Origin of the sequence: Pararobbsia alpina (genome assembly GCF_902859895.1) — a bacterium.
GTDB classification, from domain to species: domain Bacteria; phylum Pseudomonadota; class Gammaproteobacteria; order Burkholderiales; family Burkholderiaceae; genus Pararobbsia; species Pararobbsia alpina.
In genome coordinates, this window is the sequence record NZ_CADIKM010000019.1 from 1 (window position 1) to 56712 (window position 56712).

The following is a 56712-nucleotide window of genomic DNA, read 5'->3' on the forward strand; positions in this document are numbered from 1 at the left end:
TGAAACGACTCCACGCCGATGATAGTGCGGGTTCCCGTGTGAAAGTAGGTAATCGTCAGGCTGTTACACCCCAGAAAGCCCTGCTCAATCGAGCAGGGCTTTTTGCTTTGGCGCTCCGCAAAATGCTTTGGTGCGCCGCAAACCGGAGTCTCGGTGTTTTACGCAGCTCGAGTGCTCCGAAAAATGCTTGGTGCTCCGCAAAACCGGAGTCTTCGGTGTTTTACGCGGCTCGATCCGTCAGCGAATGCCCAGGGGCCGCATCGTCGCTCTTGGGATTCGGACCGAAGCGATTGGTGCCCGGTGTGCTGTCGAGTACGAAGAACACCAGCAGCACGAGCGAGCCAACAATGGGAATCAGCCCGAGCAGCAGCCACCAGCCGCTGCGATTGGTATCGTGCAGCCGGCGCACAGCGACCGCGAGCGCGGGAATCAGGACGCCAAGACTATAGAGCGTGCTGAGCAGCCCCTTGCCGCCGCCGAGCCGCAGGTTCAGGATCACATCGAGCAAGGCCAATCCGATTGCAACGAGCACGCTGATCAGGACGAACATCCAGTATTCCTTGCGCCTCGCACGTCCTGAAAACACCGCGTAGGCCTTCAGCACTTTCAGATACCAATCCATACTCACCTCCGCTGATCGAATCCATGAGGGAATGAATTTCAGTCCCTCATACAATCGCTCAAGCCGCGCCTATGCAGGCTTGCTTGCCGATGCCACAGCCATGCGCTCAAGCGGTGCTCACTCACTGAGCTCACGCTTGGCACGTGCGCGCCGCGACAGCATGTTAAGCCCTTCAACAAGTGCCGAGAAAGCCATGGCGCCGTAGATGTATCCCTTCGGGACGTGCGTGCCGAAACCGTCTGCGATCAATGTCATACCGATGACAAGCAGGAAGCCGAGCGCGAGCATCACGATGGTCGGGTTCCGGTTGATGAAGTTCGCAAGCGGTGCCGCGGCAAACAACATGACGGCGACGGCGACGATCACGGCTGCGAACATGATCGGAATATGCTCGGTCATCCCGACCGCGGTGATGATGCTGTCGACCGAAAACACGAGATCGAGAACCAAAATCTGGGCGATCGCCGCGGTAAAGCCGGCCGGCACCTTGCCGCCGCCTTGAGCCCCATGCGAGCCTTCGGGTTCGGGCGCGATATGGTGGTGAATTTCCTTGGTCGACTTCCAGACGAGAAAGAGCCCGCCGGCGATCAGGATCAGGTCGCGCCAGGAAAAGCCGCGCCCAAATGCCGCGATGGCCGGTTCGGTCATTTGAACGACCGTCGATACCGTCGCGAGCAGCGCGAGCCTCATCACGAGGGCCAGGCCGATACCAATCCGGCGTGCCTTTTCGCGATGCACGGCGGGCAGCTTGTTGGTCAGGATCGAAATGAACAGCAGATTGTCGATGCCGAGCACCACTTCCATGGCGATCAGTGTAGCAAGCGCGGCCCAGGCGGCGGGGTCCTGCACGAGAATCAAGAGGTTGTTCATTGAAAGCCGATCGTTAGCTGCAAAGAACGGATTCTGCCAGTATGCGACGCTGCTGTGGAGCGCCTTTTTATTTCCGGGATGGCTGAAGTCCCTTCGGCGCGCACGTTCTCGACCTCCGACCGGCTCGGTTGCATGGGATCGGGACTTCGCGGTGTCCGCCATTTGCACCGTCCCGATTCCAGCGACCACCGCGCATTGTCTATTCTGCCGGTCCGGCGCCGAGCACCTCGCGGCTGCCGTTGATACCCATTGCCGACACGAGCCCGGCCGTTTCCATCTGCTCGACGAGCCGCGCGGCCCGGTTGTAGCCGATGCGCAGTTGACGCTGCACAGACGAGATCGATGCGCGCCGTGTGCGCAGCACGAATGCGACCGCCTCATCGTACAAGGGGTCGGCTTCCGGATCGGGCATCTCGCCGAACAGATCGGCCGGGGCGCCTTCGCCGGGTCCCGGATCAAGGATCGCTGACTCGTATTCCGGCTCACCGAATTGCTTCAGGTATTCGACGACCCGATGCACTTCGTCGTCGGCGACAAACGCACCATGAATACGCTGCGGGTCTCCGCTACCCGGCGGCAGGAACAGCATGTCACCCTGGCCGAGCAAGGACTCTGCGCCCATCTGGTCGAGGATCGTGCGCGAATCGATTTTCGACGATACCTGGAAGGCCACGCGCGTCGGGATATTGGCCTTGATCAAGCCGGTGATCACATCGACCGACGGACGCTGCGTCGCGAGAATCAGGTGAATGCCGGATGCCCGCGCCTTCTGTGCGAGACGTGCGATCAGTTCCTCGATCTTCTTGCCGGCCACCATCATCAGGTCGGCCAGTTCGTCGATGATGACGACGATCAAGGGCAGCGGGGAGAGTGGCTCAGGAGCATCCGGGGTCAGCGAGAACGGGTTGCCGATCTTGCGTTCGGCCCGCTCGGCATCGCGGAGCTTTTGATTGAAGCCCGCGATATTGCGCACACCGAGCGCCGACATCAGCCGGTAGCGCTTTTCCATCTCGCCGACACACCAGTTCAGCGCGTTGGCGGCGAGTTTCATATCGGTGACGACAGGCGCGAGCAGGTGCGGGATGCCCTCGTAGACTGAAAGCTCGAGCATTTTCGGATCGATCATGATCAAGCGCACGTCCGCCGGTGCGGCCTTGTAGAGCAGCGACAGGATCATCGCGTTGATCGCGACCGACTTGCCCGATCCGGTCGTTCCGGCCACCAGCATATGCGGTGCGCGCGCGAGGTCGGTGACCACGGGCGTGCCGGTGATGTCCTTGCCCATCGCGATGCTCAGGTGAGAGGGCGACGCACGGTAGGCATCGCTCGCGAGGATCTCCGACAAGCGGATCATCTGCCGCTTCGGGTTCGGTAGTTCCAGGCCCATGCAGGTCTTGCCCGGAATCGTCTCGACCACGCGGATCGACGTCAGGCCGAGGCCGCGCGACAGATCTTTCATGAGACCGACGATTTGTGCACCGCGTACGCCGAGCGCTGGCTCCACTTCGAAACGCGTGATGACCGGACCGGCCGAAGCGCCGACCACAGTGACGGGCACCTTGAACTCCTTGAGGCGCTGTTCGATCAGCTGGCCCGTCTCGGCGAGGTGTGCTTCCGAGGCAGGTTCGACGAGATCCTCGGCGCTCGCGAGCAGATCGAGGCCCGGCAGCTCGACGTGCGAAGCACTCGGCGGATGGAACTCGAACTCCGTTATCAGTTGTCCGGCCGGCGGGGCGGAGGGTACGGGAGCCCGCTGAACCGTGAAGCCTGGAATCAGCGGCTCATTGGCCGGCGGTGCGAACCGGCTCAGCGAGGAGTGGACGACGGGGGGCTCGACAGGAGGAGCAAGCGAAGGTACGAAGGGTAACGACATACCGTCGAGGACGTCGATATCATCGTCAGGCGGAAGGAGTGGCCGGTGCGGCGTCAGGCTCACGGAAACTCCGCCAGATAGGCCGCTTGCCTCGCTTGTTTGTGTGTCGGCTTGCATGTCGAACTGCTGCATGCCGATTTGCGCATGGGCTAGCTCGTCGGTTCGCGCTTGGGTCTGCACGTCGTCCTGCAGGTCGACCTGCGGATGGGCTTGCTCGTCGGCTCGCGCATGGGTCTGCACGGTCTGCATGTCGGTCTGCGGATGGGCTTGCACGTCGACTTGCGCATGGGTCTGCACGTCGGGCCGCGTGTCGACCTGCGGATGGGATTGCATGTCGACTTGCGCATGGGTCTGCACGTCGGGCCGCGTGTCGACCTGCGGGTGGGATTGCATGTCGACTTGCGCATGGGTTTGCACGTCGGCTTGCGCGTCCGCCTGCATGTCCGCTCGCACATCGGTTTGCTCAGCTTCAAGCGCCATTTCCGGCAAAACGAGTAGCGCTTCATCGGCGCGCGACGGCTGCATGACTTCATCCGGCGTCGGGATGACCCGGAGCTCGTCGGTCAATGGCGCCAGCGATATCGGGTTCGCCTTTGCATCCGCGGCGGCACGGGCCACGGCATCGGTTGCCGCATGAGTTGCCACTGGCGCGACGGCTGTCTTGTTCCCACCGACGGCGGGACGCGTTGCCGGGTTGCGCGCCGCGCTCGCAAGAGCGGGCCATTGAGAGGCCATCTCCTCGACGGCGCGGAATGTTTCGGCGAGACTGCGTGCGGAAGGCGCGCTGTCCAGGGCCGCTGTGGCACCGAAAGCGGAAGCGTGAACGGTCGGCACGCCGGCCACTGAAACTGCGCGCCGCGCCGCCGCCGCCGCGGCTCTCCGGGCTTTCGCTTCGATACCCGGCTGCAGGGCCACCACTGCTGGAGCCGCAGGCGCCGGTGGTGGGTTCCGAACGCGGGGGGCGAAGGGTGTGTTCCCCATCGGCCCGGTCCCTGTCTTTTCCGAAGCGCGTTCCGATCTGCCATCGCGTTTCGTAGGCACGTTTACCGGTTGGCTCGCCGAAAGAGCTGCTTTCTGGTTTGTCGGACGGCTTGCTGAATGATGAACCGGGTGAGCCGGCGAATGATTGACCGGATGATCGACTGAATGAGTGGCCGACTGGGTCGCCGATCGAATGACTGACTGAGCGGCTGACTGAGCAGTTGACAGAGTGGCCGCACGGTCCGCAGTCGACCTGAATGTGCCGGGTCGCCGCCCGCTGCCGAGTTCGCCCGGCGCGCGAAGGCCGCTCGACGCAGGGCGATCCGTCGTCGTGCCTGCCGTGCCGATTTCCGACGTTTCCGCTTGTCGGCGGGCGCGACCCGAAGGCGACCCGGGCAGGCCAAACGAACGCGGGCCAGACGAACGCCCGTCCCAGTCTGCCGGTGCGCGTCGAGACGACGGCTGGGGCGAGGGATCGCGCTCCGTGTTGCCGATGAGGTCGAGGACCAGCGTGCTCAGTCGTGTACCGAACAGCCAGGGCAAACCGACACCCAGGCCCACGAGGCCGGCGACGCCGCCGCCGCCATATCCGAACGCGTCAAGCAAGGCGCGGCCGACGCGATCGATGTCCGAAGCGGGGGCAAGCTTTGACCAGACGCCGGCTTCGAGCACGCCGCTTGCGAGCAGCACGCAGACCGCACCGATCCATGTGCGCAGCGTGCCTGGACCTTGCCATGCTCCGCCGCCCGACAGCCGGGCCAGTACCAGGCGCCAGACGAGCACCACCAACCATATTGCTGACAATCCGAACCAGCCGGAAACGACGTTGTGCATACTTGGCTATGGAACGCAAAAGAAGCTGAGCGATACCTTCATGCGAGGGGCATGCATTACGCATCTCGACCGAGGCAGCACTCCAAAGCGCCCGAGTTTACCTGTTCAAGCCCGTCCGGCGCATGGAATCTCTGAATCTCGGCGCACCGTAGCCATCAAGCATCCAAGCATCCAAGCATCCAAGCATCCAAGCACTCAAGCACTCAAGCACTCAAGCACTCAAGCACTCAAGCACCCAAGCACCCAAGCACCCAAGCACCCAAGCATCCAAGCACTCAAATACCCAAGCTCCACCGCATCGCAACGTCAGCTCCTCATCGACCAGACACTGAACGGATCGCCCCGGTGGCCGCGTCGATTCACAAGCATCGACGCGACGGCAAAGATGGCGGCGAACACCAGCCCGGCGAGATCGATGCTCGCGAGTTGCCAGTCACCCCGCATCACGAGGCTGAAGAGGTTGTCCGGTGTCAGCGCGGCGTCGAGAAACGGGATGGCAAGGCAGAAGAGCGCCGTCGCGAACAGCAGATCGCGCGCGGTGGCGATCGGTGCACCGGTGAACGACAGGACGATGGACAACACGAGCACCGTGAGATAGACACTTGAGGTCTCGATCGAAGGCAGTAACAACGCCGCGTCGAATCCGGCCGCAATCGCCGCGCAACTCCCAATACAGATTGCAACCGTCGCGCGCGAGATATTGAGGGTCGCAAGCGATTGTTTGTCCGACCCGAGCTTGCGTCTCGCTTCGAGCCACAGCAAGTTGCCGGTGAAGATCAGCGCGGCGCCCGCGATGCCCAGTACGAAATAGATCCAGCGGACCGCCAGGCCGCCATAGGTTCCGAAGTGCAGGCCGAAGACCGCACTCGACACGGTATGGTGCGCGTCGCGCATCGCAGCGGTTTGCCTCGCGAGCAACGCCCCGTCGTTGAGCCGCAGTGTCACGGATCCGAGCGAGCCGGGCGCGCGTTCGCTATCGCCCCAGACTTCGGCGAACCCGTCGTCGGCGCCATAGCGTGTATAGGCGATCCAGCGCGGCGTGAAAGTCGAGACTTCGGAGCGGGCACGAGCAACAAGCTGATCGACCGACATGGGTGCGCCCGGCACGGCGGTCACGGGCAGGGAAGGGGCGGCCGAGCGCATCGCCACGATCTCGCGCATCAGCTTGCCGTCGAAAGCGATCGTGTTGAACAGCATCACGGCGACCAGGCCGAGGCACAGTACGCTGCCGGTGAGCGCGATGATGGCGTGAAAAGGCAGCGCAAGCACGCCGACCGCGTTGTGCGTGCGCTGCCAGAACAGCTTGATGTTCGCGCCGGGCCGCTGCGCGAACAGGTCCCGCGCGAGACGGGGCCAGTGAATCACCATGCCGGACACGAGTGCGACTCCGAACATCAGCGCAACGACCCCGAGCAGATAGAGACCGGGCTTGGACAAGGCGAGCGAGTAGTGGAGCTTGTCGATGAATTCCGCCAGTCCCGGCGCGGTGCTCAAGTCGAGGGTGTCGTGATCGACCAACGTGATGATGGTGCCGCCCGATTGATGTCCGGCTGCCAGTCGCTGCACCGGGAGATCGCTGCTTGCGCCCGCGTCGGCTGAAGAGGACGCTCGCGCCGCACGGATCGCGTTCGACAATTGCGATCCGGCAGTGCCCGAGGCCTCGGCTTGTTCCGGTGAACGCATTGCCGCAGCCGGTACACGCTCGGCGGAAGCTTGCGCGCGGGCCGCCGCCTCGGCAGCCGAAGCCTGCTCGGCTGCGCCGAGCGAATCCTCGCTGAAATCGTCGAAACCGAGCGAAGTATCGAGGATCGACTTGCCGCCCTGTGCCAGGCGCGCGTACTTCCAGTTGCCGCCTTCTTCCCAGTAAACGAACGGTTCCCGGTGAGTCTCGCTGGCGAGCACCACGCCGAAAATGTCGGCCGACGTCGGATGCAACGCGACAAGCGTGCCAACGAGCCGCTGGGCGGGCCCGCCATCAACGGGCAGGTGTCGTGATGCCGGGCGTTCCCAGCGCCCGATTTCCTCGTGGAACATCGTCAGCGTGCCGCCGAGGAAGGAGATGAAGAGGACAAAGCCCGCGCAGATTCCCGCCCAGGTGTGCAGCCATTGGAATGCCCGGAGTGTCGGTGCACGCATGTCGGTTCAGGAGGTATGCATCGCTCGCGCCGCGAAAAGCAGGGCGAATCCGATAAAGTTGCTGCAGCCGAGTACGATCACCACGCGTGAAGTCGAAGACAGTGCAAACGCGCTGCACTGGATGCCGATCCAAAGCGGGAGGAACAGCACGATTGCCAGAATCCCCGAGCGCTGCCATCCACCCGGCATTGCCCAGGCGAACGCGCCGCTGAGCGCGATCGCGAGCGGCAAGGAAAGCAGGACGATCATGCAGAGCCGAAGCCTCATGGAGTTCCTGTCGGGCGGTTCACGCGAGCACTGGGGCGGGCGTCTGCCGGGGAAGCGAGTTTCGCACGTCTGCTTGCCATCATGCCAATGAAAGGCATAGCCGACAGGCTTGCCGCGAGTGTCGTAATCGTCGCGCAAAGCACGGCGGGCCGGTTCGCACAGCCGTGCCAGAGCGCCGCGCCGGCGAGGCCGCACGGCGCTCCTGCGACGAGGAGCGTACGGCGCCGTTGGATCTGCGCCTTGATCTGCTGGCGGGGTGAGGCGAGATAGAAGAGGACACCCGCAATGAAGGCGAACGGTGATCCAAACAGGGGTTGCATAGGGCGAGTGTGACAATCCTTACAGATGCGAACTTTTCGCATATATAACACACCGTCGCCCCTCAAGCAGTACATTGCACGCCTCACGACTGCTGACTAAACTAGCGCCCTGTACTGAATATCTTAAAGGCGGCGAGATGAAGACTAAAGCAGCGATTGCGTGGAAATCCGGGCAACCCCTCACGATCGAGGAAGTCGATCTCGAAGGTCCGCGCGCCGGTGAGGTGCTGATCGAAGTGAAGGCAACGGGGATTTGTCATACAGACTACTACACGTTGTCGGGGGCCGACCCCGAAGGGATCTTCCCTGCGATTCTCGGTCACGAGGGTGCGGGCATCGTGGTTGACGTGGGCGCGGGCGTGAGCACCCTGCGCAAGGGCGATCACGTGATTCCGCTCTATACGCCCGAATGCCGCCAGTGCAAATTCTGCCTGTCACGTAAGACCAACCTCTGCCAGGCAATCCGGTCGACGCAAGGCAAGGGCCTGATGCCCGACTCGACTTCGCGCTTCTCACTCGACGGCAAGCCCCTGTTTCACTACATGGGGACGTCGACGTTTTCGAACTACATCGTCGTACCGGAGATCGCGGTCGCAAAAATCCGCGAAGACGCGCCGTTCGACAAGGTTTGCTACATCGGCTGTGGCGTGACGACGGGCATCGGCGCGGTCGTCTACTCGGCGAAAGTCGAGGCGGGCAGCAATGTGGTCGTGTTCGGCCTCGGCGGCATCGGCCTGAACGTGATCCAGGGCGCGAAGATGGTCGGCGCGGACAAGATCATCGGCATCGACATCAACCCGAGCCGTGTCGAGCTCGCGAAGAAGTTCGGCATGACGCACTTCATCAATCCGAAGGAAGTCGGTAACGTGGTCGACGAGATCGTCCAGTTGACGGACGGCGGCGCCGATTATTCGTTCGAGTGCATCGGCAATGTGACGACGATGCGTCAGGCGCTCGAATGCACGCACAAGGGCTGGGGCCAGTCGTTCATTATCGGCGTGGCTGCGGCGGGACAGGAAATCAGCACGCGGCCTTTCCAGCTCGTGACCGGCCGCGAATGGAAGGGCTCGGCGTTCGGCGGGGCGCGAGGCCGCACCGATGTTCCGACGATCGTCGAGTGGTATATGGAAGGCAAGATCAACATCGACGACCTGATCACGCATCGCTTGCCGCTCGAACGGATCAACGAAGGTTTCGACCTCATGAAGTCGGGCGAGTCGATTCGTTCGGTCGTGCTGTACTGAAGGGACCTTGACCATGACGACTGTCGCGACGACGGCCGAACTCGAACTGATCAGCGCGCACGGCAGCTTCGGCGGCAGCCAGCGTTTCTACCGGCATCGCTCGGCGGCGCTGGGTCTGCCCGCACGTTTCTCGGTTTATCTGCCACCCGGCATCGACAGCGGTGCGCCGCTTCCGGCCTTGATCTATCTTGCCGGTCTCACCTGCAATGAAGAGACCTTTCCGATCAAGTCGGGCGCGCAGCGCTATGCGGCCGAGCACGGGATCGCGTTGATCGCGCCGGATACCAGTCCACGCGGCGCCGGCGTGCCGGGCGAGACGGATCATTGGGACCTTGGTGTCGGCGCGGGTTTCTATGTCGATGCAACGCAACCGCCGTGGAATCACCACTACCGGATGTATTCGTATGTGGTCGAGGAACTGGTGCGCGTCGTGACCGGCTGCTTCAATCTCGACGCGGCGCGCATCGGCATTTTTGGCCATTCGATGGGCGGGCATGGCGCGCTCACGCTTGCCTTGCGCAATCCGTCCGTGTTCAGGTCTGTGTCGGCATTCGCGCCGGTCGCGGGGCCGGCGAGTTGTCCATGGGGGGCCAAGGCGTTCGGCACATTCTTCGGCGAACATCGTGAGGACTGGTTGCACCACGACGCAACGGCGCTGATCGGCCAGCTCAATGCGCGTTTCGACGGCGAGATTCTCGTCGACCAGGGGCTCGACGACCAGTTCCTCGCGACACAACTGCGCATCGACGAGTTCGAATCCGTGTGCCGCGCGGCTTCGCAGCCGCTCAAACTGCGCCGCCATGCGGGCTACGACCACGGCTATTACTTTATCTCGAGCTTCATGGGCGACCACATCGCGCATCATGCGCGACACCTCAAGGCCTAGCACGATCAGCACAAGGGCGCCGGGCTCCGTGGCCCGCGCCGCCGCTCATCCCTCTACGTGATGGCCTAAAGCGTGGCCGGTCCGGTCGTGCCAAACAGGTCCGCGCAGACGGACCGGCCAAACTCAGTCAGTGCCGATGAACCCAGGCCGGTTTCGTCGAGCGTGACGGTCACGAGCCCGGCTTCGGTGAGCGAGGTCAGATAGCGCCGCAGGGAGCTCTGTGGAATCTGCGCGCGCTTGCTGAGTTTGGCAAGGGACCAGGTCTTGCCGCTGCTCTCGTTCGCCGCTTCCCATAGCTGACCCAGCAGAGTCTCAATGGCAGGATCGATCGCATCCGAGGACTCGGCGCGGCCCGGCGGATTGGCCGTTTCGGCGAGGTCGATGCCCGCAGTTGCATCATGTGTTTTGTCAATGGCTGCGTCCATCGTTCCACTTACCCCGGAGTTCGCGTCTTCAGCGGCCCCGGCCTTGCCTTCTTCGTTTGCCATGATTCGATCGATCCGTGTGCAGCCCGCTCTCGAGGCGAGCGGGCAGGCCCTTCAGATTAGTTGACCTGACGAGAGTCTGCAGTGCGTGACATGGGTGCATGGCATCTCAACGCGTAGCGGAATCCGTTGATCTGGCCGGGCCAGTAGAACCGGCGCGCCCCTCGGATGCGGCCTCGCCTGCCGGGGCCACGGGCGCCTGCGTGACGTTCGACGGGCCCGATGTCGATCTTGCCGTCGATCCCTCGGTTTGTGCGGCATCGGGCGGCTGTTGCCCCGAGATCATCACATTGCGTAGGGGGTTGGCGATTTCGATGCCTTCGGCCGTGAAGCGCGCCAGGATGCGCCGATTGAATTCACGCTGAACCGGCCAGCGCATCGAGTCACGGCATTGGATTTGCCCCGCGAGCGTGACGGCCGCGCCGTCGACCGCATCGACACCCCAGAAGCTGAAGTCCGACAGGATGCCATCCTTGAAATCGGGCTCGGCGCGCAACTCGTCGCCGATCGACTTCAGTATCGTGGTCGCCCGCTCGACGTCCGCGCCATACGCGATATTGATCCGGACCGAGGCATTGCCGATGCCGCGGTTGACGTTGTTGACCGTCGTCACCGAACTGAAAGGCACCGTGAACAGCGACCCGTCACTGCCGCGCAGCCTCACTGTACGGATCGACAAGTACTCGACGCTGCCCGATACGCCGGCGACGGTTACCCAGTCGCCGACCTGCATCGCGTTTTCCATCAGCAGGAAGATGCCCGTGATGAAATCCTGCACGAGCTTTTGCGAGCCGAAGCCGAGCGCGACTCCGAAGATGCTTGCTCCTGCCAGCAAAGGGGCGGTATTCACACCGATCTGGCTGAGACCCGTAAGCCCGACGATCAGCGCGATCGCGACCAGCAGCGCGCTGCGCAGCATCGGCATCAAGGTGCGCAGGCGCGAGGCACGCGCGAATTCGCCGCGATCCGTCCAGATGTGCAAGCGCCGCTCGAACGAGATATTGACGGCCTCCCAGATCAGCACCGCGATGGACGCGGCGATCCCGATCGTGATGAGAGCGGAGAGCAGCCGGTGCCCGATCGGACTCGCGGCGAGGAAGCGCAGCAGATGTACCCCCCAGATATCGAGCAGGGCCAGTACCGCGATGACGCCGATCACGGCTGAGACGAATTGCCGCACCATGGGATAGTAGCGGTACGCGCGCCGCTGCACGATGGAGGGTTCTTCGGCCGGTGCCGGCGATCCGCCCGGGGCATTGTTCGATGTCCCGGACGAAGTTCCATTCGTGACCTGGCCCGACACGCCCGCTGGCGTCCCGGCCGCTTCCTCGTCGCCCTGGCTGACGCGAAACAGGTGGGCAAGCGCGCCGAGCGCAACGATCGCGACCATCCGTGCGGCGATGAGCACGGCGAGCGACAGGCCGCCGAGGTGCACGAGCGTCTCGAAGCCGTTGTTGACGTCGAGTGCCCAAATCAGCCAGAGCGCAAGCACGAAGAACACCGCGACGCCGGCCCAGATATCGGCGAGCCAGTTGCCGAGATGCGACAGCGGCCGATGCGAAGCCGTCGATTGCCGCAGCCAGTTGCCGACCGGGTGACGGCATTTGAAGATCACGGTCGCGACCATGATGTGAGCGATCAGCGCAGTCAGTTTCATGATGGCGATGCGCGCGTCCTCGCTGAGGCCCAGAGGCATCAGCGCTCGCGCGAGCGCACCGCCGATGCCGATCACGGCGACGAGTCGGCGCATCCAGCGCCGGCAGAAAATGGCCGACGCGTCGCTGATTTGCCAGAGGCGCAGCCCCGGCGAGCGCGGTGTGACAAACAGATTGACGATGACGAGCACACCTCGGCAGATCACATAGACTTCGACGAGCCGAGACACGACATCTTCGGCAATCGAGCCGTCGTCCGTAAAAATCGACAACATCAGGGAGGCCAGCAGCGCGAAGCCGACGACGGGCACGGCCGCAAGCAGGGTATTCAGCAAGGCGGCCGGCATCCTGCGGAACAGCGCCCAGTGCCGCAGGGCGTGGAGCTTGCCTTTGGCGGTACGCGTTTGCGAGATCGGCTGCCGGACTCCCTTCTCATCGCCTTTCAAGGCTGCTGCGATCTGTTCGTTGTGGGCATCTTCGCGCTGAGCTGGTGTAAGCGCGGCATCGGCTCGTTGCGCCTCGGCGTCGGCGTTGGCGCGCGCGGTAATCCTCCGGCGCGGTTTGACGAGCACGCGCGCCAACAGCCCTTCGATGACGGCGGCCGGTACCAGCGTGCCCAGCATGGCCCAGCCGATGCCCAGCAGCAAGGACATGCCGCTGGGGGTACGCATCTGCTCGGTCCACCATTCGCGTACCGAGCGGAGATCGAGCAGTACGAACAGCGAATGCCGCGTTTCGTGGGCGATCGTTTGAATCCAATGGGCAAGCTGGCGTGAAAGCTGGGTCACGAGCCCGTTTGACTTGAAGGCGGCGGCGACTCCCGATGCGGCGCTAGCCGGGGCCGCCGCGGCCGCGGGCGCGGCGCTCGCAGCCGGCGCCGGCGCTGCAAGCGCCCCTGCGGCGGCCACGGCACGCAAGGTGTCCTCGATCTGGGAACGCCGCTGTGGATCATTGAGAACGCTCAGGGCATGGCGTGCCTGCTCGGGAGTCAGCGCGACAGGAGCTGCCGCGCTCGACGCGGCACTTGCCGCTGCGGGCGGCACAGGGGCGGCCGTCGCGGTGACGCTGTAGGCCAGGAAGGAAAGGAGGAAAAGAAGCGCGGTAAAAAAACGAGGCATAGATTCCGTCAGTTCATGAACAGGCAGGGGGGACATCGCGGAGCGCGCGGGTCGCCCATGACGGTCTATTGTAAAGAATTCGTCCGCCCCGCCTCCTAAAACGCCACGTAAGGTCCCGCGCCGCCGGGCGTATTCGCGCCTGTGATGGCCGTATAGACAGAACGTCCATAGAAGAACGGCAACCCGAAATCGAAAGTCATTCCCGGGAACGGGCCGCCGATGTTGTTGTATGCGAACGCGCCACTGGCCGAGAACAGCGCCAGTGCATTGCCGACCGAAAGATTCACGGTCGTGGTGGCACCATTCATGCCTGTCATCTTGACGCTGACTGGCACCGTCGTCGCAGGGCAGTAGAAGCCCGGTGCATTGCTGGCGCAGACCGCGATCGAGCTGTCGGGAAAGAACAGGGCGTTCGAGCCTGTATCGAGCAGGCTCCTATTGAGGGTCGTGCCGTTATAGGTCGCGGTGAAGACGCCACCCGCCGTGGTCGTATAAACCTGGGCGCTGCCCAGCGCGTTGTTGCCCTGCGTTCCTATCCCGAAAATCAGGCTGCCCTGGACGGTGGCGGCCCCCTGTGCGCCAATTGCCGGCAGTTGGACCAGCGTGCCGTTGTTGTTGGTGGCGAAGTGCGTGACGGGGTTCGGCACCTGTTGCGCGACGGGCACCGTGATCTCGGGGCAGCTCGAAGCGGAAGTGCAGCCATAGTAGAGCCCCACAACCTGTTGGGCGCATGCGGGGCCGCAATCGACGGCCAGCGTGCCGAGACCGAGGATGCCGTTGGCGCCGAGTGCGTTCACGCTTTGCTTGGGCGACCCGAAATTAGAACAAGCGGACGGCACGTTGGGCGTGGCGGCGTCGTTGATGATCTGGATCGGGATATTGCCGGCGATCTCTCCGCTCACCCGAACGTCCGCCGTGCGCACCGTACCCCAGGTCACGCCGTCGGCAAACTGCGCGCACTCGGCAAGTGTGCCGCCGTTGGACGCAGTTTCCTCAGGCAGTCCGAGGGCGGCGAGCGCCGGCGTGTTCACAAGGCGCAGGCCGGCCGAACCGGTATCGATCTGAACATGATCGACGCTCTGGCAGTTGGCCGTGCCGGGGACACAGATCGTCACGGAGACGGTCGGGATATTCGGGCGAGCGGTGTTCGATCCGTTGACCACGGGGCCGGCATCGACCGTGATGACCGCGACGTTGGCGGACGGAGCCGCGGCCTGTACGGCGGCGGGCGTCCCGCCGCCGCCACCACCCCCACCCCCACATGCCGCAAGCAGGAACGCGCAGGCAAGCGCGGCAGTCGATAAGAGTGTGCGCACGCGAGCCTCCTATTGGATGTCTTGCGCGGTGATCCCGGCTGGCAGCGACTGGGGTAGCCAGGCCCTGCCGAAAAACGCACCCATGTGTCCGCCCGAGTTCACGACGAGGTTCGGCAGGTCGACCCCTGCGAAGCCCTGGCTTCCGCCCCGACTCTGCGCGTTGATGTACTGTGCGAAGTTGTCCGGGCCCAACAACTGTTTGAGCTGTGGTAAGACAGGACCTTGCCACGAAACGGCGAAGACTAAGCCGGTCGCGGACACGTATTCGCGTACCACCGTGCCCGAGGACAGGGTCAGTGTCTGCACGTTCGCGCCCGGTAGTGTGGCCGACGCTGCGGCAGGGGCGGCCACGGTCGTGGAGGCCGCGGTGGCGACGGCCGTGCCGAGGGCCGTCCGGTCGGCGTCGACCGACGCCGCGTTGCCGCCGAGTGTCGCGAAAGCGTGGAGCGGAAGCCACAGCAGGGCTATGCAACATGCACCGGGCCATCGATTGGATCGAATGGACATCTGGCGACTCCTCAAATTGAGACTGCCATGCCGTGGACGACCGGACTGTACGCTAGCGAACTGTGTGCGTGCGACCCGTACACAGGAAGCATAGTGGTACTTCGGGAGGAATTTGTGTCAGGTAAAAGAGGCGGGACTCTAGGAGCGATGCCTGGCAAAGGGGATGCGGGCGCCAACCTTGCGGGCTTAAAACCTACGATCCAAGTCTTGGACTCAAATTCCCGGTTCCAGGTCGTGACTTGATCCCTTGTCTCAATACCCCGAGTTAGTTTCGATATTCATTCCAGCTACCCCGCTGCGCTACCAGGCCGCCACTCAAATCTTGCCTCACCGCGTGGGCGCCTAGGCCGTGACGTTCTGCTCCGGCCCCGGACCGCCCGACATCGACAGTTCCTCTGCCGCCTGACGCAGCAAGCCGAGTACCTGCTCGGGCGGTGGCGCCGCGTGCCGGTCGATACGGCGCATATACGGGGTGGTCAGCACGCCGATCGCATCGCCGTCAGGCGCATAGACGGGACACGAGATGTCAGTGACGCCGAATGCCTGGCGGCTCGCCGTACTCCCGTGACCATCCCGGCGCACCTGCGTGAGCATGGCACGCAGTTCGTCGTCGGGCAGCGGTGTCTCGCCCTCGATCACGACATGCTCCGCGATCATCCTCGTGCGCTGCGCGTCGCTCTGGAAGGCCAGCATGATCTGCCCCGAGCCGGTATCGAGCAGGCTGAGCCGCGATCCGAGCCGGATCGAAATGCCCCAGATGCCCGGCCCGTCGGTCTGCGCGATCACGAGCACGTTGCCGCGGTCATAGATGCCCAAATGGCAGGATTGCTCGGCGGCCTGGACAAAACGGTCCATCACCGGGCGTGCGGCCGCGATAAAGCGTTTGATCGGCGGATGCTGGTGGGCAAGCGAAAACAGCTTGAGCGTCAGGGTGTAGCGGTCGCCCCCGTCCGAGCGCGCGACGTACTCGCGCGCGACAAGGCGTTCGAGCATCCGGTAGATCTCGCTCGCGTTGCGCCCGAGCAGCTTGACGATCTCCGCGCGCGTCAGTCCACGCTCCTGGGTCGAGAGCAACTCGATGATATCCAGGCCCTTGTCGAGCGCAGGTGCGCGGTATTTGTCGTTGTCTTCCAAAACTTATCCGTCCAGATGTGCCGGCGAAAAATGGTAGCGCAAGACCGGGCGGCAGCCGAGCCCTGCCGCAGGCGCCTGCGGCGAAACGAAATCGCGCGTCGCGGGAAACTCCCAAGCCATCGAGCCTTGACAAGGAGAATGTTCATATAAGAATATTCGATTCACGGATGAATATAAAGAAGCGCGATAAGCAGATGACCGCGGGTCCGGAAACGGCTTTGCGGTTTGCGCTGTCCGATCGAGCGTACGATTCAAAGGCAACGAACAGCACGATGGAACATACCGACTCCCGCCTGATCCTCCTGTCGCCTGACGACAACTGCGTCATTGTCGCGTGCGACCTGGAAGCTGGGGCCAGCCTGAAACTCGAGGGCAGCCCGATCACCTTGCCCAAGGCCATTGCGACCGGCCACAAGCTTGCCCGCCATGCACTCGCGGCGAACGACAAGGTCGTGCGCTACGGCGCGGTGATCGGCCATGCGACCCGGGCGGTCGCGAAGGGCGAGCACCTGCACACGCACAATCTCGAGAGCGACTACATTCCCACCTATACGCACGACGACGGCAAGTCGTTCGTTCAACACTGAGCGCCGGATCATGACGGACGCAGTACAACTCCAGGGTTATCCCCGCGCGGATGGCCGCAAGGGTATTCGCAATACAGTCGCGGTCTGTTATCTGGTCGAGTGCGCACATCATGTCGCCCACCAGATCGTCGCCGCTTTCCAGCCTTCCTTCGATGATTGGGCTCTGGGCGACGTGCCCGCGGGCCGTGCACCGGCTTTGGCAGCGGCGTCGCCTTCCGCTGAACCGGCACATGTCCCGGTGCACCTGATCGGCTTTCCCGGCTGCTATCCGAACAGCTATGCTGAAAAGATGCTCGAGCGTATCGCCACGCATCCGAACGTCGGAGCGGTGCTGTTCATCTCGCTGGGCTGCGAAAGCATGAACAAGCACTATCTCGAGGACAAGGTCCGCGAGTCGGGACGACCCGTGCACGTGCTGACGATTCAGGAGAAGGGCGGTACGCGCTCGACGGTTCGCGACGGCGTCGAATGGATCCGCTGGGCACAGGCGTCCTTGCGCGAACAGCCGACGGTGCCCATGGGCCTCGATGAACTGGTGATCGGGACCGTCTGCGGCGGCTCGGATGGTACGAGCGGCATCACGGCGAACCCCGCGGTCGGGCGTGCCTTCGATCATTTCGTCGATGCCGGCGCGGCCTGCGTGTTCGAGGAAACCGGTGAACTCGTCGGCTGCGAATACCACATGGAGCGCCGTGCGGTCACGCCCGAACTCGGCCGCGAGATCGTCAAGTGCGTCGAGAAGGCCGCGCGGTACTACTCGATCATGGGGCACGGCAGCTTTGCGGTCGGCAATGCCGACGGCGGGCTCACCACGCAGGAAGAAAAGTCGCTCGGCGCCTATGCGAAAAGCGGCCGCTCGGCGATCAGCGGCATCGTCAAACCTGGCGATGTACCGCCGACCGGCGGCCTCTACCTGCTCGACGTGGTGCCCGACGGCGAACCGCGTTTCGGTTTTCCGAACATCAGCGACAACGCCGAGATCGGCGAACTCATCGCCTGCGGTTCGCACCTGATCCTGTTCACGACGGGCCGCGGCTCGGTGGTCGGTTCGGCGATCTCGCCGGTCATCAAGGTCTGCGCGAACGCGACGACCTATCGAAACCTTGCCGACGACATGGATGTCGACGCGGGCCGGATCCTCGAAGGGCGCGGCACGCTCGACGAAGTCGGCCGCGAGATCGTCGAGCTCACGCTGGCGGTCGCGAACGGCGCGCCGACGAAGTCGGAAGGACTCGGCCACCAGGAATTCATCCTGACCTACAAGACCTTCGAACCGGTCGGCCCCGCGTGCCTGCCGCGCGCGACGCCGGTCGTACCCATGCCATCGATGGGTGCATAAGAACAGTAGTGGAGAGAGACAAGCATCATGACGGATACTTCAATGATCGGGCGGCTGCGGCCGCTGGGTCGCCGCGGCTTGCAGACGACGGCGCTCGGCATGGGTGCCGCTGGGCTCGGCGGCCTGTATCGCGATGTCAGCGAAGAAGAGGCGCAGAGCGCGCTCGATGCCGCCTGGCAAGCCGGCATCCGGACCTTCGACGTCGCACCGTACTACGGATACACGAAGGCTGAACATCGCGTGGGCCGCAACCTGCGCGCGCGCGACCGCGATGCGTTCGTGCTGTCGACGAAGGCCGGCCGCCTGATGCGTGCGCGTGCGTACAACGCATCGCGTTCCTCCTCACGTACCGGCGGTGACGACTGGATCGCACCGCTGGCATTCGAGCCGCGCTTCGACTACACCTATGACGGCATTCTGCGCTCATTTGAAGACAGTCAGCAGCGCCTCGGCATCTCGCGGATCGATGTCATCCTGCTGCACGACATCGGCCGCGACACACACGGCAACCAGGCCGACCACTATTGGCGTCAGTTGCTCGACGGCGGTTTCAAGGCACTCGATGAACTGCGCACTACGCGCGGCGTCAAGGCCGTGGGTCTTGGCGTCAATGAAGTCGCCGTGATTCTCGATGCGATGGGCGAATTCGATATCGACTGCGCCTTGCTCGCGGGCCGCTACACCCTGCTCGAACAGGCTTCGCTCGACGTGCTGCTGCCGGAATGCGAGCGACGCGGCGTCGGCATCCTGCTTGGCGGCGCGTTCAACTCCGGGATTCTGGCCCAGGGCACCAAGGGCGATCTCAAGTTCAACTATGGCGCGGCCAACGACGAGATCGTGCGGCGCGTGCAGGCGTTCGAGGCGGTCTGCGCCTCGTTCGACGTGCCACTGCCGGCGGCTGCCCTGCAGTTTCCCTATGCGCACCCTGCGGTCAGCAGCGTGGTGACCGGCGCGCGCACCGCGCATGAGGTCGCGCAGAACGTCGCCAGCTTCACGCGGCCGATTCCGCCCGCGTTCTGGCAGGCACTCAAGGATGCAGGGCTGATCCGCGTCGAAGCGCCGACGCCGGCCAGCCCCGCGGCGACACCGGCCTGACCGAATCGTCGGCAGGCATTTCTATTCAGACAGGAGAGATTGCAATGGGTAACAGACTGGCGGGCAAGACGGTGTTGATCACCGCGGCCGCACAAGGCATTGGTGCCGCAAGCGCCGACCTGCTGGCAAGCGAAGGCGCCCGCGTGATCGCGACCGACCTGCGCACCGACACGCTGGCCGGCAAGCCCTATGAAGTCCACCAGCTCGACGTACTGAACGCCGCGGCGGTCGCCGCGCTCGCGAAGGAGATCGGCCCGGTCGACGTGTTGTTCAATTGCGCGGGATTCGTCCACGCCGGCACGATCCTCGAATGCGAGGAAAAGGACTGGGACTTCTCGTTCGACCTCAACGCGAAGGCCATGTACCGGACCATCCGCGCCTTCCTGCCGGGCATGCTCGAGAAGGGCAAGGGCTCGATCATCAATATGGCGTCGGCGGCGTCGAGCGTCAAAGGTGTGCCGAACCGCTTCGCCTACGGCGCATCGAAGGCCGCGGTGATCGGCCTCACGAAGTCCGTCGCGGCCGACTTCGTGACACGTGGCGTGCGCTGCAATGCGATTTGCCCGGGCACGGTCGATTCGCCGTCGCTCGCCGGGCGCATTGCCGATCAGGCGCGCGAGCAAGGCAAGTCGGTTGCCGAAGTGCACGCGGCCTTCGTCGCGCGCCAGCCGATGGGCCGCGTCGGCGATCCGAAAGAAATCGCCGCGCTCGTGCTGTATCTTGCGTCGGACGAGTCGGGCTTCACCACAGGTCAGGCACACGTGATCGACGGCGGCTGGTCGAACTGAAAGCAGAAGTTTTTTATCAATTGAATTATTTGGAAGAGGCAAGGACACCATGAAACTGTTGCGCTTCGGAGAGCGTGGTCAGGAAACGCCGGGTGCGCTCGATGCACAGGGCCGCATTCGCGACCTGTCGTCGGTCGTCGGTGACATCGACGGCAGCGTGCTGGGCGATGCGGCCCTCGCGAAACTGCGCGGGGTCGATCTCGCGTCGCTGCCCCTGGTGGCCGAGGGCGTGCGTATCGGGCCCTGTGTCGGCCGGGTGGGCAAGTTCATCTGCATCGGCCTGAACTATGCCGACCATGCGGCCGAATCGAATCTGCCGGTACCGAGCGAGCCGGTTGTCTTCAACAAGTGGACCAGCGCGATCATCGGCCCGAACGACGACGTCGAGATTCCGCGTGGTTCGACCAAGAGCGACTGGGAAGTCGAGCTTGGCGTGGTGATCGGCAAGCCGACCAAGTACATCGGTGTCGAGCAGGCGCTCGATCATGTCGCGGGCTATTGCGTGATCAACGACGTGTCCGAACGCGAATGGCAGATCGAGCGCGGCGGTACGTGGGACAAGGGCAAGGGTTTCGACACCTTCGGTCCGCTCGGCCCGTGGCTGGTCACACGCGACGAAGTGCCCGATCCGCAGAAACTCGCACTGTGGCTCGAGGTCGACGGCCACCGTTACCAGAACGGCAACACGTCGACGATGATCTTCTCGGTCGCGCAGGTCATCAGCTACCTGAGCAAGTGCATGAGCCTGCAGCCGGGCGATGTGATCTCGACCGGCACCCCGCCGGGTGTCGGCATGGGCGTGAAGCCTGTGCCAGTGTTCCTCAAGGCGGGTCAGACGATGCGGCTCGGCATCGAAGGGCTCGGCGAGCAGCAGCAGAAAACCGTCGCGGCCTGATCGAGGCCATCGCGGCGGAGGCGGGCATCGCCGGGGCCCATGCCTCGCCGCTCGCAGGAGCGCGCTACCGGTTCGGTGGCGCGTTTTTTTTTGCGCGGCGATCCGCCGCAGCATGGCTGTTATCGGCCATGTGTTACCGTTGCCCTACCGGGGGCTCCGCCATGGGCAGCGCCCCCGTCCGACGGACTACACGAACCACCGGCACCACCGGCATTACCGGCCTCACCAGCTACAAGCGATAGTCATGACAATTTTCAGTGAAAACGGCGTCAGCGTTACCGAGACCGCCGTGAGCATCCCAGGGCAAGCGCTCCGGATCAACGATATCCGTGCCGTGCGAATTGGCGCGGACAAACGCGGCATCGTGCTGCCGGTCTGCATTTCGATCGTCGGGCTGATCCTGTTCGTCATCGGTTTTGTGCGTGCATCGGGCGCCTTCTGGGTGACCGGGCTGATGCTTGCCGTCGTCGGCTGGCTCGGGTGGTGGACGCAGGATACGAAGCACCGCATGTATGTCGAGACCGCCTCGAAAGGCGAAATCGAAGCGCTGGTCAGCTCTGATCCGCGGTTTCTCGAACGTGTCGCGGCCGCGATCGCCACGGCACGCGCTGCGCAGTAGCACGGAGAGGGGCGGGGCGCGAGCACCCCGAAAACAACGACGCAAGCAACGACGCAACGCGACGAAGACCCAAGCAGTAACGTCCGGTATCTTTCCGATCGCATCCGGCACTGCGTGGGCGGGCATTGCAGGTATAGTGCAAGGCGCGAACAATACGCGCCCGACTTGCGGGCCGGCACACTGGAGGAAGACATCGATGTTGACGAAGCACATGGCGGCCGCATTCGGCTGCGCGACGGGGCTGTGCCTCGCGGGATTCACGCCGGCCGCGCAGGCGGCCGATCTGCCTGCCGCACAGGCTCCGACTTTTCTGGTGGGCGATTCATGGACCTATTCACTGAGCGATCCGCGCACGCCCGGCCGTACCTTCTCGTTCGTGCAGACGATTCATTCGATCAATGACGGCGCGATCAAGCTGACGGTCAGCAATAACGGAGGCACGATGCCCGCTTCGATGGATCAGAACGGCAATCTGACCAGCATCGGCACCAAGCAATATTCGCCGAGCGACAGCAAGCTCAAGTTTCCGATCGCCGTCGGCGGCAACTGGACCAACAATTTCACGACCCACACGGGCAACGGCGACGCAACCACTACGCTGAGCGCCAAGGTCGTAGGCGTCGAATCCGTGGAGACGCCGGCCGGCACGTTCCAGGCATTCCGCATCGAGGAGACCGGCAGCGTCGCGGCCCCGGACGGCAAGTTCCAGTTCACTGAAACCGACTGGTATGCCCCCGATGCGAAGCGCATCATCAAATTCACGTTCAACGGCACCGGCGGCGACGGCGGCACCTTCGGCACGCAGGCGCAGCTCGAACAGATGGACATCAAGAAGTAGGACTTTGGCGGATCGCGCCCCGGCAGTTCGCGGGATCCGCCGAAACCGTCGCGTCGTCTTCAAGGAGCGTTCCATGTCGTCTACTCCCAGCTTTGAAAATCTGCTGGTCGAATCCCGCGGGCCGGTCGGGCTCATTACGCTGAATCGCCCGAAAGCACTCAACGCGCTCAACGACGCGCTGATCGACGAGCTCGTCGTGGCGCTCGGGGCCTTCGACGCTGACGAGGCGATCCGCTGCATCGTGCTGACCGGCAGCGAGAAGGCATTCGCGGCGGGGGCGGACATCAGCATGATGGCGAATTTCTCGTACATGGACGTGTTCAAGTCCAACTTCATCGCGCGCAACTGGAGCGGGATCACCGCGATCCGCAAGCCGATCATTGCGGCGGTCGCCGGTTTTGCGCTTGGCGGCGGCTGCGAACTTGCGATGATCTGCGATTTCATCATCGCCGCGGACAACGCCCGTTTCGGACAGCCCGAGGTCAAGCTCGGCATCCTGCCCGGCGCGGGTGGCACGCAGCGGCTGCCGCGCGCGGTGTCGAAGGCGAAGGCGATGGATCTTTGCCTGACCGGCCGCATGATGGACGCGGCGGAAGCCGAGCGCGCCGGACTCGTCTCGCGTGTCGTGCCGCTCGACAGGCTGCTCGAAGAGGCGATCGAGGCCGCGACGGTGATCGCCGGCTATTCGCTGCCGATCGTGATGATGATCAAGGAGTCTGTGAACCGCGCCTACGAGACGCCACTTGCCGAGGGACTGATCTTCGAGCGCCGCGTATTCCATTCGACGTTCGGCACTGAAGATCAGAAGGAAGGGATGGCGGCGTTCCTGCAGAAGCGCGCGCCGGAGTTCAAGCACCGCTAGCTGTGCGCAGTTCTGTGCCCAGCGAGTGTGGGGGCATCCGGTTTGTTGGAGGTCGCGGCGCGGCCTCGCCGTAACGCAGGTGCCGTGCCGCCGACCGCCAACCGCCAACCGCTAACGGCTATCCGCTACTTGCTCCCCTATCGCCCTTCGGTCATCGTCGCCGTCGAACTGACCGAGGGCGTGAGCGCGGGTGTCGGGATGGCGGTGACGGGGGCATTCGTGAGCATCGTGTTGCGTCGCCAGTTGCCGAACTTGTAGTAAAGCGCGACCAGCGTGACGGCGCAGGTCGTTCCAACCGGAAAGCTCCACCAGATCGCCTCGGGGCCATAAGCCGGAATCAGGAAATGTGCGAACGGGATGCGCACGCACCACAGTGAGAAGGTCAGTGCGATCAGGGGGGGAATCACCGCGCCGGTTGCGCGCACGGCTCCCGCCAGCACGAACATGATCCCGAACAGCGTGAACGAGCCGAGCACGATGCGGTCGACATGCAAGCCGATCGCAATAGCCGTCTCTTCATCGCCGAGGAAAAAGCGCAACGCAATCCTGCCGAGCATCAGGATCACGCAGCTCGGCAGCGCCGTCATCACGATGCTGTAGAGCACACCATAGCGCGTGATGCGGCTCACGCGATCCCAGCGCATCGCCCCGACGTTCTGCGCGACCATCGACGATACCGACGCTCCGACTGCGATGGCCGGCATCTGCACATAGGTCCACAACTGCGTGACCGCGCCGTAGGCCGCGGTCGTGTCGATGCCGAAGGTGTTGACCATCCCGATCATCGCAATCGCCGAGAGCGAGACAACGAACATCTGCATCCCCATCGGAATGCCCTTGGCCACGAGTGCGCGAATCACGGCGCCGCGCGGCCGCAGAAAGCCGAGCTCATGTCGGCCGAGCGCCAGGCAGTGGTGGCGCCGGTAGAGAAAGACCAACAGGGCCGCCATGCTGATCACTTGCGCGGCCAGTGTCGCGAGTGCCGACCCCGCGACGCCGAAGCTCGGCACCGGACCGTAGCCGAAGATCAGCAGCGGATTCAGGCCGACGTCCAGCACGACGGTCAAAGCCATCAACAGGAAAGGCGTGCGCGCGTCGCCCGCGCCGCGCAGCACCATGGCCGCGAAGCCGAGCACGTTGATGAAGGGCAGCGCAACGAAGATCACGCGCAGGTAGGCGATCGCATAGGGGCGCGCATCGTGCGGCGTATGCATCGCATCGAGGATGTGCGGCGTGAACCAGAAACCGAGCAGCGCGACGATCAGCGAAATCGTGACATAGAAAGTAAGGCCCGTGCCGACGATCCGGCGAGCCTGCGTGAAGTTTTTCGCGCCGACGGCCTGGCCGACCAGAATCGTCGCGGCCATGCCGATGCCGAACACGGTACCGAGCAGGAAGAACAGGATCAGGTTGACGTTGGCCGCGGCCGACAGCGCCGCAGGCCCGAGAAAGTGGCCGATCCAGACAGCATTGACTGAGCCGTTGAGCGACTGAAGCACATTGGCGCCGAGCGTCGGTAACGAGAACCGGAGCAAGGTGCTGCCGATCGGTCCGTTGACCAGATCACGGCGAGAAGTCGCGACGGCGGCCACTCAGACGACCCGCAGCATGCCGACACACCGCGCGCGCCGCGCGCCGCTGGTGCGTGCGACAAGGCTCGCCACTGCATGGGCGACACCGCGGAAAGCGGCGGAGGCAAGACCCAGGACCGCGGCCGTGGACGTGGTGGAAGACGGAAGCAGCATAGATTTTCAGTGCGCGGGCGGGGTAGCGTGCAGCCCGCTGCGGCTGGCTCGAGCTCGTACCATTGATAAGACAACCGAGTTTATAGAAATCCCATGCATCTGGTGGGTCCGGATTTGCAATTTTTGCCTAACTGTCCTGCGCGTCTCGTTCTATAGTGAGCAGGCAACAGTGCGAAAAGCAACGAGGAGGCGACCGTGGCGCAACACAGAATGGTGCGTGTGACCCGCGACAGCGGCGGATTCGACGATTTCGGCTTGCCACGTGTCACGCGCGTGCGACCCCGCGTCGAATTGACCGCGGGCTGGCGCGTGACCCATGCGTTTCACGACTGGAGCGAATTGCAGTCCTTTATCGACGCGTGTCGCTCGGCCGGTGAGGATGCATTCGGGCCGCCGCCGTCGCTGCTCAACCATGGCACCGCCGAACTCGCCTGGGAGCGATTCAGGCGCCAGTTGCGGCTCGCCTAGCAGCGCGAGCCCTTTGCCGGGGGACGCTTCTCGAGCCGTTCCCCCGTGCCGATTTCCTCAGTGTTTCCCCTGGCTCAGGCCGTTTCCAGCAGCCGATCGTTGACCGCCTTGAGCGCGCTCGCGGCTGCCCGAATGGGCGGCATTTCCGCTTCGTCCGCATTCGACAGGAACGGCATCGCGGGTCCCATGTCGGCTACCACCGCGCTTACCGCATCGTGCAATACCTGGATCGGCGAGTTCGCGTCACGCAGGTCTTCGAGCGCGATGAAACACTCGCGCAATGCGCGCGCGCGCGCCCAGTCCCGCGCCTGAATCGCCTTGAGCATCTCGGCCGATGCACGTGGCGCCACGCAGCCCGACCCCGTCGTAAAGCTGTTCAGCCCGAATTCCTGGAGATGGACGAGCGCCGGACGCTCGCCGATGCCGCTGATCAGGTATTCGGGCGGCACTTCGGTCAACAGAGCCCGCAGGTAGCGATCGTCGGCAGGGTCGGCGTGCACCGCGGCGTACTTGATCGCGAGAATCCGCCTTTCGTCGATCAAGGCGCGCACTTCGGCCGGCGCGAGATAGTCGTCGTTCTTGATATAGAGCACAAACGGCTTGCCCAACAGATCCGAGAAACGCCGCAGACCATCGAGCAGGCCGCGCCGCGTCATCGGTCCGACGTAGGGCAGCACCATGGCAGTCGGAAAACGCAGCCGGCGTATGACGGGCACCTGGTCGAGGATCTTGCCGAAATCCGGGCCGACCGACGGGATCACCCAAGTCTCGGGGCCCGCGAACTCGGCAAGCATCGAGAGCAAGGCCTCGTACTCGCTGACCCGTGCCTGATAGAGGTTCGCGTTGCCGCCGTACATCAGGAAACGGATGCCGCCCTGTTCGAGGTGTCGGACCAGGGCCGCGTTGTTCGCGCGGTTCAGACTCAGATCCGCATGGCGGGCCACCGGGGGAACCGCGAGCGGCGATAGTCGCAGATCCGCAAGCGTGATGTCTTGCAGCTTCATAAAGCTCCTCGAGGTCGAAATGAGAGCAAAGTAGGCGTGGATCCCAAAGTTGTCAAACAAATTTGCACGTGAATTCGTGCCCGATGGCGTGGCCGTCACGGCAAAGGCAAGTCGAAGCCTTACAGTATGGGCGCTCCTGCGTGGGGATGGGGTTTTTACTAAGTGAATCAAAGTACTCTATGCCTTGACACTGTTCAGACAACCCCGCTATCGTGGGCCGGATTCCAACAGGATGCCGGCGCGTGGGCAGGGCGTGGCACCTTCATAACAAGGAGACGGCATGAGGTTGTCAAGCAAGTTGGCGGCACGGTGCGGCGCGCTCGCGCTGGCGATCTCCGCCTTTGCGGCCAGCGGCGGCGCATGGGCCGACGGGCCGGTATCACTCAATGTGGTCGATGTCGCCGGTAACCTCGCGCTCACGCAAAAGGCTTTCGAGGCCTTCCATGCGAAGTACCCGAACCTCGTGTCGAACATCAACTTCACGAACGCGCCCGCACCGCAGTTGCCGGGCAAGATCAAGGCGATGCAGGCGGCCGGCCGTTCCGATATCGACATCGTGCTGACCGGCACCGATGCGCTCGCCGCGGGGATCGAGCAGAACCTCTGGATGAAGCTGCTGCCCGACCACGACAAGCAGTTTCCCGGCGTGCTCGACAAGTACGCACCGGGCCCTCGCAAGATGCAGGACCTCGCGCAGGGCGATGGCCTCGAGGTGACCTATATGCCCGCCGGACCGCTGCTCGAATACAACCCCGCGCATGTCAGCGATCCGCCGAAGACCCCCGCGCAACTGCTCGCCTGGTGCACCGCGCATCCCGACAAGCTGATCTATGCGCGACCCGCGAACTCGGGTCCCGGACGGGCCTTCCTGATGGGCCTGCCCTATCTGCTCGGCGACAAGGATCCGCGCGACCCGGTCCACGGCTGGGACAAGACATGGGCCTTTCTCAAGCAGCTGAACACCTGCATCCCCTACTATCCGGGCGGCACGGCCGCGGTCATGAAGGAGCTGGGCGAAGGCTCGCGCGACATGACCGTCACCGTGACCGGCTGGGACATCAATCCACGCGCGCTCGGCATCGTGCCCGCGGAGTTCCGCGTGCAGGCTTTCGACACGATGAGCTGGGTCGACGATGCGCATTTCATGGTGGTCCCGAAGGGTGTGCCGGCCGAGAAGCTCGACGTGATCTACAAGCTCATGAACTTCCTGCTCGCCCCCCCGCAGCAGGCCATGACCTACGACGACGGGTATTTCTATCCTGGGCCCGCCGTCAAGGACGTGCCGCTGTCCTCGGCACCCGCACACAGCCAGGAGGTCCTGAAGAAATACGGGCGTCCCGAATATGCGCAGATGATTGCCGATCATCCGCATGTCGTGCCGCTTGATTCGAAGGAGATGGTCGCCGCGTTCCAGAAATGGGACCAGGAAGTAGGTGCGCAGAAATCGAAGTAGGGGGCGGCCATGAAACAGAATTTCCAGACCTTGCGTCTGGCCTCCGTCAGCCGCCATTTCACGAACGCGGAGGGCCTGCCGGTCGCCGCGCTGAAGGGACTCGACCTCGACGTGCGACGTGGCGAATTCATCGCGCTGCTCGGGCCCTCGGGCTGCGGCAAGTCCACCGCGCTCAATTGCATCGCCGGGCTCAATGCGCTCAGCGAGGGTGCGATCTGGCTCGATGACGCCCGCATCGACGTGCTGCCGCCCGAGAAGCGCGGCTTTGGGATGGTATTCCAGAACTACGCGCTGTTTCCGCATCTGAGCGTGCTCGATAACGTCGGCTTCGGACTCAAGATGCGCGGGCTGGCGCGGCGTGTCGTCGAACAGCGTGCCCGCGCCGCCCTCGAACTCGTGCAACTGGTCGGGCACGAACGCAAGCTGCCGGGACAGTTGTCGGGTGGCCAGCAACAGCGCGTCGCGATTGCGCGCGCGATCGTGATTGAGCCGCCGCTCGTGCTGATGGACGAACCCTTGTCCAATCTCGATACGAAACTGCGCATCGAGATGCGGGCCGAGATCCGACGCATCCATGGCGAGCTCGATCGCTCGACGATTTATGTGACGCATGACCAGGACGAGGCGCTGTCCATGGCCGACCGGATCGTCGTGATGCGCGAAGGCACGGTCCAGCAGATCGGCACGCCGAGACAGGTGTACGAGCGGCCCGCCAACCTGCATGTCGCGCGCTTCATCGGCTATCGGAATGTCGTGCCGTTCTCGCTCGGCACGGTCGTCGACGGGCGCGCGACGCTCAAGGCAGGTGACATCGAACTGCGGGGCACGGCGCTCGGAGCGGTTGGCCCGGGCATGGTCAGCGTGGCGATGCGGCCCGACGACTTCGAACGTTCGACTGAGGGCGGCAACTGTTTTCGTGCGGAGATCGAGACGGTCGAGTACGGCGGCCGCGAATCGTTGCTCAAGGCGCGGGCCGCATTCGGTTCACTCTATGTGCGCATTGCGGGCGATGCGGCAGTGGGCGAGACGCTGTCGCTGCGCATATCGCCCGACCGGGCCCTTGTCTACCAACAGGAGGCACACTGATGGCGAGCCTGAGCGGATCCACCGGCGGCCGTCTGCGCGCGGCCCGTTTCGATCCGAAGGCGATGCTGCTCACGCCAGCCTTGCTCGCGCTGGTCGCCTTGTTCATCTATCCGTTCGCTTATGGCGTCGTGTTGTCGCTGAGGTCGGCGGATGGCGGTGGCGTCTGGGCCAACTATGCCCATTTCTTCACCGATGCGACGATGTGGCCGACCATCCTGGTCACACTCAAGCTCGCGGTGCCCGCGACACTGATCAATGTGCTCGGCGCACTACCCGTCGCGTTCGCGCTGCGCCGCCACTCGCCGTACCAGAAGCTGGTGACTGCGCTGCTCGTGATTCCCGTGACGCTCGGAACGGTATTGATCGCCGACGGCATGCTGACGTATTTCGGCCCCAACGGCTGGTTTCCGCAAGCCCTTCACGGCTTGCATCTCTATCACGATGAGGTCCGGCTCACGCACAACTACTGGGGTGTGTTGATCTCGCTCGTGATCTCGGGTTTCCCGTTCGCTTTCCTGCTGGTGCTGTCGTATGTGACGGGCATCGACCCGACGCTCGCACGCGCCGCCGCGACGCTCGGCGCGAGTCCCTGGGAGCAGTTCCGCCGCATCTATTTGCCGCTGCTTGCACCGGGGCTCACGATGGCAGCCTGCCTGTCGTTCGTGCAGGCGTTCTCGGTGTTTCCCTCAGCGATTCTGCTCGGCGCGCCAGCCGGCCGGACACGCGTCATATCGATCGCGGCCTACGAGGCGGCGTTCGAAAACTACGACTACCCGATGGCATCGGCCATCGCGATCGTGATGGGCTTCGTGCAATTGCTGATCGTGGCGGGCATGTTGTCGATGCGGCGCGCGTTCTATAGTGGTCCGACGACGGGAGGGAAGGGATGAATCCGTCACAGCCCGCGATCAAGGCCCGCGACGCCCGCTCCGGCGCCGCCACCCAGGGCGAAACACCGATCCGGCATGGCAAGCCGCCACGGCCCCTCGCGATGCGGCTTTATCGTTTGCTCGTCTGGAGCGTCATGGTGTTTTTCCTGCTCAACGTGTTGCTGATGATCGCGACCGTCGCGATGAACTCGGTCGCGACACGCTGGTTCGGCACGCCCTTGCCCCAGAGCTTCACGCTGCACTGGTACGCGCAGGCGTGGGAGGACTTCCAGCTTGCGGCGGTATTGCGCGTCACGGTCGAAGTGGTGGGAGCGGTCGTGCTGCTGTCGATCGTGTTCGGCGTGCCGGCCGCCTATGCGCTCGCGCGTGTCCAGTTTCCGGGCAAGCGGTTCGTGTTGCTGATCTTCCTGCTGCCGCTCATGGTGCCGCCCGTGACCTATGGCATTCCGATGGCCACGGCGATGTATCGCTGCGGGTTGGCCGGCACCCTCGCAGGGGTGATTCTCGCGAATTGGGTGCCGTCGCTGCCCTTCGTGATTCTCGTGATGACGCCGTTCATCGAACAGATCGATCCGAATCTGGAATCGGCCGCGCGGATCTTTGGTGCGAACACCTTCCGGTACTTCCGCCATGTGCTGCTGCCCTTGCTCGTGCCCGGGATGCTCGCGGCGGGTCTGCTCGTGCTCGTGCGCACGATCGGCATGTTCGAGCTGACGTTCTTCACGGCGGGGCCGGGGACACAGACGCTCGTGGTTGCCTTGTATTACGCCGTGTTCTCGACGGGGGTGCGCGCCTCGCAATCGATCGATGCGATGGCGATGATCTACATGGGCATCACGCTGGTGTGGGTGTTGATCGCGCTGCAGTTCGTGAGCCCGACGCAGCTCGTGAGCCGCGTCAAGGAGCAGCGTCACGACGGCTAGGCAAGGCAGGCCGGTACGATACGTGCCGGTCCAACCTATGTCGAATGACCTTGCCGACGGGATCAAGGCCGACAGGACCTGGGCTCGAAACTATCCGAGCTTCACCCGGCCATGAGGGCCGGGCGGAGTTCAAGCATTACCAGCGCTGATGCACGTGCGGCCTGATCAGACGTTCGTACGTATCGCGCACGGCAGCCATCTGCTTGTCAGTGAGGGCCGGCAGGCTGGCCGCCTTCGCATTGCCCGCGGCCTGCTCGGCGTTCTTCGCGCCGGGGATCGCGACCGTGACGGCGTCGAACATCAGGATCCAGCGCAGCGCGAGCTGGGCGAGCGGAACATTGCCCGAAATCGCACGCAACTCCTCGACGGCCTGCAGGCCGACGTCGTAAGGCACACCTGAAAACGTCTCGCCGACATCGAACGCTTCGCCGTGACGGTTGAACTGGCGATGGTCGTCCGCCGCGAACGTGCTTTGCGTGGACAGCTTGCCGGTCAGCAAGCCGCTCGCCAGCGGCACGCGCGCGATGATCGCGACCTGCTGTTCGAGCGCACGCGCGAAGAAGCGTTCGATCGGGCGCAGGCGGAACATATTGAAGATGATCTGCACGCTCGTGATCGGATATTCGAGAGCCTTGAGCGCTTGCTCGACGTTCTCGACCGACACGCCGTAGGACTTGAGCTTGCCCTTCACGACCATCTTGTCGAGCGCTTCGAAGATCTCCGGCCGATAGTAGACTTCGGTCGGCGGACAATGCAGCTGGACGACATCGAGCGCGTCGACTTCGAGATTGCGCAGCGAATCGTCGATATACCGTTCGAGCACCGCCGGCGTATAGCCCGCCGACACGTGCGGGTTGACCTTGCGGCCGGCCTTGGTCGCGACCACCAGGCCGTCGCGGCCGCGCGACTTCAGCACGCGCGCAATCAGCCGCTCCGAGCGGCCGTCGCCGTACACGTCGGCCGTGTCGATGAAGGTCATGCCCTGGTCGAGCGCCGCGTTGAGCGCGCTTTCCGCATCGCGGTCAGACACATCACCCCAGCTGCCACCGATCGCCCATGCGCCGAAACCGATTTCGGATACCTGCCAGCCCGTCTTGCCAAAAGGACGCTTCTGCAATGTCTTCTCCTCAAGTAAGCGCGGGCCGCCGAGGCGCCACGCCATGTCTTTTCCACCGGCTCTTTTCTACCGGTTCTTTTGCATCGGCTGGCAGTGTAGCGCGTCGGACGAAAATTCGAGACAGGCCGTGACAGTCGACCGGCACTAAACAGCGGCCCGGTTCAAATGTTCGCCGATCGTTGCGGCAGTGGCCCTCTATTGAATGAGGTTTTTCCCCTGAATTGGGGATTGGAAGCGCCCTTATTAAACTGATTTTTGATTCATCATTTGAATTCGGGATTCTTCGTATTCAATATTGATAACAATAATGATGTTATTAACTTTATTATGTGGGCGCTATCGTTTGCGCACTGCAGTCGCTCTTTTTATTCATACAAATAGGCCGTCCGGTCAATCGTACGTTCGAAGGCGTCATCGAACGGTCAAGCGTACCGGGCTATTCCGGCCCGACCTCGAAAATGCGCGTTGATCACGAATATTTAACGCGTCACACAAGCCATACATAAAATTCATGCCGGTGCGCTTTCTTAATTAATGCGATAGCGTTAGTCTACCCAGGCTACCGAAACATGTTTTTGGGAGACGAAGATGGGTATGTTCATTTACGGTCAGCAACCTGGAGCGGGTATGGAGAACCGGTTGAGTTCGCATCCCCTGTTGCCGCTGGAAGACGATGACGTGCTCGAGCAAAGCCTCGCGAACGAGATCGCGCAGTTGCGCCTCGAGATCAAGCGACGCGACAACCTGCTCCAGGAGCGCGACCGGCTGCTGCGTGAATGGATGCTCTCGCAGGAAGCGTTCAAGAGCTTGTTTCGCAAGTACGGGCGCCTGCCTGACGGCCGCATGATCGTCGACTTGCCGAGCGACGAGAAGTCGAAACTCATTGAGGACGAGGAGGCGGCGATCCTGCGCATTCGTCCGGACCTCGCGCGCTAGGTGCTTTCCCGTCGGGTCAAGGTGAAGCCGACGTCGATCCGGCTTTTTTTCGGTGTTTCGCCGTTGAGGATCTGGAGTAGAAGCTGGGCGGCCTGAAAGCCAATTTCGTAACGCGGCGTGGTGATTGTCGTGATCGACGGGGTTGACCAGGCTGACGAGGGCAGGTCGTTGAAACCCGCAATCGCGATGTCGTCGGGTACGCGGATCCCGCGCCGCTGGCACTCGAACAGCGCTCCGAGCGCAAGGTCGTCGTTGCAGCAGAAGATCGCATCGCAATCGGGTGCCCGCTCAAGCATCTGGATCAGCAACTTCGAACCAAGCCCAACATTCGACGGCTCACTCGTCAGCACTTCGAGATCGCAGTCGAACCCCGCTTCGCGCAACGCGCGACGAAAACCCGCACGGCGCTGCATCGTGCGTGGGTCGAGTTGGGCTGCGACAAAGCCGGGCCGCCGGTAGCCGCGTTCGAGCAGATAGTTCGTGATGGCGAAGCCGGCCATCTGCTGCGAAAAGCCCACCGACCATTCGCCGGGAGTCTGGCTCAGATCGTACATATGGACCACGGGCACCCGCGCGGCCGAAAGCCGCTGCCGGATCGTTTCCGACTCGTCGATTCCCGTGACGAGGAAGCCGTCCGGGGCATGCGTGAGGTAGGTCGAGAGCAACTCGGTCTGGGTGACCGGCGAATAGTTCGTATTGCCGATGAGAAACTGGTAGCCGGCCGGGCCCAGACAATCCTGGATGCCCGCGAGGGTTTCGACAAACACCGCATTGGACAGCGAGGGCACCAGCACGCCGACCACACGTGAACGCGACGAGGCGAGGGTGCGCGCCGCGTGGCTCGGCACATACCCGAGTGCGGCCACCGCCGCCTCGACCCGCGTACGCGCTTCGGGCAGGACCTGGGAAGGGCTTTTGAGTGCGCGCGAGACGGTCATCGGGCTGACCTTCGCACGCAGCGCGACGTCGGCGATCGTCACGCGTCCGCTCGGTCGGCGGCGCGCCGGCTTGCGCGGCGAGGCCGTCACAATGGGTTCATCGAGACTGCCGCTATCACCGCTGCCGCCGCTGCCGATAATGCGCCGGCCCGTCGCCATGCCGTGCCGAGGCGCTGACGTGTCGGGATTCGCCACCGTGGGTGTCGTGGGCGCATTCGGGTTTACCGGCCATTCGGCCGGCTTGGCAGCGCCGGTCAGATTTTTTTTCATGCGCGAGTATCGCCCTGCGCGCAGTTGAAGGGAAGTCTCAGGAAGCCGACTTTTCGATGTGACGTTGCGGTGCGGTGCAGTGTGGCGATATTGCGGCGCGGGGGCTTGCCGGCGGGATTCAAACCCTCAGTCGATTGTCTCGATCAGGCCGGCTTCGTCATGGGCCACGCGATTGACGTCCTGGCTCACGCGGTGAAACGCGAGATCGTTACGCTCCGAGGAGGCCTGCAGGGCGAGGACGTTCAACTCGGCTGCGCCGAGCGAGGTGTCGAGCCAGCGTCGCGCCGTATCGTCATCGAACACCAGCGGGCGGTGCGCGTGGACATCGACAAGGCCGCCGCTACGCGCAACGGTTACGATGACGCAGCCGTCGCCCGGCTGGTGCTCGAGCGCATCCCGGACGCTCGACAAACCCGCGAGCAGCATGGGAAACCGGGAGTGCCGGTAGATGTAATAGGGCTGGGCGACAGTCGATTCCGTACGCCATTCATACCAGCCGTCGGCCGGCACGATCACGCGCCCGTACCGCCACAGCTCACGGAAGTAACCCGATGCCGCCGCGCTGTCGCTGCGCGCGTTGATCGCCTGCGGCAGATGCTGGCGTGTCGCCCAGGCCGGGCGGTAGCCCCAGCGGATCGTGCGAATCGTCTGGTCGGGGAACATCACGAGCGGATGCGCGCCCGGCGCGAGATTGAAGCCGGGCCGCCGGTCCGCGGGATCGAACATCAGCACGGGGCTCGCGAAGCCGATGGCGCGTGCATAATCGCGTGCATCTCGATACTGCGCAATTCGGCCGCACATCGCTCACCTCGGAATCCCGTCCACATTCCAGATCAAGCGTAGCGCAAGCGCGCGGCACACGAAAGCGCGTATTGCGCCTTCAATGTCACCGATGCTTATCGGACACCGCCGATGACCTTGCCCGGGTTCATGCGTCCGTGCGGATCGAGTGCCTGCTTGAGTGTGCGCATCAGGCCGAGTTCCACGGCGGACTTGGTGCGCGCGTTGTCCTCGATCTTGAGACGTCCGAGTCCATGTTCGGCACTGATGCTGCCGTGGTGAGCGACGACGCTATCGTAGACGAGTCGGTTCAGCTGTTCCTGATAGCGATTCAGAAAGGCGCGCGCATCGCCGCCTTCGGGCGTCTGCACGTTGTAGTGGAGATTGCCGTCGCCGAGATGCCCGAACACCACCATACGCGCGCCCGGGGCGGCGGCGGCGATGAGCGCGTCGGTATAGTCGATGAAGTGGCCGATCCGCGAAATCGGTACGGCGATATCGTGCTTGATGTTCAACCCCTCCTCGGCCTGCGCGAGCGGAATGTGCTCGCGCAGATCCCAGAACGCGCGCGAGGCGGTCAGGCTTTCGGCGACGACCGCGTCGAGCACGAGGCCGTCGTCGAAGGCGGTTTCCATCATGCCTTCGAACAGGCCGCGCGCATGCGCTTCGCTCTCGTTGTCTGACAGTTCGAGGAGTACGACCTGCGGATAACGTTGGGCGAAGGGATAACGCATCTGTGGGAAATGCCGTCTGACCAACTCGAGGCAGAAATCCGACATGAGTTCGAAACCCGTGAGCAGCGGACCGGCCGCGCCTTGTGCGAGTTCGAGCAACTTGAGTGCGGCGTGCGGCGAGCTGACCGCGGCGAGCGCCGTGACCTGCGCGGCGGGCTGCGGATACAGTTTCATGACGGCGGCGGTAATCACGCCGAGCGTGCCTTCAGCGCCGATGAAGAGGTCGCGCAGATCATAGCCTGTGTTGTCCTTGCGCAGTCCGCGCAGACCGTTCCAGATCTCGCCGGCCGGCGTGACAACCTCGAGGCCCAGGCAGAGTTCGCGCGTGGTTCCGTAGCAAAGCACAGCGGTGCCGCCCGCATTGGTCGCGAGATTCCCGCCGATCGTGCAGCTGCCTTCGGCCGCGAGGCTGAGCGGGAACAGACGGCCTGCCGCGCGCGCGGCGTCTTGTACTTCGGCGAGTATGCAACCCGCTTCCACCGTGATCGTGTTGTTGGCCGGATCGATCGACCGCACCGCGCGCAGACGGCCGAGTGACAGCACCGCCTGTGTGCCGCTTTCGTCGGGCGTCGCACCGCCCGAGAGGCCCGTGTTGCCACCTTGCGGGACCAGTGCGACGTCGTGCCGCGCAGCGATCCGGACTGCCTCGGCGACCTCCTCGGTGCTGCCCGGACGCAGGACCGCACGGGCCTGCCCGATATAGCGTTTGCGCCAGTCCGTCAGATAGCTGGCCATGTCGGTCGCCGTGATCAGCACATTCGAGGCGCCCAGCGCGGCGATGCACTCGGCGACGAACGGGTCAGCCGGATTTGAACGGGAGGGGACCGCGGCGCGATCGGAAAGATCCGAAAGGTTCGAGCCATCGGAAGAGTCCGGATGGCCGGTGCGGGAATCGGTGGGCGGGTTCAATTCGGGCTCCTGTCGCTACTGATCTGTTTCTGCTTCTTGTTCGAGCGCGGCGCGGCGCTTTGCTTCCTGCTTGAAGGGCTTGACATACCAGATGGCGCAGACGAAGTAGATCAGCGACAGCGCCGCTTCGCTCCAGGCGAGCGAGGCGATTGGCGCGGGGTCGCTCCAGCCGCGTACGACGCCTTCAGTGAAATAGGCCAGCACCAGCATGCTCGACCATTGCAATGTGTACAGACTGCGCCGCATGACGCCGTAGAGCGGCAACAACAGCGGCACGATCTTGAGCACGAGCAGCGAGCCGCCCGGACGCAGCGGTGCGAGCCAGGCTTCCCAGGCGAAGCACAGCACGATCAGTACGATCAGGGCCATGCGGGCCGTGCGGTAGAGGGTGAAACTGGCGAGGGTATTGGTCGGGTTGGGAGTCATTGTGTCACCTGAGCGTGTCACTTGAGCGCGTCACCGGGCCGCGCGGCCTTGAGGGCGAGTGCCGAGCGCGCGAGCCGCGCGCCGAGCGCGGCCGCGAGTGTCCTTTCTTCCTCGGCGAGCGGCGCATCGGCCTGGCCGCCCGCGCGCGTGAAGTGGGTCGCGCCGTAGGGCGAGCCGCCGGTTTGCGTGGTCGTCAGCAAGGGTTCGGAGTAGGGGATGCCGAGCACGAGCATGCCGTGATGGAGCAGCGGCAGCATCATCGAGAGCAGGGTCGTCTCCTGCCCGCCGTGCAGGCTCGAGGTCGAGGTGAACACGCAGGCCGGCTTGCCCGTGAGCGCACCGGACAACCATTGCGTCGAGGTGCCGTCGAGAAAGTACTTGAGCGAGGCGGCCATATTGCCGAACCGGGTCGGCGAACCGAGTGCGAGACCCTCGCATTCCTCGAGGTCGCGCAATTCCGCATAGGGCGGACCATCGGCGGGAATCTCGGGCTGGGTCGCCTCGCAGACAGTGGAAACGGCGGGAACGGTACGGATGCGCGCCTGGGCGCCCGGGACGCTGTCGACGCCGCGCGCGAGCGCGAGTGCGAGCTCGCGGGTGGCGCCGTAGCGGCTGTAGTACAAAACCAGAATGTCGATCATGAGGAATTTTGCAGTGGAAAGGTATTATAGGGGCCACCCTGGAGGCGGCCGTGCGTACGACCCTGACCGATACCGATTCACTGAAGAGACTGGCCAGCTTTGTGGCGAGGCGCAGCCGGGAAGCGCGCATCCAGCAGGTGGCCGGCAGCCTGACATTTACGACGGTGCTTGCGCTCGTGCCCTTGCTGACCGTCGCGTTCGCACTGTTCACGGCGTTTCCGATGTTCGCGCAGTTCCAGAACTCCCTGCAGAGTTTCCTGGCGGATCACCTGATGCCGCCGCAATTCAACAACCAGATATTCAGATATCTCGACATGTTCGCCTCGAAAGCGAAGAGCCTCACGACCGTCGGGCTGTTCCTGCTTTGTGTCACCGGTGTCGTCACGTTGATGACAATCGAGGCCGCTTTCAACCTGATCTGGCGCGTGCCGAAGTCACGGCCGCTCGCTCAGCGTGTGCTCGTCTACTGGTCGATCATCACGCTGGGGCCCCTGTTGTTCGGGGTGAGTCTGTCTGCGTCGTCGTATGTGATCAGCCGCTCTATGGTGTTCTCGGGCAGTGGGGTCCCTGCCGCGCTGGACTGGGCGGTGACCGCCGCTGCCGTGCCGTTGACGGCCTTCGCGTTCACGCTGATGTATGTCTATATGCCGAATTGCAAAGTCGAATGGCGCGACGCGGCCGTCGGCGGATTGGTCGCGGCGATTGGATTTGAAACGGCCAAGCGCGTATTCGGGCTCTACATCCGGCATATGCCGAACTACACGGTTGTTTACGGGGCGTTCGCGGCGGTGCCGATATTCTTGTTCTGGGTGTACCTGAGCTGGTTCGTCACCCTGGTCGGCGCGATGCTGGCCTCGGCGTTGCCGGCGATTCGCATCGGCCAGTTTCACCGGCCACGGTTTCCGGGCAGCGACCTGCTCGACGCGCTCGACCTGCTCGCGCTGCTGAACCAGGCGCGCGAGGAGGGCATGCCGGGCTATCGTCTACTTGAACTGTCGCGCCTCGCGCGACGCGATCTCGAGACCACCACACGCCTGCTCGGTGTACTCGAGGAGCACGGCTGGATCGCCAAGCTCGACCCGTTCCAGCATTCGGAGCGCTGGATCCTGATTGTCAATCCTCGCAGGATCGATTTGCTCGCGGTGTTCAACGCGTTTGTGATCAACCGTAAGGAACTCGAATATCAGGTCACGTTGTCGACGACGATGTTCGAAGGGGACGTGCTGCTGTCGGCGCTCGATGCGCGGCGCCTCGATGTTTCGCTCGCCGAAGTGCTCGGCGGCCTGCACGGGACGGCGACGGATGAGGCGGAAGACGTGGTGTTGGGGACGGCCTAGCGTTTGCCCGTCGCCAGCACCGGGGCGGTCCGGGCCAGGTCGGGATGTCGGAACGGGTGCCGGGGTCAAGTGACGACCCCGGGGGGCAGGCCAGCGGTGCACTCGGGATGTAGACCTACAACGAAATGCGCCCCGTGCAGATATCCTTGAACATCACCCAGTCTCCCATCAGGCTATAGAGCGGGTGCTTGAATGTCGCGGGCCGGTTGTGTTCGAAGAAGAAATGGCCGACCCATGCGAAGGCGTATCCGCAAACCACCGCCGCAATCAGCCATGGCCAGTCGGCGGTCGCGAACGCGAGCGCCACGAAGCCGATGACACCGAGCGAGCCGATGAAATGCAGCCGTCGACAGGTCATGTTGCGGTGCTCGCTCAGGTAGTAAGGATAGAACTCGCCGAAGCTTGCGAAATGATCGCTTTGCAGAGTGGGTTGCATGGTTCGCTCCTTTTCGCTGCCCGATGCGGGCGATCGCGCGACACGTGACATCGTGTCATGCGACCGTCATTTTTGCGCGCACGATCAGCAGCCACTTCATTTTGTTCCTGTCGACCCCGACTGACAAGTCGGCCGTTTGGCCGAATCGCGACTTCCCGCGCATTGCCTTACGATTGCTTCAAGACGGTTGCAGCACGTGCCGGCAGGCGAAGCTGTAAAGCGCATCGAGGCAGCCTTCGGGCTGTTCGGCGAGCATGGCGTGGCCGCAGTCGAGCGTCACGGTGTCGACCGGCATGCCGGTCGATTCGAGTGCGGTGGTCAACGCGCGCAGGCGGTTGGCGGGCGTCATCACGTCGCGGCGGCCGGCGACGATGCGCGCTGGGCAGCGGATCGCGGCCGCGGCTTGCAGGCCGTTCTCGTATTGATTGCAGGCGGTGAAGTCGATCGAAAAAACGGGGGCGTCGGAGCAGGCCGACACCCGCTGCATGAGGCGCTGGTTCATTCCTTGCAGCCAGAAGCCGGGAGCGGGGCAGGACGGCTTGGCGGCGAGCGTGCTGTGCGACCACTGGTTCACCATGTCGATCGCTTCGGGTTCGCGCTTGGCAGCGGCGTCGAGCAAGGCATCGGATACGCGCATCGGGATCGCGGTGGCGAACAGGACGAGACCGCTGGTGCGCGCGGGTCGCATCGCCGCGGCTTCGAGCGCGACGAGCGAGCCCATGCTGTGGCCCGCGAGCAAGGCGTGTTCGATGGCGAGCGTGTCGAGTAGTCGGTGCAGCCAGTCGGCCATCGAGCGGACCGATGTCAAAGGCGGTCCTTCGCTGCGATGGTGGCCCGGCAGGTCGACCGCGAGGACATTCAGGCCGTGGTGGGCGAGGTAGCGCGACTGCAATGCCCACACGCTATGGTCGTGCTGGGCGCCATGGATCAGCACGACGCTTGGCAGGGCCGGATCGAACGGTTTGCCGCCCGTGTAGACGTAGGCCGTCGGTCGGGCGGGTTCGGTTGTCACGATGCGCGTGTCGGCGCCATCGTCCGTGCCAGAGCCAGAGCCAGAGCCAGAGCCAGAGCCAGAGCCTGTGCCAATGCCAATGCCGGTGCCGGTGCCAGTGCCAGTGCGAGTGCCAGTGACATCGCCGGTGCCGATGCCATTGGCGGAGCCGGGGGCGATAGTTTCGGCGCCGGATGCATTCATGGTGATGTTCATCGTGCGCCTCGCGCGTCGGGGGGCGTGCCCGCCGCCTTCAGTGCGCGCTTGAGGTCGTCGATCAGGTCGAGCGGATCTTCGAGCCCGATCGACAACCTGACCGTGCCCTCGCCGATGCCCGCGGCGGCGAGCGCGTCGCGGTCCATCCGGAAATGCGTTGTCGACGCCGGATGGATCACGAGAGAACGCGCGTCGCCGACGTTCGCCAGATGAGAGAACAACTGAAGTGCCTCGATGAATCGCGCACCCATTGCCCGGTCGCCGCGCAGGTCGAAGCTGAACACGGCGCCGCAACCGCGCGGCAGCAATGCCTGCGCGAGCTTGTGATCGGGATGCCCAGGCAGTTCCGGGTAGGCGACCGAAGCGACGAGGGGATGCGCGACGAGGAACTCAACGATGCGGCGCGTGTTTTCGACATGACGAGCCATGCGCAACGGCAGGGTTTCAATGCCCTGGAGCAACTGCCATGCGGCTTGGGGATGCATGCATGCGCCGAAGTCACGAAGCCCCTCGCGACGTGCGCGCAGTAGGAATGGCGCGACCGTGCTTTCTTCGGAGAACACCATGCCGTGGAAACCGTCGTAAGGCTCAGTCATTTCGGGAAAGCGGCCCGAGCGCGTGAAGTCGAAAGTGCCGCCGTCGACCAGTACGCCGCCGATCGTCGTGCCGTGACCGCCGAGAAACTTCGTCGCGGAGTGGTAAACGAAGTCAGCCCCGAGCGCGAACGGCTGCATCAGATACGGCGTCGTGAAGGTCGAATCGACGAGCAAGGGAATTCGGTGTTCATGCGCGAGCGCCGAGACGCGCGGTATATCGAGCACGTCGAGCCCCGGATTGCCGAGCGTTTCGCCGAACAGCAGGCGCGTCTCGGGACGGATCGCCGCACGCCACGCGTCGAGCTCGCGCGGATTGACGAACGATGTCTCGATGCCGAAACGCCGCAAGGTGTAGTGCAGCAGATTGTGCGAGCCACCGTAAAGCGCCGACGAGGCGACGATATGCGCGCCGGCGCCCATGAGTGTGACGATTGCGAGATGGAGGGCAGCCTGGCCGCTCGCCGTGGCAATCGCGCCCGCGCCATTCTCGAGCGCGGCGACACGCTCCTCGAGCACCGCGACGGTCGGATTCGAGATCCGCGAATAGACATGCCCGGCGCGTTCCATATTGAACAGGGACGCAGCGTGGTCGCTGTCGCGAAATACGAATGAGGTCGTCTGATAGATCGGCGTAGCGCGCGCGCCGGTGGCGGGGTCGGTCGCCGCGCCGGCGTGCAGTGTGAGGGTGTCGAAGCGGGGCCCGGCCATAGGATGCTGTCCTCCTTGTTACCTGGGGCATGCGGGAACGTGCCAGCGCAGATCGTAACCCGGCGCACGGCATGCGCGACAATTGCTGCGACGCACCAGTAAAATAGGCTGGAGGCCTTGCGCCATGGCCTTCTCGACGTGCGGCTTGCCTTTCCTTTTGAGGGTCTTTCCGCTAGCATCGAACCATGTTGAATACCTTCCGGCGCAGGCCGGCACGGGTGCGTAGCCCGGTCGATCAAAAGCGGAGACGACGATGAAAGTCAGTGATATTTTGAAGCTCAAGGGCAGCACGCTGTTCACGGTGACGCCCGACACACTGCTCGCCGAGGCCGCCACGACCATGGCCTCGCACGATATCGGCTCGCTCGTCGTGATGGAGTTCGGCGAACTCGTGGGCATGCTCACGTTTCGCGAAATCATCCTGACGCTGCGCGAATTGGGCGGAACGCTCGGCACCACGCAGATTCGTAAGGTGATGGATGACCATCCGATCACCTGCACGCCGGAGACAGACGTCAATGAAATCCGGCGCATGATGCTCGAAAGGCATGCGCGCTATCTACCGGTGGTCGAAAAGAACACGCTGATGGGTGTGATCTCGTTCTACGACGTCGCCAAGGCCGTCGTCGAAGAGCAGGGTTTCGAAAACCGGATGCTCAAGGCCTATATCCGCGACTGGCCCGAGGAGCAGGAACCGGTGCGCAACTGAGCGCGTCCGCGAGCTTTTTGGGCGTCTGCCGGACCTCGCCGGTCACCGATGACGGCCTTGTCCGGGCTTCATAAGGCGTCCGTGAGCAGTGCCAGTCCGCACGGCCGTGTCCACGCCCTTCGAGGGTAGGGCCACGGCCGTTTATAATTCGCGCTCGGCATTCATCTTTCGACAAGGCTTTCCGCATGTCCGGCAATACCCTCGGTACGCTCTTCGCAGTGACGACTTTCGGCGAATCCCACGGTCCCGCGATCGGGTGCGTGATCGACGGCTGCCCGCCGGGCATGTCGCTCAGCGAAGCCGATATCCAGCACGATCTCGACCGCCGCAAGCCGGGCACCTCGCGTCACGTGACCCAGCGTCAGGAAGCGGATCAGGTCGAAATCCTGTCGGGTGTGTTTGAAGGCGTGACCACCGGCACGCCGATCGCCTTGCTGATCCGCAATACCGACCAGCGCAGCAAGGACTACGGCAATATCGCGCAGACCTTTCGGCCGGGTCACGCGGACTACACGTACTGGCACAAATACGGAGTGCGCGACTACCGCGGCGGCGGCCGTTCTTCGGCCCGGCTGACCGCGCCCGTGGTGGCTGCCGGCGCGGTCGCCAAGAAATGGCTGGCCGAGAAGTACGGCGTGCAAATCCATGGCTATATGGCCGCGCTCGGCGAGATCGACATTCCCTTCGTCGATGCAGCCCATGTGAGCGAGAACCCGTTCTTTGCGCCGAACCAGGCGATCGTGCCGGAACTCGAGGCCTACATGGATGCGCTGCGCAAGGAGGGTGATTCGATCGGCGCGCGCATCAATGTCGTCGCGAGCGGCGTGCCCGTCGGGTTCGGCGAGCCCCTGTTCGACCGGCTCGACGCCGATATCGCGCATGCAATGATGGGCCTCAATGCGGTCAAGGGCGTCGAGATCGGCGCGGGGTTCGGCAGCGTCCGGCAACGCGGTTCGTTCCACGGCGACGAACTCACGCCGAACGGTTTCGTCGGCAATCACGCGGGTGGCGTGCTCGGCGGCATCTCGACGGGGCAGGACGTCACGGTGTCGATTGCGATCAAACCGACGTCGAGCATCCGCACGCCGCGCCGTTCGATCGACAAGGCCGGCGAGGCGGCCGTCGTGGAGACCTTCGGGCGTCACGATCCCTGTGTCGGCATTCGCGCGACCCCGATCGCCGAAGCGCTGCTCGCGGTCGTGCTGATCGATCATGCCTTGCGCCACCGCGCCCAATGCGGCGACGTGCAGGTGTCGACGCCGGCGATTCCCGCGTCCGAGGCCTCGCAAGGCGGCCTGACGACGCAGAAATAAAGCTTGCCGGGGCGACAGGTCACATATTCGGGTAGTTCGGCCCGCCACCGCCCTCAGGTGTCACCCAGACGATATTCTGGGTCGGATCCTTGATGTCGCAGGTCTTGCAGTGCACGCAGTTCTGCGCGTTGATCTGCAGGCGCGGCGTTCCCTCGTCCTGGCCGACGAACTCATAGACCCCCGCCGGGCAATAGCGCTGCTCGGGACCCGCATACTCGGCAAGGTTCACCTCGACAGGCACGCTCGCATTCTTGAGCGTGAGGTGGGCCGGCTGGTTTTCCTCATGATTGGTGTTCGAAATGAATACCGAGGTCAGCCGGTCGAACGTGAGCTGGTTGTCGGGCTTCGGATAGCTGATCGGCTTGAATTGCGAGGCCGGCTTCAGCGTCTCGTGATCCGCATGCTGGTGATGCAGTGTCCAGGGCACCTTGCCGCCGAACAGCTTTTGCTCGATCCCGTTCATCAGCGTGCCGAGCCAAAGTCCCTTGCTTGCCCACTGCTTGAAATTGCGCGAACGGTGGAGTTCTTCATACAGCCACGACTGCCTGAATGACTCGGGATAGGCGCTGAGTTCGTCGTGCTGACGTCCGGCCCGCACCGCTTCGAATGCGGCTTCAGCGGCGAGCATGCCCGTCTTGATCGCCGCATGACTGCCCTTGATGCGGGACACGTTGAGAAAACCCGCGTCGTCGCCGACGATCGCGCCGCCCGGGAACACGAGCTTCGGCAATGAAGTCAGTCCGCCCGCCGTGATGGCACGTGCGCCATAGGACACGCGCTTGCCGCCTTCGAGAAACGTCCGGATCGCAGGGTGCGTCTTGTAGCGCTGGAACTCTTCGAACGGCGATAGATAGGGGTTCTGATACCCGAGTCCGACCACGAAGCCGACGATCACCTGGTTGTTGTCCAGGTGATAGAGGAAGGAGCCGCCGTAGGTGTCGTTTTCGAGAGGCCAGCCCGCGGTATGCATCACGAGACCGGGCTTGTGTTTGGCCGGGTCGATCTCCCAGAGCTCCTTGATGCCGAGGCCGAAGACCTGTGGGTCGGCATCCTTGCCGAGCTTGAAGCGCTCGCCGAGCTGACGGCCCAGATGGCCGCGCGCGCCTTCGCAAAACAGGGTGTACTTCGCATGCAGCTCCATGCCGAGCTGGAAATGATCGGTGGGCTCACCGTCGCGGCCCAGTCCCATATTGCCGGTGACGACGCCTTTGACCGATCCGTCGTCGTTGTAGAGAATCTCGGCCGCCGGGAAGCCCGGGAAGATCTCGACACCGAGCGCTTCGGCCTGCTGGCCGAGCCAGCGCACGACGTTCGCGAGGCTGATCACGTAGTTGCCGTGGTTCTTGAGACTGTCCGGCAGGGCCCATTCGGGCAGGCTGCGTGCGCCGTCCTTCGTCAGGAACATGAACCGGTCTTCGGTGACCTCGACGTTCAACGGTGCGCCCTGTGCCTTCCAGTCCGGCAGCAGTTCGGTCAGGGCGCGCGGGTCCATGACGGCGCCGGAAAGGATATGCGCGCCGACTTCCGAACCTTTTTCGAGCACGCAGACGTTAAGCTCGGCGCCGTTGCTCGCGGCCAGCTGCTTCAGGCGGATCGCGGCCGCCAGTCCGGCCGGCCCGCCGCCGACGATCACGACGTCATATTCCATCGACTCGCGGGGTCCGAACTGCTCAATCAGGCTGGTGGGGGTCATGGGCTCCTCTGCCGTTTAGAATATTCGCCTTCGGGCCGTATTGTCGGGGAAAGCGATAAGGTCTCGCAACCGATGATACCGCGACTAGCACGATCGTTCTATTTTTGCCGATGCTTACAATCGGCGTGCGCCCGGACGCAAGGCGCGTTACGCTGCGGTCTCGCCAGTGTGCCGGACTTGACGGGGCGCAAGGCTAGCATGCATGCATGCGTCGTACGTAGGGGTCATACGGACCGGCCACAGGAACAAGGGAGGGCACATGGGTCGCTCGATCAATCTGGAGGGGAAGGTCGCGCTGGTGACAGGCGCTTCGAGCGGCTTGGGTAAGCGCTTTGCGCATGTCCTGTCGGATGCGGGCGCGAAGGTCGTACTCGCGAGCCGGCGCGTCGAACGGCTCAAGGAACTACGCGCGGAGATCGAGGCCAAGGGCGGCGCCGCACATATGGTCGCGCTCGACGTGACTGACTATTCGAGCATCCGGTCAGCGATCGCCCATGCGGAAACCGAAGCGGGGTCGATCGACATCCTCGTCAACAACTCGGGCGTCTCGACAACGCAGAAGCTGCTCGACGTCACGCCGGACGACTATGAATTCGTGTTCGACACGAACACGCGCGGCGCATTCTTCGTCGCGCAGGAGGTGGCCAAGCGGATGGTCATGCGCGGCAAGCCGAACGGTCAGCCCTGCTATCGGATCATCAATGTCGCCTCGGTCGCGGGCCTGCGCGTGCTGCCGCAGATCGGCATCTATGCCATGAGCAAGGCGGCCGTCGTGCACATGACGAAGTCGATGGCGCTCGAATGGGGCCGGCACGGGATCAATGTCAATGCGATTTGCCCGGGCTATATCGATACGGAAATCAATCATCACCACTGGAGCACCGCGCACGGCAAGAAGCTGGTGGCGATGCTGCCGCGCCACCGCGTCGGCAAGCCCGAGGACCTCGACGGCCTGCTGCTTCTGCTGGCTTCCGATGACTCGCAGTTCATCAACGGCTCGGTGATTTCGGCCGACGATGGATTCGGGGCCTCCTAAAATTCGCGGTGTAAGAGTAAGCGTACGAGCACGAGGATGGGGAGGGCGGGGCCGCCTCAGCTCCCGATCAAACGTTGAAGCAATTCCGTCGCATTGCTCGTCTCGTATTTCTTCATCAGCCGTGCGCGATAGACGTCGACCGTGCGCGGGCTGATCGAAAGGATCCTTCCGATCTGCTTGCTGGTCTGTCCGCTCAGCAGCTGCGCGGCGATCTCGCGCTCGCGCGGCGTCAACTGGACGGCGACGCGCCGCGTGCTGCTGAGATCCTCGAACGTCCACACCCCGTTTGCGTGCGGATGCAGTCGGTCGAGCGCGCGGCCGGTCACGTGGCACCAGAAAAGCTCGCCGTCCGCGCGCTTCATGATGCGGTCGTCCGAATACACATCGCTTGCCTGCATCACCGTCGCAATGCGCCGGCCGATACGTTCGAACTCGTCGGGGGACGGATAGATGATGGCGAAAGACTGGCCAATCATCTGCTCGCGCCGCATGCCGAAGATCGACATCGCGCGGTCATTGCAGTCTTCGATGATGCGGTCGCGCGAGATCACGAGCCCGACCGGGGCGAGTTGAAACGCGGTTTGATAGTCTAGTGCGGGCATCGGCTCGTTTTTTGCGCAAATCCGGGGCCCGCGCGGCGCGTTGTGGCGTCTCGCGGCGCGCAACTCCGGTGGCCCGAGGGCGAAGGCCCGGCGGGTATGTAGTTTTGCGTATTGTGCCGTAGTCCGTGAGCAGCGTAATCTGGCGCTCGGTGCCGCGACCCCGGGTCCGGCTTGCCTCATTCAAAAGCACAAGTAGGGACGAACGATGAACAAGGTATATCCGAGCGCCGCCAAGGCGCTGGAGGATGTCGTCAAGGATGGCCAGGTGTTTGCCGTCGGCGGCTTCGGTCTGTGCGGGATTCCCGAGGCGCTGATCGCCGCGTTGCGCGACACCGGCGTGAAGAACATCACCTGCATTTCGAACAACGCGGGTGTTGACGGCTTCGGTCTCGGCCTGCTGCTCGAAACCCGTCAGATCAAGAAGATGATTTCTTCCTACGTCGGCGAAAACAAGGAGTTCGAGCGCCAGTATCTCGCGGGCGAACTCGAGCTCGAATTCACCCCTCAAGGCACGCTGGCGGAAAAGCTGCGTGCGGGCGGCTCGGGCATTCCGGCCTTCTTCACGCGTACCGGCTTCGGCACGATCGTGGCCGACGGCAAGGAAACGCGCGAGTTCGAGGGCGAGTCCTATGTGATGGAACGTTCCCTGACGGCCGACGTCGCGCTGGTCAAGGCATGGAAGGCCGACAAGGCCGGCAACCTGATCTTCCGGCGCACCGCGCGCAATTTCAATCCGCTGTGCGCGATGGCCGGACGCGTGACGGTCGCCGAGGTCGAGGAGATCGTCGAAACCGGCAGCCTCGATCCCGATGCGATCCACACACCGGGTATTTTCGTCCAGCGCCTCGTGCTGAACGCCAATCCAGAAAAGCGGATCGAGCAACGCATCGTCCGCGCACGAGAAGGAGTTTGAAGATGGCCTGGGATCGCAATCAAATGGCGGCACGCGCCGCTCGGGAACTGCAGGACGGCTTCTATGTGAATCTGGGCATCGGCCTGCCGACGCTTGTCGCGAACCACGTGCCGAACGGCGTCGAAGTCTGGCTGCAATCGGAAAACGGTTTGCTCGGCATCGGCCCCTCGCCCTACGATGACGAAGTCGACGCAGATCTGATCAATGCCGGCAAGCAGACCGTCACGACGCTGCCGGGCTCGTCGATCTTCTCATCGGCCGATTCCTTCGCGATGATCCGCGGCGGCCACATCAACCTGGCGATTCTCGGCGCGATGCAGGTCAGCGCGAAGGGCGACCTCGCGAACTGGATGATCCCCGGCAAGATGATCAAGGGGATGGGCGGCGCGATGGACCTCGTCGCGGGCGTCAAGCGTGTCGTCGTGCTGATGGAACATGTCGCGAAGGGCGACCAGCACAAGATCCTCGATCAGTGCAACCTGCCGCTGACCGGTGTGGGCGTGGTCGATGTGATCATCACGGACCTCGGCGTGATCGATGTGACCGGCGACGGCCTCAAGCTCGTCGAGCTCGCACCGGGTGTCACGGTGGAAGAGATCGTTGCGAAAACCGGTGCGCCGCTCGACGTCAGCGCGCTCGTTGCATGACAGGCGAGGCCAGCCTGCAGCCGCGCGCGCGCAGCGTCCAGTGCGCAAGCCCCGCGGGCTTGCACCGGATGGCTTACACGGAATGGGGCGAACCGGCCAATCCGAACGTGCTGCTGTGCGTGCATGGCCTCACCCGTAGCGGCCGCGACTTCGACGTGCTGGCCCAGGCGCTTGCGCGCGACTATCGCGTCGTATGCCCCGACGTGGTCGGCCGTGGGCGCTCGGGGCGCCTGGCCGATCCGCGTTACTATGGCGTGCTGCAATACGTGTCCGACATGGTTACGCTGATCGCGCGGCTCAATGTCGAGAAAGTCGACTGGTTCGGTACGTCGATGGGTGGCCTGATCGGCATGGCTCTTGCCGGTCTGCCCGATACGCCGGTCAGGAAGATGCTCGTCAACGACGTCGGCCCCCGCATCGAGGCCGACGCGCTCCAGCGTATCGGCGAGTATCTTGGGCAGCCGGTCCGCTTCGATTCGCAGCAGCAGGCGGTCGACTACCTGTGGCAGATCTCGCAGTCGTTCGGACCACATACGCCCGAGCAGTGGCGTGCCCTGTCCGAACCGCTGCTGCGCGAGCAGGACGGCGGCTGGACGCTACGCTACGATCCGCGCATTGCAGAGCCGTTCCATAGCATCACGCCCGAACAGGCGGCCGCGGGTGAGGCGACGCTTTGGCATGGCCTCGCGGTGTTCGACGGGCCCCTGCTCGTGGTGCGGGGCGAGCGCTCCGATTTGCTGTCGCGCGAAACGACTGCGGAAATGGTCGAACGCGCGCGCCATGCATCGAGCGTCGAAATCCCCGGCGTCGGCCATGCGCCGACCTTCGTCGACCCGGCCCAGGTCCAGGTCGCACGCACGTTCTTTCTCGGCCGCTAGCAGGCTGAGTCATCCGTGTCTCCGAGAAACCTCGGCCCTCAGGCCGGCGAGGTAAGGTCCTCTTCCTTCAAATAGGGGAGGATGTCAAAATATCGCCTATGGAGGCTGCGGCATCGGCCGTCCAGCCGACTGGCGCGGCCCGCCACACTGTCGACTCGCATGAGCGAGCGACTTCGTCGCGTGTCCTTTTCCCTTCGATTTCAAGCACGTATTCCACGGAACACCCAAAATGGCTATCCAGCGTTTCCATGTCGGCCCGCGTCTTTCTGAAATTGCCGTCCATAATGGTACGGTCTATCTGGCGGGCCAGATCGCCGACACGCCGGATCTCGACATCGTCGGCCAGACGCGGGAAGTGCTCGCCTCGATCGACCGCCTGCTGGCCGAGGCGAACAGCGACAAGAGCCTGATTCTGTCGACTCAGATCTTCATTGCCGACATGGCCGATTTCGCAGGCATGAATAGCGTGTGGGAGAGCTGGGTCGTGCCGGGCGCCACGCCGCCGCGCGCGACGGTAGAAGCGCCACTGGCGAACCCGAAGTGCCGGGTGGAGATGGTGATCGTTGCGGCGCAACGCGACTGAGCGCCCACTGAGCATGACCGGCCGGCAGAGGTCGGTAACGGATGGAGACCCGATCTTGCTAGAGGATGCGCTCGCCTTCCTGAACGAGCATGCGGCCGGGCTGACGATGCACTCGGGCGAACCCGTGGCCGATCACGCGATCGGCACCGCGCGGATCGTCGACACGCTCAACGTCGATCCGCCCACGCATATCGCAGCGCTGCTGTTCCCGTTTGGCGAACTGCTCGACGATGCGGACAAGGTGATCGCCGCGCGGTTCGGCGACGAGGTCGCGGGCCTCGTCGCGGACGTGCGCAAGCTGCTGCGCCTGCGGGTCGGTGCGCGCATCGCCAAGGACGGGATGAAGGAGGCGCGTGCCGCGACGCTGCGCCGCGAACAGGTCGAAGCGCTGCGCAAGATGCTGCTCGCGTTCGCGCAGGATATTCGCGTCGTGCTGATCCGGCTCGCTTCGCGCCTGCAGACCCTGCGTTTTCATGCGGCGACAAAGACGGCGCCCGCGCCCGAGATCGCCCTCGAAACGCTCGAGATCTACGCGCCGCTCGCCAACCGGCTCGGTATCTGGCAACTCAAGTGGGAGCTTGAGGATCTCGCCTTCCGCTTCGAGCAGCCCGCGACCTACAAGCAGATTGCGAAGCTGATCGATGAAAAGCGCGCCGAGCGCGAAGCCTTCGTCGAAGCCGCGATCGGGCGGCTCGAGCGCGAGCTGGCGGCGGCCGATATCCGCGCCGATGTGTCGGGGCGCCCCAAGCATATCTACAGCATCTGGCGAAAGATGCGCGGCAAGGAGCTCGACTTTTCCGAGCTTTACGATGTGCGCGCGTTTCGCGTGATCGTCGACAGCGTCAAGGATTGCTATGCGGTGCTCGGCATCGTCCACAATATCTGGCAGCCGGTGCCGAAGGAGTTCGACGACTATATCTCGCGGCCCAAGCCGAACGGCTACAAGTCGCTGCATACGGTCGTGATCGCCGACGACGGGCAGGCGTTCGAAGTGCAGATCCGCACGCAGGAGATGCACCGTTTCGCCGAATACGGCATCGCCGCGCACTGGCGGTACAAGGAAGCCGGGGCCAAGGCCTACACGGGCACCGTCACCGCGCAGGACAAATACGACGAGCGCATCGCCTGGCTGCGGCAACTGCTCGCCTGGAAGGACGATATCTCCGATGCGCCGCCGGGCGGCGAGGCCGAGGGTGCGGGCGCCTGGGACCAGCTCAAGCAGGCGACGCTCGACGACCATATCTACGTGCTGACCCCGGAGGCGCGCGTGGTTGCGCTGCCGCAAGGCGCGACGCCCGTCGATTTCGCGTATCACCTGCATACCGAGCTCGGCCACCGCTGCCGCGGTGCTCGTGTGAACGGCGCCATGGTGCCGCTCAATACGCCGCTCGAAAACGGCCAGACCGTCGAGATCATCTCGATCAAGCAGGGCGGCCCGTCGCGCGACTGGCTCAACCCCCAGCTCGGCTATTTGCAGAGTCCGCGCGCCCGCCAGAAGGTGCGCGTGTGGTTCAACGCGATCGAGCAGAACGAGCACATCTCGGCGGGTCGTGCGCTCGTCGAAAAGACCCTCCAGCGCGAGGGAAAGACATCGGTCAATCTCGACGAACTCGCGACGAAGCTCGGCTTCAAGACAGCCGACGACCTGTTCAATGTCGTCGGCAAGGAAGAGTTCAGCCTGCGCGCAGTCGAGCAGGCGGTGCGTGACCACGGCCCGGTGGTCGCGCCCGTGCCGGAGCCCGAGATCACGACCAAGCGCAGCAGCCAGTCGAGTGTCGCGCAAGGCGCGTCGAGCGGTGTGCTGGTCGTCGGCGTTGGCGCGCTGCTGACCCAGTTGGCGAAGTGTTGCCGGCCTGCGCCGCCCGATCCGATCGTGGGTTTCGTCACGCGCGGCAAGGGCGTCTCGATCCACCGGCGCAGCTGCGCGAGCTTCGCGCGGCTCGCCTCGCGTGCGCCTGAGCGGGTACTGCATACGGCATGGTCCGACGACGTGCTGGAGGGCAGGGGGGCATCGGTCTATCCAGTCAATCTCGCGATCGAGGCGAGCGACCGCCAGGGGCTCCTGCGCGATATTTCGGAAGTGTTTTCGCGCGAGAAAACCAATGTGATCGGCGTGAAGACGATGACCCAGCGCAACGCGGCGTTCATGCAGTTCACGGTCGAGGTATCGAGCGCCGCACAGCTGCAGCGCGTGACGTCGCTGCTCGGCGAAATCCAGGGCGTCGTTCGCGCGGTGCGCAAGTAGACAGGGACGCGGGAATGCGTGCGGCAAGGGGTACCGGCCGGGGCGGCGGCGGGAAGGCATTCCCAAGGAAGCATTTTTTTCTCAGAAGGGGCTTCCCATCTCCGCTAAAGCTCCATATAATCGCTGCTTCTTCAGGCTCGTAGCTCAGTTGGTTAGAGCACCACCTTGACATGGTGGGGGTCGTTGGTTCGAATCCAATCGAGCCTACCAACGACATCGGCGTGACGTGAGAAACTTCACGGCAGGCCGGCAGTGCAGATGTGGTTTGATGTGGGAAGTGAGAACGTCCTGCGGCAGTACCCCAACGCAGCACTCGAACTTATTTGTGCCAGACAGGGAATAAGCAAAACATGGTTATGACACCGCGAACGTTTACCGGTACCACTCGGAAGCGACGCTAGTCGAGGACCTGTTACGCTGATCGCTTCTGTAGCGCGAGCGGTAAGACAAGAATGCGGCCTCGACAGACGAGGCCGCATTTTTTTTATCTGATGCTTTTGTTGTTCGTTGTTCCGCCGTTTGACTGTCACCCCTTCGCCTTATTGTGTGTGCTTTGATCACTGCCGCGATGCGGCACGGAGAATTGAATGATTTCGGTGCGTTTGCCTGACGGCTCGGTTCGACCGTTCGACCACCCGGTGACGGTGGCCGAGGTCGCCGCGTCGATTGGCGCCGGCCTCGCGAAAGCGGCGCTGGCCGGCAAGATCGATGGCGAACTGGTCGATACGTCGACTACGATCGACCATGACGTCTCGCTCGCAATCGTGACCGACAAGGACGGCGACGGTCTGGAAATCATCCGGCACTCGACGGCGCACTTGCTTGCCTACGCGGTCAAGGACCTGTTCCCTGAAGCGCAGGTGACGATTGGTCCCGTGATCGAGAACGGCTTTTACTACGACATCGCGTACAGCCGCCCCTTCACGCCCGAAGATCTCGAGAAGCTCGAAAAGCGCATGCAGGAGATCGCGAAGAAGGATGAGCCGGTCACGCGCAAGGTCGTCTCGCGCGACGAGGCGCTCGCCTACTTCAAGAGCATCGGCGAGAACTACAAGGCCGAGATCATCGCTTCGATTCCCGCGAGCGATGAGATCAAGCTCTATTCGCACGGTGGCTTTACCGACCTGTGCCGCGGGCCGCACGTGCCAAGCACGGGCAAGCTCAAGGTCTTCAAGCTGATGAAGGTGGCCGGTGCCTACTGGCGCGGCGACTCGAAGAACGAACAGCTCCAGCGCATCTATGGCACGGCCTGGGCGCGCAAGGAAGACCAGGAAGCCTATCTGACGATGCTCGAGGAAGCCGAGAAGCGCGACCATCGCAAGCTCGGCCGGCAACTCGATCTGTTCCATCTGCAGGACGAAGCACCGGGCCTCGTGTTCTGGCACGCGAAGGGCTGGACGCTCTGGCAGCAGATCGAGCAGTACATTCGCCGCCGCCTCGACGATGCGGGCTATCAGGAGATCCGCACGCCGCTGATCATGGACCGCTCGCTCTGGGAGCGTTCGGGACACTGGCAGCACTATCGCGAGAACATGTTCACGACCGAGTCGGAGAAGCGCGACTATGCGCTCAAGCCGATGAACTGCCCGGGTCATATTCAGGTGTTCAACCACGGCCTGCGCTCGTCCCGCGACCTGCCGTTGCGTTACGCGGAGTTCGGTTCCTGCCATCGCAACGAAGCGTCGGGTGCGCTGCACGGCCTGATGCGCGTACGCGGATTTGTGCAGGACGATGCGCACATCTTCTGCACGGAAGACCAGATCGTTGCCGAATCGATCGCCTTTCATGCGCTGGCAATGAGCGTCTACAAGGATTTCGGTTTCACGCACATCGACATCAAGCTCTCGCTGCGCCCCGAGCCGCACGCCGGCTCGAGCGAAACGTGGGACCGCGCCGAAGAAGGCCTGCGCAATGCGCTGCGAGCATCGGGCGTCGAGTGGGAAGAATTACCGGGCGAGGGTGCGTTCTACGGTCCGAAGATCGAATACCACATCAAGGACGCGCTGGGCCGCTCTTGGCAATGCGGCACGCTTCAGCTCGATTTCGTGCTGCCCGAGCGCCTCGATGCCGAGTATGTGGCGGAGGACAATACGCGCCGCCGGCCCGTGATGCTGCACCGTGCGATCGTCGGTTCGATGGAGCGGTTTATCGGGATTCTGATCGAAAACTTCGCTGGCGCGATGCCCTCGTGGCTGGCCCCGGTGCAGGCCGTGGTCTGCAATATTGCGGAGAGCCAAGCAGAATATGCGGAAGCAGTTGCGCAAACATTGAAAAAACAAGGGCTTAGGGTCGTGAGCGATTTGCGAAACGAAAAAATAAGCTATAAAATACGCGAGCACACGCTGCAGAAGGTGCCGTATCTGCTTGTGGTCGGCGACAAAGAGCGTGATGCCCAAACGGTAGCCGTGCGTGCCCGTGGCGGTGTCGACCTTGGCACAATGCCAGTCGATGCCTTCGTTGAACGCCTGCGCGATGATCTGCGCCTGTTCAAGTAAAGCCATCGGTCAGCGCGGCTAAAATATTCAGATTCTGAGAGGAAACGTAACATCGCTACTGCTGATAAGTCTGCTCATCGCATCAACGGTGAAATAACCGCGCCGGAGGTGCGTCTGGTCGGAGTCGAGGGCGAGCCCCTCGGTATCGTGAAGCTGGCCGAGGCCTTCCGCCTGTCTGAAGCGTCGGATGTCGACTTGGTGGAAATTGCCCCGCAAGCCGTGCCGCCTGTCTGCCGGCTCATGGACTACGGCAAGTTCAAGTATTCCGAGTCGAAGAAGGCCCACGAAGCCAAGCTGAAACAGAAGGTCATCCAGGTCAAGGAAGTGAAGTTCCGCCCGGGTACGGACGATGGCGACTACAACGTCAAGCTGCGCAATCTCGTGCGCTTCCTTGACGAAGGCGACAAGACGAAAATCACGTTGCGTTTCCGCGGCCGCGAAATGGCCCACCAGGAAATCGGTATGCGCGTGCTCGAACGCCTGCGCACCGACCTCGATGAGTTCGGTCAGGTCGAGCAGATGCCGAAGATGGAAGGGCGCCAGATGGTGATGGTGCTGTCGCCGAAGAAAAAGAAGTAAGTACGCGTGGAATGTTGAAGGGCTGCGGCGCGCGATGAAATCCCTGCGCGGGGCAGTCCGGGAAAATTCGTGACGGCTGCTCTTGCAGCTGTCCGGACGCGATGCCAGCCCGGTCAGGGTTGGCATCGCATGGCGGCAAGGAGCCGCCGCGTCAGCGGATCGACGTGGCAATCGCTTTCGAAACCGTCAGCGCGGCGGGTAACCGTCGCAATAAGTGAACGCGGGTCCTACAAGGGCGGCGCTTTGAGCCGCACACCCACGGGCATATAGAAATCTGGAGTAGCAATGCCGAAGATGAAAACCAAGAAGAGTGCTGCGAAGCGCTTCGTGGTGCGTCCGGGCGGTACCGTCAAGCGCGGTCAAGCCTTCAAGCGCCACATCCTGACGAAGAAATCCACGAAGAACAAGCGCCACCTGCGCGGCAGCACGGGTGTTCACGCGTCGGACGTCGGTTCCGTGCGCGCGATGTTGCCGTTCGCTTAACCCACCAACCACTCACAGGAGAGAAATATGCCTCGAGTCAAACGTGGGGTAACCGCGCGGGCCCGTCACAAGAAAGTTATCGACCAAGCCAAGGGTTACCGCGGCCGTCGCAATAACGTCTACCGTATCGCCAAGCAGGCGGTGATGCGCGCTGGGCAATATGCCTATCGCGATCGTCGCAACAAGAAGCGCGTCTTCCGCGCACTGTGGATCGCCCGTATCAACGCGGGTACCCGTGAGCATGGACTGACGTACAGCGTATTCATCAACGGCCTGAAGAAGGCGTCGATCGAACTGGACCGCAAGGTCCTCGCTGATATGGCTGTGACCGACAAGCCTGCTTTCGCGGCAATCGTGAAGCAAGTGAAGGCGGTGGTGTCCGCTTCGGCTTAAGTGCCCCTTCGGGGTGTCGGCATCGAGCGGCCCGCCGCTGAATCGCCGATGCCCGAGGTTGCCTGAGCAAGCCCGTTGTCTGGGCTGAGGGTGTCGCGATCATGGTGTCCGATGATCGCGGCAGCCGCGACGCCGGGGTCCGGCGTCGCACAAAACGGGGCTCCTAACCGAGCCCCTTTTTTGTTGAACCCGCGATTGTTTGCTTTTGTGGAAGACCGACGTGACGACGATGGAAACCCTGGACCTGCAAGAAATCGTCGCGGATGCG

Annotated in this window: 55 protein-coding genes and 1 tRNA gene (1 of these 56 only partly in view); 31 read left to right on the forward strand and 25 right to left on the reverse strand. The window is 63.6% G+C overall.

Annotation, left to right across the window (positions count from 1 at the left end; genetic code table 11):
- Positions 1 to 220: 220 nt before the first annotated feature.
- The 6 genes from HV670_RS17965 to HV670_RS17990 form a co-directional block, all read right to left on the reverse strand.
- Positions 221 to 622 (reverse strand): DUF805 domain-containing protein, encoded by a 402-nt coding sequence (locus tag HV670_RS17965; RefSeq protein ID WP_175106163.1) that lies wholly within the window; start codon positions 620 to 622, stop codon positions 221 to 223.
- Between the two features lie 117 nt (positions 623 to 739).
- The gene (locus HV670_RS17970) at positions 740 to 1492 is read right to left on the reverse strand and encodes a TerC family protein (RefSeq protein ID WP_175106164.1); all 753 of its coding nucleotides are present in this window, start codon (positions 1490 to 1492) and stop codon (positions 740 to 742) included.
- A gap of 199 nt (positions 1493 to 1691) precedes the next feature.
- Positions 1692 to 5150, reverse strand: a complete 3459-nt coding sequence (locus HV670_RS17975) for a DNA translocase FtsK (protein WP_425511439.1) — start codon at positions 5148 to 5150, stop codon at positions 1692 to 1694.
- 336 nt (positions 5151 to 5486) lie between these two features.
- Positions 5487 to 7316, reverse strand: coding sequence for a PepSY-associated TM helix domain-containing protein (locus tag HV670_RS17980; RefSeq protein WP_175106166.1), 1830 nt, complete (start codon positions 7314 to 7316; stop codon positions 5487 to 5489).
- 6 nt (positions 7317 to 7322) lie between these two features.
- Entirely contained in the window at positions 7323 to 7583 is a 261-nt protein-coding gene (locus HV670_RS17985) for a hypothetical protein (protein ID WP_175106167.1), read from the reverse strand.
- Positions 7580 to 7903, reverse strand: coding sequence for a hypothetical protein (locus HV670_RS17990; RefSeq protein WP_175106168.1), 324 nt, complete (start codon positions 7901 to 7903; stop codon positions 7580 to 7582). The genes HV670_RS17985 and HV670_RS17990 overlap by 4 nt, the downstream gene beginning before the upstream one ends.
- A gap of 137 nt (positions 7904 to 8040) precedes the next feature.
- Between HV670_RS17990 and HV670_RS17995 the strand changes: the two genes are divergently transcribed.
- Positions 8041 to 9147: an S-(hydroxymethyl)glutathione dehydrogenase/class III alcohol dehydrogenase gene (locus HV670_RS17995; RefSeq protein ID WP_175106169.1), complete on the forward strand. Its 1107-nt coding sequence runs from the start codon at positions 8041 to 8043 to the stop codon at positions 9145 to 9147.
- A 13-nt stretch (positions 9148 to 9160) separates the two neighbouring features.
- On the forward strand, positions 9161 to 10033 hold the full coding sequence (fghA, locus tag HV670_RS18000) for an S-formylglutathione hydrolase (protein WP_175106170.1): 873 nt from the start codon (positions 9161 to 9163) through the stop codon (positions 10031 to 10033).
- Positions 10034 to 10098: 65 nt separating this feature from the next.
- Here fghA and HV670_RS18005 read toward each other — a convergent pair whose 3' ends face one another.
- The 5 genes from HV670_RS18005 to HV670_RS18025 all read right to left on the reverse strand — a co-directional run bounded on the left by HV670_RS18005 (position 10099) and on the right by HV670_RS18025 (position 16248).
- Complete coding sequence (locus tag HV670_RS18005) at positions 10099 to 10521, reverse strand: helix-turn-helix domain-containing protein (protein WP_343054463.1); 423 nt, start codon at positions 10519 to 10521, stop codon at positions 10099 to 10101.
- A 106-nt stretch (positions 10522 to 10627) separates the two neighbouring features.
- Positions 10628 to 13291, reverse strand: coding sequence for a mechanosensitive ion channel domain-containing protein (locus HV670_RS18010; protein ID WP_246257646.1), 2664 nt, complete (start codon positions 13289 to 13291; stop codon positions 10628 to 10630).
- A gap of 95 nt (positions 13292 to 13386) precedes the next feature.
- Positions 13387 to 14607: a DUF3443 domain-containing protein gene (locus HV670_RS18015; protein WP_175106171.1), complete on the reverse strand. Its 1221-nt coding sequence runs from the start codon at positions 14605 to 14607 to the stop codon at positions 13387 to 13389.
- Between the two features lie 9 nt (positions 14608 to 14616).
- Positions 14617 to 15114 (reverse strand): DUF2844 domain-containing protein, encoded by a 498-nt coding sequence (locus HV670_RS18020; RefSeq protein WP_175106172.1) that lies wholly within the window; start codon positions 15112 to 15114, stop codon positions 14617 to 14619.
- Positions 15115 to 15456: 342 nt separating this feature from the next.
- A complete protein-coding gene (locus HV670_RS18025) occupies positions 15457 to 16248 on the reverse strand; it encodes an IclR family transcriptional regulator (RefSeq protein ID WP_175106173.1) in 792 nt (263 codons plus the stop codon).
- A 272-nt stretch (positions 16249 to 16520) separates the two neighbouring features.
- Here HV670_RS18025 and HV670_RS18030 point away from each other — a divergent pair, with 272 nt between their 5' ends.
- The 8 genes from HV670_RS18030 to HV670_RS18065 all read left to right on the forward strand — a co-directional run bounded on the left by HV670_RS18030 (position 16521) and on the right by HV670_RS18065 (position 23271).
- The gene (locus HV670_RS18030) at positions 16521 to 16835 is read left to right on the forward strand and encodes a UxaA family hydrolase (RefSeq protein ID WP_175106243.1); all 315 of its coding nucleotides are present in this window, start codon (positions 16521 to 16523) and stop codon (positions 16833 to 16835) included.
- 10 nt (positions 16836 to 16845) lie between these two features.
- Positions 16846 to 18174, forward strand: coding sequence for a UxaA family hydrolase (locus HV670_RS18035; RefSeq protein WP_175106174.1), 1329 nt, complete (start codon positions 16846 to 16848; stop codon positions 18172 to 18174).
- 27 nt (positions 18175 to 18201) lie between these two features.
- The gene (locus HV670_RS18040; RefSeq protein ID WP_175106175.1) at positions 18202 to 19269 is read left to right on the forward strand and encodes an aldo/keto reductase; all 1068 of its coding nucleotides are present in this window, start codon (positions 18202 to 18204) and stop codon (positions 19267 to 19269) included.
- 44 nt (positions 19270 to 19313) lie between these two features.
- Complete coding sequence (locus HV670_RS18045; RefSeq protein WP_175106176.1) at positions 19314 to 20057, forward strand: SDR family oxidoreductase; 744 nt, start codon at positions 19314 to 19316, stop codon at positions 20055 to 20057.
- Positions 20058 to 20106: 49 nt separating this feature from the next.
- Positions 20107 to 20952, forward strand: coding sequence for an ureidoglycolate lyase (locus HV670_RS18050; protein ID WP_175106177.1), 846 nt, complete (start codon positions 20107 to 20109; stop codon positions 20950 to 20952).
- A gap of 244 nt (positions 20953 to 21196) precedes the next feature.
- Positions 21197 to 21571: a DUF6232 family protein gene (locus HV670_RS18055; RefSeq protein WP_175106178.1), complete on the forward strand. Its 375-nt coding sequence runs from the start codon at positions 21197 to 21199 to the stop codon at positions 21569 to 21571.
- Positions 21572 to 21767: 196 nt separating this feature from the next.
- Complete coding sequence (locus tag HV670_RS18060; RefSeq protein WP_175106179.1) at positions 21768 to 22409, forward strand: TapB family protein; 642 nt, start codon at positions 21768 to 21770, stop codon at positions 22407 to 22409.
- Between the two features lie 73 nt (positions 22410 to 22482).
- Positions 22483 to 23271 (forward strand): enoyl-CoA hydratase, encoded by a 789-nt coding sequence (locus tag HV670_RS18065; protein ID WP_175106180.1) that lies wholly within the window; start codon positions 22483 to 22485, stop codon positions 23269 to 23271.
- A 137-nt stretch (positions 23272 to 23408) separates the two neighbouring features.
- Here the strand turns inward: HV670_RS18065 and HV670_RS18070 are convergent, their stop codons facing one another.
- Both HV670_RS18070 and HV670_RS18075 read right to left on the reverse strand, forming a co-directional pair.
- Positions 23409 to 24863 (reverse strand): MATE family efflux transporter, encoded by a 1455-nt coding sequence (locus HV670_RS18070; RefSeq protein ID WP_246257647.1) that lies wholly within the window; start codon positions 24861 to 24863, stop codon positions 23409 to 23411.
- On the reverse strand, positions 24864 to 25016 hold the full coding sequence (locus HV670_RS18075; protein WP_175106181.1) for a hypothetical protein: 153 nt from the start codon (positions 25014 to 25016) through the stop codon (positions 24864 to 24866). It abuts the gene before it with no gap.
- Between the two features lie 195 nt (positions 25017 to 25211).
- Here HV670_RS18075 and HV670_RS18080 point away from each other — a divergent pair, with 195 nt between their 5' ends.
- The gene (locus tag HV670_RS18080) at positions 25212 to 25484 is read left to right on the forward strand and encodes a hypothetical protein (protein WP_175106182.1); all 273 of its coding nucleotides are present in this window, start codon (positions 25212 to 25214) and stop codon (positions 25482 to 25484) included.
- A 74-nt stretch (positions 25485 to 25558) separates the two neighbouring features.
- Here the strand turns inward: HV670_RS18080 and HV670_RS18085 are convergent, their stop codons facing one another.
- On the reverse strand, positions 25559 to 26488 hold the full coding sequence (locus HV670_RS18085) for a dihydrodipicolinate synthase family protein (RefSeq protein WP_175106183.1): 930 nt from the start codon (positions 26486 to 26488) through the stop codon (positions 25559 to 25561).
- Positions 26489 to 26768: 280 nt separating this feature from the next.
- On the opposite strand from HV670_RS18085, the gene HV670_RS18090 reads away from it, so the two are divergent.
- The 4 genes from HV670_RS18090 to HV670_RS18105 all read left to right on the forward strand — a co-directional run bounded on the left by HV670_RS18090 (position 26769) and on the right by HV670_RS18105 (position 30840).
- Positions 26769 to 27941, forward strand: coding sequence for an extracellular solute-binding protein (locus HV670_RS18090; protein ID WP_175106184.1), 1173 nt, complete (start codon positions 26769 to 26771; stop codon positions 27939 to 27941).
- A 9-nt stretch (positions 27942 to 27950) separates the two neighbouring features.
- Positions 27951 to 29027: an ABC transporter ATP-binding protein gene (locus HV670_RS18095; protein ID WP_175106185.1), complete on the forward strand. Its 1077-nt coding sequence runs from the start codon at positions 27951 to 27953 to the stop codon at positions 29025 to 29027.
- On the forward strand, positions 29027 to 29917 hold the full coding sequence (locus HV670_RS18100) for an ABC transporter permease (RefSeq protein WP_175106186.1): 891 nt from the start codon (positions 29027 to 29029) through the stop codon (positions 29915 to 29917). The genes HV670_RS18095 and HV670_RS18100 overlap by 1 nt, the downstream gene beginning before the upstream one ends.
- A 101-nt stretch (positions 29918 to 30018) precedes the next feature.
- Positions 30019 to 30840 carry an ABC transporter permease gene (locus HV670_RS18105; RefSeq protein WP_246257664.1) on the forward strand — a complete coding sequence of 274 codons (822 nt, stop codon included), beginning with the start codon at positions 30019 to 30021 and terminating at the stop codon, positions 30838 to 30840.
- A gap of 136 nt (positions 30841 to 30976) precedes the next feature.
- Here the strand turns inward: HV670_RS18105 and HV670_RS18110 are convergent, their stop codons facing one another.
- A complete protein-coding gene (locus HV670_RS18110; protein ID WP_175106245.1) occupies positions 30977 to 31957 on the reverse strand; it encodes an aldo/keto reductase in 981 nt (326 codons plus the stop codon).
- Positions 31958 to 32545: 588 nt separating this feature from the next.
- On the opposite strand from HV670_RS18110, the gene HV670_RS18115 reads away from it, so the two are divergent.
- The gene (locus tag HV670_RS18115; protein WP_175106188.1) at positions 32546 to 32893 is read left to right on the forward strand and encodes a hypothetical protein; all 348 of its coding nucleotides are present in this window, start codon (positions 32546 to 32548) and stop codon (positions 32891 to 32893) included.
- On the opposite strand, the gene gntR is transcribed toward HV670_RS18115, so the two are convergent.
- The 5 genes from gntR to wrbA form a co-directional block, all read right to left on the reverse strand.
- Positions 32890 to 34101: an HTH-type transcriptional regulator GntR gene (gntR, locus tag HV670_RS18120; protein ID WP_246257650.1), complete on the reverse strand. Its 1212-nt coding sequence runs from the start codon at positions 34099 to 34101 to the stop codon at positions 32890 to 32892. The genes HV670_RS18115 and gntR overlap by 4 nt on opposite strands.
- A 126-nt stretch (positions 34102 to 34227) precedes the next feature.
- A complete protein-coding gene (locus HV670_RS18125) occupies positions 34228 to 34902 on the reverse strand; it encodes an SOS response-associated peptidase (protein ID WP_175106189.1) in 675 nt (224 codons plus the stop codon).
- Between the two features lie 95 nt (positions 34903 to 34997).
- Positions 34998 to 36395, reverse strand: coding sequence for an FAD-binding oxidoreductase (locus HV670_RS18130; RefSeq protein ID WP_246257667.1), 1398 nt, complete (start codon positions 36393 to 36395; stop codon positions 34998 to 35000).
- 144 nt (positions 36396 to 36539) lie between these two features.
- Positions 36540 to 36950, reverse strand: coding sequence for a DUF2069 domain-containing protein (locus HV670_RS18135; protein WP_175106190.1), 411 nt, complete (start codon positions 36948 to 36950; stop codon positions 36540 to 36542).
- 17 nt (positions 36951 to 36967) lie between these two features.
- Complete coding sequence (wrbA, locus tag HV670_RS18140) at positions 36968 to 37591, reverse strand: NAD(P)H:quinone oxidoreductase (protein ID WP_175106191.1); 624 nt, start codon at positions 37589 to 37591, stop codon at positions 36968 to 36970.
- Positions 37592 to 37641: 50 nt separating this feature from the next.
- Between wrbA and HV670_RS18145 the strand changes: the two genes are divergently transcribed.
- Positions 37642 to 38928, forward strand: coding sequence for a YihY family inner membrane protein (locus HV670_RS18145; RefSeq protein ID WP_175106192.1), 1287 nt, complete (start codon positions 37642 to 37644; stop codon positions 38926 to 38928).
- A 115-nt stretch (positions 38929 to 39043) separates the two neighbouring features.
- Here the strand turns inward: HV670_RS18145 and HV670_RS18150 are convergent, their stop codons facing one another.
- The 3 genes from HV670_RS18150 to HV670_RS18160 form a co-directional block, all read right to left on the reverse strand.
- A complete protein-coding gene (locus tag HV670_RS18150; protein WP_175106193.1) occupies positions 39044 to 39364 on the reverse strand; it encodes an Mpo1-like protein in 321 nt (106 codons plus the stop codon).
- Between the two features lie 178 nt (positions 39365 to 39542).
- A complete protein-coding gene (locus HV670_RS18155; RefSeq protein ID WP_425511440.1) occupies positions 39543 to 40379 on the reverse strand; it encodes an alpha/beta fold hydrolase in 837 nt (278 codons plus the stop codon).
- 188 nt (positions 40380 to 40567) lie between these two features.
- On the reverse strand, positions 40568 to 41875 hold the full coding sequence (locus HV670_RS18160) for an O-acetylhomoserine aminocarboxypropyltransferase (RefSeq protein WP_175106194.1): 1308 nt from the start codon (positions 41873 to 41875) through the stop codon (positions 40568 to 40570).
- A gap of 253 nt (positions 41876 to 42128) precedes the next feature.
- On the opposite strand from HV670_RS18160, the gene HV670_RS18165 reads away from it, so the two are divergent.
- The gene (locus HV670_RS18165; RefSeq protein WP_175106195.1) at positions 42129 to 42584 is read left to right on the forward strand and encodes a CBS domain-containing protein; all 456 of its coding nucleotides are present in this window, start codon (positions 42129 to 42131) and stop codon (positions 42582 to 42584) included.
- A gap of 185 nt (positions 42585 to 42769) precedes the next feature.
- The gene (gene aroC / locus HV670_RS18170) at positions 42770 to 43897 is read left to right on the forward strand and encodes a chorismate synthase (RefSeq protein ID WP_175106196.1); all 1128 of its coding nucleotides are present in this window, start codon (positions 42770 to 42772) and stop codon (positions 43895 to 43897) included.
- Positions 43898 to 43916: 19 nt separating this feature from the next.
- Here the strand turns inward: aroC and HV670_RS18175 are convergent, their stop codons facing one another.
- Positions 43917 to 45590: an electron transfer flavoprotein-ubiquinone oxidoreductase gene (locus tag HV670_RS18175; RefSeq protein ID WP_175106197.1), complete on the reverse strand. Its 1674-nt coding sequence runs from the start codon at positions 45588 to 45590 to the stop codon at positions 43917 to 43919.
- 259 nt (positions 45591 to 45849) lie between these two features.
- On the opposite strand from HV670_RS18175, the gene HV670_RS18180 reads away from it, so the two are divergent.
- Positions 45850 to 46626: an SDR family oxidoreductase gene (locus HV670_RS18180; protein ID WP_175106198.1), complete on the forward strand. Its 777-nt coding sequence runs from the start codon at positions 45850 to 45852 to the stop codon at positions 46624 to 46626.
- A gap of 56 nt (positions 46627 to 46682) precedes the next feature.
- On the opposite strand, the gene HV670_RS18185 is transcribed toward HV670_RS18180, so the two are convergent.
- Entirely contained in the window at positions 46683 to 47228 is a 546-nt protein-coding gene (locus HV670_RS18185) for a PAS and helix-turn-helix domain-containing protein (protein ID WP_175106199.1), read from the reverse strand.
- Between the two features lie 205 nt (positions 47229 to 47433).
- Here HV670_RS18185 and HV670_RS18190 point away from each other — a divergent pair, with 205 nt between their 5' ends.
- The 11 genes from HV670_RS18190 to pheS form a co-directional block, all read left to right on the forward strand.
- Positions 47434 to 48141 (forward strand): CoA transferase subunit A, encoded by a 708-nt coding sequence (locus HV670_RS18190; protein ID WP_175106200.1) that lies wholly within the window; start codon positions 47434 to 47436, stop codon positions 48139 to 48141.
- A 2-nt stretch (positions 48142 to 48143) separates the two neighbouring features.
- Complete coding sequence (locus tag HV670_RS18195) at positions 48144 to 48788, forward strand: CoA transferase subunit B (RefSeq protein WP_175106201.1); 645 nt, start codon at positions 48144 to 48146, stop codon at positions 48786 to 48788.
- Positions 48785 to 49666: an alpha/beta fold hydrolase gene (locus HV670_RS18200; RefSeq protein ID WP_175106202.1), complete on the forward strand. Its 882-nt coding sequence runs from the start codon at positions 48785 to 48787 to the stop codon at positions 49664 to 49666. The genes HV670_RS18195 and HV670_RS18200 overlap by 4 nt, the downstream gene beginning before the upstream one ends.
- A 229-nt stretch (positions 49667 to 49895) precedes the next feature.
- Positions 49896 to 50249 carry a RidA family protein gene (locus tag HV670_RS18205; protein WP_175106203.1) on the forward strand — a complete coding sequence of 118 codons (354 nt, stop codon included), beginning with the start codon at positions 49896 to 49898 and terminating at the stop codon, positions 50247 to 50249.
- Positions 50250 to 50262: 13 nt separating this feature from the next.
- Positions 50263 to 52494 (forward strand): RelA/SpoT family protein, encoded by a 2232-nt coding sequence (locus HV670_RS18210; protein ID WP_175106204.1) that lies wholly within the window; start codon positions 50263 to 50265, stop codon positions 52492 to 52494.
- A gap of 133 nt (positions 52495 to 52627) precedes the next feature.
- Positions 52628 to 52704 (forward strand) — tRNA-Val (locus HV670_RS18215).
- Between the two features lie 377 nt (positions 52705 to 53081).
- Entirely contained in the window at positions 53082 to 54989 is a 1908-nt protein-coding gene (thrS, locus tag HV670_RS18220; RefSeq protein ID WP_175106205.1) for a threonine--tRNA ligase, read from the forward strand.
- A 51-nt stretch (positions 54990 to 55040) separates the two neighbouring features.
- Positions 55041 to 55568: a translation initiation factor IF-3 gene (infC, locus tag HV670_RS18225; protein ID WP_175106250.1), complete on the forward strand. Its 528-nt coding sequence runs from the start codon at positions 55041 to 55043 to the stop codon at positions 55566 to 55568.
- A gap of 285 nt (positions 55569 to 55853) precedes the next feature.
- Positions 55854 to 56051 carry a 50S ribosomal protein L35 gene (gene rpmI, locus HV670_RS18230; protein ID WP_175106206.1) on the forward strand — a complete coding sequence of 66 codons (198 nt, stop codon included), beginning with the start codon at positions 55854 to 55856 and terminating at the stop codon, positions 56049 to 56051.
- A 27-nt stretch (positions 56052 to 56078) separates the two neighbouring features.
- Positions 56079 to 56444 (forward strand): 50S ribosomal protein L20, encoded by a 366-nt coding sequence (rplT, locus tag HV670_RS18235; protein WP_175106207.1) that lies wholly within the window; start codon positions 56079 to 56081, stop codon positions 56442 to 56444.
- Between the two features lie 238 nt (positions 56445 to 56682).
- Positions 56683 to 56712: the start of a phenylalanine--tRNA ligase subunit alpha gene (gene pheS, locus HV670_RS18240; RefSeq protein ID WP_175106251.1), read on the forward strand. 984 nt of this gene lie beyond the right edge of the window; 30 of the gene's 1014 nt are visible here — the first part of the coding sequence; the start codon lies at positions 56683 to 56685; its stop codon lies beyond the right edge, outside the window.

What these genes read in the sequence shown, in the direction of transcription:
- HV670_RS17965 (WP_175106163.1), bottom strand. Translation starts at nt 622, where the DNA reads ATGGATTGGTATCTGAAAGTGCTGAAGGCCTACGCGGTGTTTTCAGGA.
- HV670_RS17970 (WP_175106164.1), bottom strand. Translation starts at nt 1,492, where the DNA reads ATGAACAACCTCTTGATTCTCGTGCAGGACCCCGCCGCCTGGGCCGCG.
- HV670_RS17980 (WP_175106166.1), bottom strand. Translation starts at nt 7,316, where the DNA reads ATGCGTGCACCGACACTCCGGGCATTCCAATGGCTGCACACCTGGGCG.
- HV670_RS17985 (WP_175106167.1), bottom strand. Translation starts at nt 7,583, where the DNA reads ATGAGGCTTCGGCTCTGCATGATCGTCCTGCTTTCCTTGCCGCTCGCG.
- HV670_RS17990 (WP_175106168.1), bottom strand. Translation starts at nt 7,903, where the DNA reads ATGCAACCCCTGTTTGGATCACCGTTCGCCTTCATTGCGGGTGTCCTC.
- HV670_RS17995 (WP_175106169.1), top strand. Translation starts at nt 8,041, where the DNA reads ATGAAGACTAAAGCAGCGATTGCGTGGAAATCCGGGCAACCCCTCACG.
- fghA (WP_175106170.1), top strand. Translation starts at nt 9,161, where the DNA reads ATGACGACTGTCGCGACGACGGCCGAACTCGAACTGATCAGCGCGCAC.
- HV670_RS18005 (WP_343054463.1), bottom strand. Translation starts at nt 10,521, where the DNA reads ATGGCAAACGAAGAAGGCAAGGCCGGGGCCGCTGAAGACGCGAACTCC.
- HV670_RS18010 (WP_246257646.1), bottom strand. Translation starts at nt 13,291, where the DNA reads ATGCCTCGTTTTTTTACCGCGCTTCTTTTCCTCCTTTCCTTCCTGGCC.
- HV670_RS18020 (WP_175106172.1), bottom strand. Translation starts at nt 15,114, where the DNA reads ATGTCCATTCGATCCAATCGATGGCCCGGTGCATGTTGCATAGCCCTG.
- HV670_RS18030 (WP_175106243.1), top strand. Translation starts at nt 16,521, where the DNA reads ATGGAACATACCGACTCCCGCCTGATCCTCCTGTCGCCTGACGACAAC.
- HV670_RS18035 (WP_175106174.1), top strand. Translation starts at nt 16,846, where the DNA reads ATGACGGACGCAGTACAACTCCAGGGTTATCCCCGCGCGGATGGCCGC.
- HV670_RS18040 (WP_175106175.1), top strand. Translation starts at nt 18,202, where the DNA reads ATGACGGATACTTCAATGATCGGGCGGCTGCGGCCGCTGGGTCGCCGC.
- HV670_RS18045 (WP_175106176.1), top strand. Translation starts at nt 19,314, where the DNA reads ATGGGTAACAGACTGGCGGGCAAGACGGTGTTGATCACCGCGGCCGCA.
- HV670_RS18050 (WP_175106177.1), top strand. Translation starts at nt 20,107, where the DNA reads ATGAAACTGTTGCGCTTCGGAGAGCGTGGTCAGGAAACGCCGGGTGCG.
- HV670_RS18055 (WP_175106178.1), top strand. Translation starts at nt 21,197, where the DNA reads ATGACAATTTTCAGTGAAAACGGCGTCAGCGTTACCGAGACCGCCGTG.
- HV670_RS18060 (WP_175106179.1), top strand. Translation starts at nt 21,768, where the DNA reads ATGTTGACGAAGCACATGGCGGCCGCATTCGGCTGCGCGACGGGGCTG.
- HV670_RS18065 (WP_175106180.1), top strand. Translation starts at nt 22,483, where the DNA reads ATGTCGTCTACTCCCAGCTTTGAAAATCTGCTGGTCGAATCCCGCGGG.
- HV670_RS18075 (WP_175106181.1), bottom strand. Translation starts at nt 25,016, where the DNA reads ATGCTGCTTCCGTCTTCCACCACGTCCACGGCCGCGGTCCTGGGTCTT.
- HV670_RS18085 (WP_175106183.1), bottom strand. Translation starts at nt 26,488, where the DNA reads ATGAAGCTGCAAGACATCACGCTTGCGGATCTGCGACTATCGCCGCTC.
- HV670_RS18090 (WP_175106184.1), top strand. Translation starts at nt 26,769, where the DNA reads ATGAGGTTGTCAAGCAAGTTGGCGGCACGGTGCGGCGCGCTCGCGCTG.
- HV670_RS18095 (WP_175106185.1), top strand. Translation starts at nt 27,951, where the DNA reads ATGAAACAGAATTTCCAGACCTTGCGTCTGGCCTCCGTCAGCCGCCAT.
- HV670_RS18100 (WP_175106186.1), top strand. Translation starts at nt 29,027, where the DNA reads ATGGCGAGCCTGAGCGGATCCACCGGCGGCCGTCTGCGCGCGGCCCGT.
- HV670_RS18105 (WP_246257664.1), top strand. Translation starts at nt 30,019, where the DNA reads ATGCGGCTTTATCGTTTGCTCGTCTGGAGCGTCATGGTGTTTTTCCTG.
- HV670_RS18115 (WP_175106188.1), top strand. Translation starts at nt 32,546, where the DNA reads ATGGGTATGTTCATTTACGGTCAGCAACCTGGAGCGGGTATGGAGAAC.
- gntR (WP_246257650.1), bottom strand. Translation starts at nt 34,101, where the DNA reads ATGAAAAAAAATCTGACCGGCGCTGCCAAGCCGGCCGAATGGCCGGTA.
- HV670_RS18125 (WP_175106189.1), bottom strand. Translation starts at nt 34,902, where the DNA reads ATGTGCGGCCGAATTGCGCAGTATCGAGATGCACGCGATTATGCACGC.
- HV670_RS18135 (WP_175106190.1), bottom strand. Translation starts at nt 36,950, where the DNA reads ATGACTCCCAACCCGACCAATACCCTCGCCAGTTTCACCCTCTACCGC.
- wrbA (WP_175106191.1), bottom strand. Translation starts at nt 37,591, where the DNA reads ATGATCGACATTCTGGTTTTGTACTACAGCCGCTACGGCGCCACCCGC.
- HV670_RS18150 (WP_175106193.1), bottom strand. Translation starts at nt 39,364, where the DNA reads ATGCAACCCACTCTGCAAAGCGATCATTTCGCAAGCTTCGGCGAGTTC.
- HV670_RS18160 (WP_175106194.1), bottom strand. Translation starts at nt 41,875, where the DNA reads ATGGCCGGGCCCCGCTTCGACACCCTCACACTGCACGCCGGCGCGGCG.
- HV670_RS18165 (WP_175106195.1), top strand. Translation starts at nt 42,129, where the DNA reads ATGAAAGTCAGTGATATTTTGAAGCTCAAGGGCAGCACGCTGTTCACG.
- aroC (WP_175106196.1), top strand. Translation starts at nt 42,770, where the DNA reads ATGTCCGGCAATACCCTCGGTACGCTCTTCGCAGTGACGACTTTCGGC.
- HV670_RS18175 (WP_175106197.1), bottom strand. Translation starts at nt 45,590, where the DNA reads ATGACCCCCACCAGCCTGATTGAGCAGTTCGGACCCCGCGAGTCGATG.
- HV670_RS18180 (WP_175106198.1), top strand. Translation starts at nt 45,850, where the DNA reads ATGGGTCGCTCGATCAATCTGGAGGGGAAGGTCGCGCTGGTGACAGGC.
- HV670_RS18185 (WP_175106199.1), bottom strand. Translation starts at nt 47,228, where the DNA reads ATGCCCGCACTAGACTATCAAACCGCGTTTCAACTCGCCCCGGTCGGG.
- HV670_RS18190 (WP_175106200.1), top strand. Translation starts at nt 47,434, where the DNA reads ATGAACAAGGTATATCCGAGCGCCGCCAAGGCGCTGGAGGATGTCGTC.
- HV670_RS18195 (WP_175106201.1), top strand. Translation starts at nt 48,144, where the DNA reads ATGGCCTGGGATCGCAATCAAATGGCGGCACGCGCCGCTCGGGAACTG.
- HV670_RS18200 (WP_175106202.1), top strand. Translation starts at nt 48,785, where the DNA reads ATGACAGGCGAGGCCAGCCTGCAGCCGCGCGCGCGCAGCGTCCAGTGC.
- HV670_RS18205 (WP_175106203.1), top strand. Translation starts at nt 49,896, where the DNA reads ATGGCTATCCAGCGTTTCCATGTCGGCCCGCGTCTTTCTGAAATTGCC.
- HV670_RS18210 (WP_175106204.1), top strand. Translation starts at nt 50,263, where the DNA reads ATGACCGGCCGGCAGAGGTCGGTAACGGATGGAGACCCGATCTTGCTA.
- thrS (WP_175106205.1), top strand. Translation starts at nt 53,082, where the DNA reads ATGATTTCGGTGCGTTTGCCTGACGGCTCGGTTCGACCGTTCGACCAC.
- rpmI (WP_175106206.1), top strand. Translation starts at nt 55,854, where the DNA reads ATGCCGAAGATGAAAACCAAGAAGAGTGCTGCGAAGCGCTTCGTGGTG.
- rplT (WP_175106207.1), top strand. Translation starts at nt 56,079, where the DNA reads ATGCCTCGAGTCAAACGTGGGGTAACCGCGCGGGCCCGTCACAAGAAA.